Source organism: Streptococcus ferus DSM 20646, assembly GCF_000372425.1.
Taxonomy (GTDB): domain Bacteria; phylum Bacillota; class Bacilli; order Lactobacillales; family Streptococcaceae; genus Streptococcus; species Streptococcus ferus.
In genome coordinates this window covers 57,672-115,342 of sequence record NZ_AQVD01000005.1, presented here as the reverse complement: position 1 = coordinate 115,342, position 57,671 = coordinate 57,672, and the positions used below count along the sequence as shown (strand labels likewise).

Here is a 57,671-nt window from a genome sequence, read left to right as displayed (position 1 = left end):
GCAACCGTATCAAGGTTAATGACTACCAAGAAACCTCTATCCCTGGTATTTATGCGCCGGGTGACGTTAACGGTACGAAGATGCTTGCCCATGCTGCCTATCGGATGGGTGAGGTAGCCGCTGAAAATGCCATGCATGGCAATGTTCGCAAGGCCAACCTTCAGTTCACACCGGCAGCCGTTTACACACATCCTGAAGTTGCCATGGTTGGGATTACTGAAGAAGAAGCACGGGCGAAGTATGGCAATATCCTAGTTGGTAAAAATAGTTTTACAGGCAATGGCCGCGCCATTGCATCTAACGAAGCGCATGGTTTTGTAAAAGTCATTGCGGATGCTAAATACCATGAAATTCTAGGTGTTCACATTATTGGACCGAGTGCTGCTGAAATGATCAATGAAGCAGCGACCATTATGGAGTCTGAGCTGACCGTTGATGAGCTGCTTCTCTCCATCCACGGGCATCCAACCTTCTCAGAGGTCATGTACGAAGCCTTTGCAGATGTGCTGGGAGAAGCCATTCACAACCCACCAAAACGGAAATAGGTTTATAGTTTGGTCGAGTGACAGGGGGGTCTTTTCTGTCACATGAAAAGGCCTATAAACCGCAAAAACCTTGGTTTTATCACTAAGGTTTTTGTTCATGTAATCAGTTAACAATATGGTTAAAGGAAATAAAGATGAAATACATTGTCAATAATTCAAATGATCCAGCTTATAATATTGCTTTAGAATCTTATGCTTTTCGAGAATTGGTCGGAGAAGACGAGCTTTTCCTGCTTTGGATTAATGAGCCTGCCATTATTATCGGTAAGCATCAGAATGCCATTGCTGAAATCAATAAAGAGTACACAGACAGTCACGGTATTCATGTGGTTCGTCGTCTTTCAGGCGGTGGAGCCGTTTATCATGACCTGAATAACCTAAACTACACCATTATTTCAAATAAGGCAGATGAAGGAGCTTTTGACTTTAAAACCTTCTCAAAACCTGTGATTGATACCTTGGCTACTTTGGGTGTCAAGGCAGACTTTACTGGGCGCAATGACCTTGAAATTGATGGGAAGAAAATTTGTGGCAATGCCCAAGCCTACTACAAAGGGCGGATGATGCACCACGGCTGTCTTCTCTTTGATGTGGACATGTCCGTTTTGGCAGATGCCCTTAAAGTCAGCAAAGATAAGATTGAATCCAAAGGTGTCAAGTCTGTCCGGGCGCGTGTCACCAATATCAACAATGAGCTGCCACAAAAAATGACAGTCCTTGAGTTTAAGGATGCCATCCTTAACCAGATGAAAAAAGAATATCCGGATATGGAAGAGTATGTCCTTTCAGAAGACGAACTCAAGCATATTCAAGATATCCGTGACAGCCAATTTGGCACTTGGGATTGGACTTATGGAGAGACGCCAGACTATACGATTGAGCGCAATGTCCGCTACCCTGCCGGCAAAATCACAAGCTTTGCCAAGGTTGAAAAATCAGTCATTGAATCCATCAAAATTTATGGCGATTTCTTTGGTATCGGAGATGTTTCAGATATTGAAACCTTGTTGGTCGGCACTCGCTATGAATACAAGGACGTCCTTGCAAAACTGCAGACCGTTGATATTAACCATTACTTCTCTCGAATCACAGCTGAAGAAGTAGCTAAAGCTATTGTGGCTTAGTCGTCATCATAAAAAAACCTTTTAGGCAAATCCTAAAAGGGTTTTTATTCAATAATCAGCAAGCCCTCTGGGGCAGCCATTGGATTTTCTGGATTGATGCGGTCATAGAACATGACGCCATTGGTGTGGTCAATCTCGTGCTGGACAACAATCGCATTATAGCCCTTGAGTTTGATCCGCTGCTTTTGTCCGTCTTTGTCGATATAGTCGACGGTCACACGTGCATGACGGATGACCAAACCTTCAACGGTGCGGTCAACAGACAGACAGCCCTCGCCGTCGGCCAAGGCGGCATCTTGGACAGAGTGGGCAACGATTTTAGGGTTATACATTACTTTCGCAAGAGCGTAGGCTTCTTTGGGGGGATTTCCTTCCTCATCTTCTGGATTTGGGATAAGAACAGCGATAATCCGTTTTGAAATATCCAGTTGAGGAGCAGCCAAACCAACGCCTGGACGCAGAGACATTTTTTCAGCGGCGACAGGATCCTGAGAGTTTTTCAAAAACTGCAGCATTTTCTCGCCCAACACAATATCTTCATCCGTTAGTGGCAGGGCCACGTCTTTGGCAACTGCCCTGAGCGTAGGATTTCCCTCGCGGATAATATCAGTCATATCAATCAAATGACTGGCTTGAGTGAGTTTTTTGATAACAGACATAGTGACTCCTTATATTGACAACATGATAACTATAGCACAAATTTAGGGATATGGAAAGTTTGCTGATTAGTCCTTAACGGCCCAGTCCTGCAACTGTTTCCGATTGATAATCTGGTAATTGGGTTTGTTTTTACTGATAATGCCGGCCTTGATAAAACCATGAATAACGCGCAGAAGATGTCGGTATGAGATGCCGAACGAATCAGCCAAGGTAGCCAATTCTAGCTGAAAATTCCCCTGATGTTCCACAGCCAGAATATGAGTGGCCAGCTGTTCTTTGGCGCTGTAAGATAGATTAGTGGCAGCTTTCAGATTTTGTCGGTAAAGCGAATGAGCCAGCCCTTGTCCGAGCTTGAGCAAAAAGAGAGGATCTTTCAACAGCTCCTCTTTCTCTTGGCGGATAGGCAGTGCCAGCATGACAGTCTCTTCAAGTGCTATCACGGAAGAAACGATTGTCTGATCTGTCAGCAACTCCAAGTTTCCAATCAAGGTCGGTTTGTTTTTGATATCTAAAATGTGCTCCCGTCCGTTAAAAAGCCTGCGGACAATTTTGACTTTTCCCCTGACCATGTAAAAGAGAGCTTCTAAGGGCTCTCCTTGCCGGCAGATGAGGTGACCGGCAGGGAAAACGAGGGGTCTGAGTTTCGCGAAACAGTGCTTTGGGAAAATTTTTTCTAATTCTTTGCTGGTCACTAGATGATTGATGACATCTTCCATATCTTCCTCATTTAGGACATTTGTCCTATTTTTCTTTCTAAAGATTGATTATACTCTTTTTAGTCTTAAATTTAAAGGAAGGTCAGAGAAATCATGAAAAAATTGTTAGAGAAGGTTAGCCTGCTCTCCCTGTCCTTAATGTTAGTGTCGACTTTTTCGGTCTCCCCGGCTTTACCTAAGATGCTGACTCATTATGAAGCGAAAGGTTATAGGGTCGGTCAGGTGGAACTTTTGTTTTCGCTGTCTTCATTTGCCATTCTGGGGATTTTATTGGCGACTCCTCTTATGAACCGCTGGCTGTCAGAACGACTGACCATTATTTTAGGTCTCGTTCTGTTGGCTGTCGGGGGGATGACTCCCTTCTTTTTCCAAGCCTATCCGGTGGTTTTTGTCTCAAGGATTATCTTAGGGGCTGGCGTTGGTTTGATCAATGCGCGTGCCATCAGTATTATTGGGGAACATTTTTCTGGTAGAGAAAGAGTTCAGATGCTGGGCTACCGTGGATCGGCCGAAGTGCTAGGCTCAGCGGTCTGTACTTTTTTGGTCGGTCGCTTATTAAAAATCAGCTGGTCGGCTAGTTTTCTCATTTATGGGCTGGGTTTTGTTATTCTTTTTCTCTACCTTGCTTTTGTAGCTAAACCTGAGGACAGCCAGGTACAACTTCCAAAGACAGAGCCGAAAACCAGCCGTCTGAGCTCGGGACAAGTCCTGTATATTACTGGATTAGCCCTCTATGCTGGCTTTGTCATCTTGGTCAATACGGCTATTACGCTACGCCTGCCCTTAGTTATGGAGCGGCTGCAATTAGGTACTGACAGCCAATCGAGTCTCATTTTGAGCCTCATGATGTTAATGGGGATTTTGGCAGGTGCTTTATTTGCCTTTTTATTAGACTGGTTAAAGGACTATTTGATGGCGCTGGTTGTTTTAGCTCTCAGTGCAGGTCTCTTTATTCTCTGGTTTGCCAACAGTCTGTGGTGGCTGGCTCTGGGTGCTTTGATGACAGGTTTTGTTTATAGTTTAGGTGTGACCTTAGTCTTTCATCGGATTTCCGAGACTATTCCGCTTAAGCAGCTTAATGCAGCCACGACTGTCGTTTTGCTAGGCTGCAATCTAGGGGGCGGGTTTGCTTCTCTGGTCTTACAGTTTTTTGGGCTTTTCAGCTCTAGCGTTAATATTAGTTTTATCTTATTTGCCCTAGTCAGTCTGTTTTTAGGTCTGAGCCTTCTTCTTTACCAAAGATTAACTCATCAGTGATTTCAAAAGGTCAGCTTTGCCATTTGACAAAAGACAGGAAGACTGATACAATGACTAATGTCTTTAAGACAGATTAACTTTTTCTTGGTTTTAGGATCGCCAAATCCTAGGACTCGGATTAAGCAAAAAAGGAGAACTATTATGGCAATCTCAAAAGAGAAAAAAAATGAAATTATCGCTCAATACGCTCGTCACGAAGGTGATACAGGAAGCGTAGAAGTTCAGGTTGCTGTCCTGACTTGGGAAATCAACCACTTGAACAATCACATTCAAGAGCATAAAAAAGACCATGCAACTTACCGTGGCTTGATGAAAAAAATCGGTCGCCGTCGTAACCTCTTGGCTTATCTTCGCCGCACAGATGTTAACCGCTACCGTGAATTGATTCAGTCACTCGGACTTCGCCGCTAATGGCAGCAGAAACAGGACTTCTTGTAAGTTCTGTTTTTTCTTTGTTTTTAGCATCTTTTTTAATAATAATCATTATAAATAAGGATGCTTTTGTGCTATAATAAAGGCATGATTTTATATGACTTGAAACATGTCGGTCTCGCAAGAGGTGATAAAACGATTTTAAAAGACATCACGTTGACGGTATCAGAAGGAGAATGGCTAACGATAACGGGTCCTTCAGGAGGAGGTAAGAGCACTCTGCTGAAGATTATGGCAAGTTTATCCCCGTATTCGCAAGGGGAGATCTACTATGACGGCAACGATTTACAGCGTCTTAATCCCGTTGATTACAGAAAGGAAGTATCGTATTGTTTTCAGCAGCCAGTTCTTTTTGGCCAAACGGTCGCAGATAACTTGGCTTTCCCATTTACAATCAGACAGCTTCCGTTTGATCAGCATCGGGCACTTGCGGCCTTAGCGGCAGTTGATTTGCCCCCTCATTTTTTGGAACAGGCGATTAGTGAGCTTTCAGGCGGTGAGAAACAGCGGGTTGCACTGGTAAGAAATCTTCTGTTTGACCCAAGAGTGTTGTTGCTGGACGAGGTGACTGCTGGTTTAGATGCTGTTACTAAAAGCCTTGTTCGGGGCTTGATTAAGCAATACCATGAAAAAGGAAAAACCATTATTGAAGTCACGCATGATCAGACAGAGCTTGCTGAGGCTCGGCAAGTGGTCAAGATAGCAGGAGGTGAGCTGATTTATGACTAATGTCAGTGTTAGTTATTTTTCTTTGGTTTTGGCGCTGGGACTTGTTCTGGTAGCCCTAGGTCTATCCAGCAAAGAAAAATTGGGCTTGACCAAGGACATTATGGTGGCGGTGGTGAGAACAGTCCTTCAGCTGGTTTTCATCGGTTATGTGCTGAAGTATATTTTTCAGTTAGACCATCTGATTGTAACCATTGCCATGTCTTTGGTCATTGTTTTCAATGCCAGTCATCAGGCTTATAAGCGCAACCCCAATCCTCATAAGCAGTTTCGACATGCTTTTTTGGCTATATTGTCTTCCACAGCGGTTACCCTAGGACTGTTAATGTTATCGGGTGCTATTAAACCCCTGCCTTCTCAAATCATTCCTATTTCTGGGATGATTGCCAGCAATTCCATGGTCGCGATTGGCTTATGCTACCGGGAAATGCATACCGCTTTTACGGACCAAAGACAGCAGGTCTTGGAAAAGCTGTCTCTGGGAGCCCCTATCAAATTAGCCTCGCTTTCCATACTGCAGCAGTCGATTCGTACGGCCATGCAGCCTACAATTGATTCGGCCAAGACCGTTGGACTGGTCAGCCTGCCGGGGATGATGTCGGGTCTGATTTTTGCAGGTGTTGATCCGGTCTATGCCATTAAATATCAAATTATGGTGATGTTCATGCTATTGTCAGCCACCAGTTTAGGATCAGTCGTTGCAGGTTATTTTGCCTATAAGGATTATTTTAATGATCGTCAGCAATTAGATTTTGACGCTGGCTAACCCTATTCACTCGCACCTAAAGGTCAATTTTTTCGGGCTTTGGGGGCGATTTTTTTGTGGCAAAAAGGCAGTGATAGTTCTTATCAAAAATCATAAATTATGTTAAAATAGTTGAGATACGTGGTTTTGTGCAAAGTTGAAAGAACAAGGACCGAGCTTAGGGGTTTTTAACACGCTGCTTGTTCTCTGAACTTTGTAGAAAGCACGTAAATTTACATTTAGGAGAAAAAGATGACCAAACAAATCTTTGAAAAAACCTTTGCAGGCAAAAAATGGGTGGTTGAAACAGGCCAAGTCGCGAAGCAAGCGAATGGAGCGGTACTTATCCGCCATGAGAAATCAACGGTTTTAACGGCGGCAGTGATGTCTAAAAAAATGGCGACAGGCGATTTCTTCCCTCTGCAAGTCAACTATGAAGAAAAAATGTACGCAGCTGGGAAGTTCCCAGGAGGCTTTAATAAGCGGGAAGGCCGCCCATCAACAGATGCAACCCTGACGGCCAGACTGATTGACCGTCCTATCCGTCCCATGTTTGCAGATGGCTTCCGCAATGAAATCCAAGTAATCAATACCGTCCTATCCTATGACGAAGACGCTTCAGCACCAATGGCCGCTATGTTTGGCTCATCTCTGGCCCTGTCTATTTCGGATATCCCCTTTAATGGTCCGATTGCAGGTGTTCAGGTGGCCTATGTTGATGGACAGTTTATCATCAACCCCACAAAAGAAGAACAGGAAAAGTCTTTGTTAGAGCTGACGGTGGCTGGAACCAAGGAAGCCATCAACATGGTGGAATCAGGTGCGAAAGAACTGTCTGAGGCCATTATGTTAGAAGGTCTTCTGAGGGGACACGAGGCGATCAAAGAGCTGATTGCTTTCCAAGAAGAAATTGTTGCCGCTGTCGGTAAAGAAAAAGCTGACGTAGAGTTGCTTCAAGTGGACGCTGACTTACAACATGAGATTGTGGCAGCTTATAATGCTGATCTCCAAAAAGCTGTTCAGGTAGAAGAGAAGAAAGCGCGTGAGGCGGCAACAGAGGAAGTCAAGGAAGGTGTCAAAGCTGAATACGAAGACCGGTTTGCAGAAGCTGAGGACCTTGACCGCATCATGCGCGATGTGGCTGAAATCTTAGAACAAATGGAGCACGCGGAAGTGCGCCGCTTAATTACAGAAGACAAGATTCGACCGGATGGCCGACGTGTGGATGAAATCCGTCCGCTTGATGCTGAGATTGATTTCTTACCGCAAGTTCATGGTTCAGGACTCTTTACTCGGGGACAAACACAGGCCCTTTCGGTCATGACCTTGGCTCCGATGGGGGAAACGCAAAAAATTGACGGTTTAGATCCAGAATACAAGAAACGTTTCATGCACCACTACAATTTCCCGCAATATTCCGTAGGTGAAACGGGGCGTTACGGGGCACCAGGCCGCCGTGAAATCGGCCATGGAGCCTTGGGTGAGCGGGCTCTTGAGCAGGTCCTCCCAAGCCTAGAAGATTTCCCCTATGCCATCCGACTGGTTGCAGAGGTCTTAGAGTCAAACGGTTCGTCCTCACAGGCTTCTATCTGTGCAGGCACCTTGGCACTCATGGCAGGAGGCGTGCCGATTAAGGCACCGGTTGCCGGGATTGCCATGGGGTTGATTTCAGATGGACGGAATTATACTGTTTTAACGGATATTCAAGGTTTGGAAGACCACTTCGGCGATATGGACTTTAAGGTTGCCGGGACCCGTGAGGGCATCACAGCCCTTCAGATGGATATCAAAATTGAAGGTATTACCCCTCAAATCTTGGAAGAAGCTCTGGCTCAGGCTAAAAAGGCCCGCTTTGAAATTCTGGATTTGATTGAGGCGACAATTCCAGCACCCCGTCCAGAGTTGGCGCCAACGGCTCCGAAAATTGATACCATCAAAATTGATGTGGATAAGATTAAGATTGTTATCGGTAAGGGCGGTGAAACCATCGATAAGATCATCGAAGAAACGGGTGTCAAAATTGATATTGATGAAGAAGGTAATGTTTCCATCTTCTCAAGCGACCAAGAGGCCATTGACAAGGCCAAAAGTATTATTGCTGGGCTTGTCCGCGAGGCTAAGGTTGATGATATCTATGAGGCTAAAGTCGTTCGCATTGAGAAATTTGGCGCTTTCGTCAACCTCTTTGATAAGACGGATGCCCTTGTTCATATTTCAGAAATCGCTTGGACGCGCACAGCTAAAGTTGAAGATGTGCTGGCCGTAGGTGATACCGTAACGGTCAAAGTCATCAAGGTTGACGAGAAGGGGCGTGTTGATGCCTCTATGAAGGCCTTGCTTCCACGTCCGCCTAAAGCAGACAAAAAAGAACCGTCTGAATCAAGTGTAAAACACCATAAGGAAAAAGAAGACAATGACAAGTAATTTTAATAAAGAACTTGACTTGGCTCTCAGGACCTTTATCCAAGAGCCAGATAATTTTCTGGATAGTCTGACCCTAGTCAACAGCCTTCATAGTTTTACGGTCTTAGCCAGTGATCAACCCTATGCCATTGCCTTAGAGGGTCAAAAGGTGACCCCTGTTTTCACCGATAAATCCGACCTGGAAACCTTTAGGAAACAGCAGGCGAGTGCCCGTCAGCAAAATTGGGTTGAGCGGCCAAGTCTGGAAGTCTTAGAAGAGGTGATTAACTATCAGTTAGATGGCATGGTTTATAATGTCAAAAGAAGCGGCGACTTCGGTAATACAACCGTTTTTAAAACCAGTGAACTGGTAGCTTTTGTGACGACTTATACCAACGTTATCAATACCTTGTTCGATGAGGATAATCAAAAGGCGGGTCTGATGGAGCGGTATTATTTGGTGCCTGTCTTTATTCACCCAAGTGGTCATGACGGTTTCGAGCGCACCTTTCCGACCATGTCACAGGCAGAACATCAAAGTTACATTCCCCTCTTTTCAAACCTAGCTAGTTTTGCCAAATGGTACAGCAATCCAGAATTTGGTATTCCTTTTAGGAAAGCACAGGGAGCGATATTGACTTGGAAGATTGATGATGTCCGTTTCCCTCAAAGTGGAACAGAAGGAACAGTTGGATTGGCACTCGATCCTTTCGATGAGGAACACCAGTTGCTGAAGTGGGAAGCGTTGGACAATTAAAAAGGAGAACCTATGGGTTGGTGGAAAGAAACCATAACTATCGTTAAAGAGAATGACCCTGCAGCACGCACATCGCTGGAGGTGCTTTTGACCTACCCAGGAGTAAAAGCCTTAGCTGCCCACCGTCTGTCGCATTTTTTGTGGACACATGGTTTTAAGCTTTTGGCACGAATGCATAGTCAATTTTGGCGTTTCTGGACACAGATTGAAATTCATCCCGGAGCAGAGATTGCAGAAGGCGTCTTTATTGACCATGGCGCAGGTCTAGTTATCGGAGAAACAGCCATTGTTGAAAAAGGGGCTATGCTCTACCACGGTGTGACGCTGGGCGGAACCGGTAAAGATACTGGCAAACGTCACCCGACGGTTCGAAAAGGGGCTCTAGTGTCGGCACATTCACAGGTTATCGGTCCCGTTGAAATTGGTGAAAATGCCAAGATAGGAGCTGCCGCGGTAGTCTTAAGTGATGTTCCGCCAGATGTTACTGTCGTAGGTGTTCCGGCCAAGGTTGTTCGCATACATGGCCAAAAGGATGAAATTCAAATTAAAACCATTGAAGAACAGCGTGAAGCGAGCTATTATTCTTCGAAATTATAAATTTTGCGCGATAAGTCCGACTATGCTGACTTTAAACGATTGCGAAGGGACTGTGAGATGAAGGTTTTTTTCAAGGATAATAAGTATTTTGCAGTCTACTTAGTGGGCAGCCTGGTCTCTGTTTTCAGCCTCTTGAGAGCTGGATATCTGGTCTTTGGCCTCCTTATTCTGCTCTTTGTCATCCTGCTCTTTACCTATCTCTATCACCTAAGTCAGAGGTAGACATGAGAGGTGCCTAACCGTTTAACAATGAACATTCCGGCTACAGGCTAGAATGACGGTCTCCCTGCCTACTTTTCTTGTCCAGCAAGGAATTTGTCTGCTTCGATAAGCTCAAGTGTCCATCCTGTCGGTCGATGATATGACGTAAAAGGTGAGGGCAGACCAGAAATAGAAAGGAAGGGGCACGATGGCAGTCTATTTTTACGGCTGTACCACCATGGATGGTTATCTGGCGGACAGTCAGCATAGGATTGACTGGCTCCACCAGCTTGGTTCTGTGGAGGATACGGGCTATGATGATTTTTACAGGCAAATGGATGTCACCATCATGGGCAAGCGGACCTTTGAGGAGATTCAAGGTTTGCCAGATGTTGAAGGCTTCTATCAGGCCACTGAAAATTATGTCTTTACCCATGACACAAGCCTGCCTGTCAAGAACTACCAGCCTGTCGCTGGGGATGTGGTGACTTTTGTGAAGCAACTGGACAAGACAAAAAATGTCTTCGTCATTGGGGGAAATTCCTTGGTAGGGCCTCTTTTGGATGCGGACCTCTTTGATGTCCTCATCATCCAGATGGCACCGGTCATCCTCGGAAAAGGGATTCCCCTCTTTACCCAGAAGGAAGGTCAGCGCTTTTACCAGCTGGATGAGGTCAGACAGTTTGGCCCCTTTGCAGAGCTGGTTTTCAGCCGAAACATAGAAAAGGATAGGAAAAACAGTGATTAAAATTTATGATACCCTGACTCGCAGTTTGCGGGAATTTGTTCCCCTTACGGAAAAGACAGTCAAGATATATGTCTGCGGGCCAACGGTTTACAACTATATCCATATCGGAAATGCACGCAGTGTGGTGTCTTTTGATACGATTCGCCGCTATTTTGAATACCGGGGCTACACCGTCCACTACATCTCTAATTTTACCGATGTGGATGACAAGATTATCAAGGGTGCCCGGGAAGCCGGTATGGATACCAAGGCCTTTTCGGACAAATTTATCGCGGCCTTTTTAGCGGATGTCCAGCAATTGGGCGTCAAACCTGCTACTCAAAACCCTCGGGTTATCGACTATATGGATGAGATTATTGACTTTATCCAGGTCTTGATTGATAAGGACTTTGCCTATGAGGCGGCTGGCGATGTCTACTTCCGTGTAGCCAAGTCAGAAAACTATGCCAAATTGGCCAACAAGACTCTGGCTGACTTAGAAGCAGGCGCTTCTGGACGGGTGGACCAGGAAGCTGACATCAAGGAACACCCCTTTGACTTTGCCCTCTGGAAAGCGGCCAAGCCTGGGGAAGTTTTCTGGGACAGTCCGTGGGGATCTGGCCGACCTGGCTGGCATATCGAGTGCTCGGTTATGGCGACCGAAATCCTCGGGGACACCATCGATATTCACGGGGGCGGAGCTGACCTGGAGTTCCCTCACCATACCAATGAAATTGCCCAATCAGAAGCCAAGACTGGCCAAACCTTTGCCAATTACTGGATGCACAATGCCATGCTCAACATCAACGATGAGAAGATGTCCAAGTCTTTAGGCAACTTCGTGACCGCCCACGATCTCTTGGAAAAAATAGATGGGCAAGTCCTGCGATTTTTCCTGGCGACCCAGCATTATCGTCGACCTCTCAATTACACAGAGAAGGCCATCCACGATGCCGAGACCAACCTCAAATATCTGAAAAACACCTACACCCAGCCCTTTACCGACCAAGTAGAGGAGGGCAGGTGGCAGCAGCTGGTGGCTGACTTTGTCCAGGCCATGGATGATGATTTCAATACTGCCAATGGCATTACCGTCGTCTTTGACATGGCCAAATGGATCAATTCCGGCAACTATGATGCGGACATTAAGGCCGAGTTTGCTCAGATTTTGGCTGTCTTTGGCATTGTCTTCCAGGAAGAAGTCTTGGATGGCGAGATTGAAGCCCTGATTGCGGAACGCCAAGAAGCGCGTGCCAATCGGGATTTTGCGACAGCAGACCGTATTCGTGATGAATTGGCTGCCCAAGGGATCAAGCTCTTGGATACCAAGGATGGGGTGAGGTGGACCCGTGACTAAAGCAGTAGATGTCAATCTCATCAATGGCATTGCCCTGGCTTTTGAAGGGGATGCGGTCTACTCCATGTATATCCGCCGCCATCTGATTTTTCAAGGGCAAACCAAGCCCAACCAGCTCCACCGCCTGGCCACCCACTATGTGTCCGCCAAGGCTCAGGCCATGCTGATCACGCTCATGCTGGAAGAAAACCTGCTGACAGAAAAAGAGCAGGAAATCTATAAGCGGGGCCGAAATGCCAACGCCAATACCAAGGCCAAAAATACCGACATCATCACCTACAAGATGTCCACAGGTTTCGAAGCCGTCATCGGCTACCTCCACATGACCGAGCAGATAGAGCGCTTGGAGGAGTTGATTGATTGGTGTATAGACAGGGTGGAAAAATCATAAAAAAGAGAGTGGGACAGAAATCGGTAATTTCGAAGAAATTCGATTTCGTCAACAAGTCTTTATTTCCAGTTGTTGAGCTAAAACGGTCTATCCCCAGACCTTGAATGATGTGAGCTGACTACCGTCAGCTGATATCTCCCACTTCAAAAGGTCTCCCAGACCTTTTGAACTCCCACCTCCGCACAGCTCAAACTGTCTGGGAGACAGTTTGAGGTTGGAGATAAAGCGAACTTGTTCGCATCAACCGTATAGGGCTATAAAAGCTGATTTATCAGCGTATTTTGACACAAACTCCGTTTGTTTCATTTCCGACCTCTAACAATCTCCCAGATTGCTAGAGCCCACTCAACCACTGCGCCATTAGTATCTAAAACGAAAAAATAGAGTTTGGAACTTCTTTTGTCCCAAACTCTTTTACATTTCTTCCTTGTCATTCTGATAAAAGTCCACTTTGAGCTGGATAAATTCTTCCATATCCTGGAGGAGCTGAAAGAGGGTGGCCCTGGTTTCGAATTCCTGGCGGCTTTGGGGTAGGGGCGCTTGCGGAAGGTCTGGTGAAAGAGGGCGATATCATCCATCAGTTCGAGGGCGGGATTTTCCCGGCTGATACATGACCGAGCAGATGGAACGGCTAGAAGAACGCATCGGCGGGCGCATTGCTGATCTTGGAAAATAGATAAAAATCAGATTAAAAATCTCTTAAAGAATATATGCGTTAAGGGTTTCTTTTACACACCAATGATAGTCTGTTAATTCTTTAACCATTGACTTTTATCTTGCCTTATGAGATTATTAGTATGAGAAATTGTAAGAGGTTTTATAAATGAAGAAGATTTGGATGTTTTTCTTAGTGCCTGCCTTGCTTTTGACAAGCTTTATTTTTTCCAGTCAAAAGGTTGATGCACAAGAATTAACCAATGTAATTACTAGTGTTAAATTGTATGATATTGGTAATGGGCGTGAGGTTTCAAAAGATGCCAGCGGAACCTATCTGCTGACTCAAAATGTCACTTATCGTTTTGACACAGCCTTTGATTTGAGTAAATACAATGGTCAACTGCAGGATGGAGATACCTTTACTTTTACCATTCCTGCTCCAGCAACGGTCAAAGATGGAACTAGTATTCCCCTGGTTGACAAAGCGACAAATGTCGAAGTTGGGACTGCCGTAGTGTCCTCGAATGGGGATAGCCAGGGAGGCGTGGTGACCGTCACTCTAAAAAATTTGGCAGCTTATCTAAAGGCTACAGGTGCTGAGCAGGTTCGGGATGTCAAAGGAAACTTTTTTGTTGACTTTCTCTCCAGTAAACTTGTGACAAACGAGACATGGACTTACCCTTCAACGGAAACCAGCACTACGATTACTAATAAAATTACTGTTTCTGAACGAAAAGCCAATGATTTTTCTGCGGCTATCGGCATCGAAAATTATGCTAAAATTGGCGGTGTTTTGACCAAACGGTCATATAACTCGGCAGAACTCGGTAAGTCTGGGGATTATGTCCATCCTTGGACCGTTCGTCTCAATGCTAGACAGGCAACTTATATGACACCTCTTGTCTTGAAAGACAGTATTTCAGAGACGGGTGGGCCAATGCAGTATATACCGACTAGTGTCAAGGTATATGCAGGCTATTATCGACCGGAAAGCTTTGCGCTAACGCGTTCAGCAACTCTGGTTGAAGGTGTGGATTACACCATTACTTATAATTCTTCTTATACTGATTTTACTTTAAGCATTTTAAAGCCTTCCAGCTTCATTGCCGCTAATGGTCAGCCAGCGGCGTTTCAGGTCGTGTATGATACGACATCTCCGGCTGACGGCTCAATGGTTGGAAATACCATTTCTGTAACTAATGATGACACAGCGCTAACAACGACAACTACAAACAATCGCACATCTTTTTACGCAGAACGTTCGAGCCGGATCTCAGAAGGAGGGAGCATCTCTCTGGACACCGGTTATAGACTGGTGCTTTATAAGCAAGATGCTGAAACTGGTGCAACCCTTGCCGGTGCTATCTTCAAAGTCGTGACACCTAGTGGCAGGGAAATTACTCTGCCAGCAACAGATGCCAACGGACGTACTTATTCTGAAATTTTTTCTTCAGAAGAAGTTGCTAAAGGACAGTTTACGGTTACAGAAGTTCAGGCGCCAGATGGTTACCAGCTGTTAACGGATCCTGTTAAGGTGACAATTGGTTCGGCCGGTGCTATTCGCATTATTAAAAACACGAAGATTTCACCAGCAACAGCCAGCTTGCAAATCACCAAATCGTTGACAGGGCGTCATTTGAAGGAAGGGGAGTTCTCCTTTGAATTGAAAGATGCCAATAATCAAGTCCTGCAGACCAAAACGAATGCTGAAAATGGTCAGGTAACCTTTGATGACTTGACATTTGATAAAACGGGAACCTATACTTACACCATCTCAGAAGTTAAGGGTGATTTGGCAGATATTACGTACAGTGATAAGGAAATCACGGCAACTGTTGAAGTGACGCAGCAGGATGGCAAATATGTCGCTGCAGTAACTTATTCACCGGATGCTAGCATCGAGAACCAGTATGTGACCACGACTACCACGACTGAAAGCACTACGACTACGACCAGCACAACTGCTACAACGACAACAGAGGCTACGACGACTAGTACCACCTCTGCGACCACAGAAAGCAGTACGTCAAGTACATCGACTAGTACCGCTGCAACAAGCAGCAGTACCACGACNGCNAGNACGACTGCGACCACAGAGGCNNCNACGACNAGNACCACCTCTGCGACCACAGAAAGCAGTACNTCAAGNACANCGACTNGTACCGCTGCAACAAGCAGCAGTACCACGACGATAGGAAACACAACCACAGCAACTGTTGATCCATCAACCGGATCAGATCCAAGTCAAACAACATCGAAAAAACCATTTAAAAAGTCCGGCCTCCCATCAACTGGAGAGCAAGCAGGCTTATGGTTATCCATTATAGGTGTGGTTGTGATTGTAGCGGCGGCAATTTATTTTTACCGTACGCGCCGTTAATATCCGCGAAACGGAAGAGACATTAAGAGACTGATTAAGCAGTCTCTTTTGTTTTTTTCCTTTGGCAGTCCTGAAGCCTAAGGGCTATTTTTTTCTCCTATAATTGTGATATAATGAGGGTATGGAAAAAACGGATATAGTCTATGGTGTTCACGCTGTTATTGAGAGCTTGGAGACCGATAGAGGAAATAAACTTTATTTACAGGATGATTTACGAGGCAAGAATGTTGAACAGATTAAAGACTTGGCTCGAAAGAAAAAGGTCTCCATTTCTTGGACATCCAAAAAAAAGCTAACGGAGATGGTTTCAGGAGCTGTTCATCAGGGCTTTGTACTGCGTGTCGCAGAGTTTGCTTATAGTGATTTAGAGGTTATTTTAACCAAAGCAGACAAGGAAGAGAATCCTCTGATTTTAGTTTTAGACGGTCTGAATGATCCGCATAATTTTGGCTCCATTTTAAGGACAGCCGATGCGACCAATGTAACTGGCGTGATTATTCCCAAACATCGTGCCGTCGGGGTTACTCCTGTCGTGTCTAAAACAGCAACAGGCGCAGCTGCCCATGTTCCCATTGCTCGAACGACAAATCTCAGTCAGGCGATTGAGAAGCTCAAAGCTGAAGGTTTTTGGGTGTTTGGAACGGATATGGCAGGAACACCCGCAACACAATGGAATACATCAGGCAAGCTTGCTTTGATTATTGGTAATGAAGGTAAAGGAATATCGCCTAACATCAAAAAGCAGGTGGATGAGATGATTACCATCCCTATGAATGGCCATGTTCAAAGCCTCAATGCCAGTGTTGCAGCAGCTATTTTAATGTATGAAGTTTTCCGAAATCGATAACAAAGGAGAGAGAAATGACTTTCAGCATTTTGACAGATTCAACCGCTGATTTACAGGAAGATTGGGCAGCGGCCCACCAGATTGACCTAATCGGTCTTACCATTAATTTGGATGGGAAAACCTACGAAACTGTCGGCCCAGACCGCTTAGACAGTGAGAGCTTACTGGAAAAGATGAAACAGGGAGCCAAGCCAACCACTAGTCAGATCAATGTGGGTGAGTTTGAGGCCTACTTCCGCCAACAGGTCCAAAGCAATCAACCGGTTCTCTACATAGCTTTTTCCTCTGTTTTGTCGGGAACCTATCAGTCAGCGATGATTGCGCGGGAATTGGTTTTAGAAGACTTTCCGGAAGCTAGGATTGATATTGTTGACACTTTGGCTGCAGCAGGAGGAGAGGGGTTCTTAGTCATTAAAGCAGCTGAGGCAAGGGAGGCAGGGAAAAGCCTTGAGGAAACCAAGCAGATGATTCTGGATTTGCTGCCTCGTTTAAGAACTTATTTTTTGGTTGATGATCTGAACCATTTGATGCGTGGGGGACGCTTATCAAAAACCTCAGCCATTGTGGGAAATATTGTCAATATAAAACCCTTGCTTTGGATAGACGCTTCTGGGAAATTGGTACCCCTTGCCAAGGTACGTGGCCGTAAAAAAGGCATTAAGGAAATGCTGAAGCAGGCGACTAGTGATATTCAAGACCCTACGGCTGTAGTAGCCTACTCCAATGATGAACAGTCGGCTCAATCTTTGAAAGAAGAACTCCTGTCAAATGGGGAGATTCAAGAAGTCATCATTTTACCTTTAGGGCCGGTTATTTCTGCTCATGTGGGACCTGATACTTTAGCAGTTTTTGTCATAGGGAAAGACGGACGGCAATAAAACGGCTAAATAACTTGACATTATCATGGTTTGAAGTGTAAAATAATGAATGATTATAAGGAGACTATTTGAATATGAGAAAAAAGTTATGGGTGATAGCTACTCTGGCTTTGTTTGCCATTAGTGGGCTGATTGCTTTGGTTGCTAGTCAGGTTAAAGCTGCAGAGCAAGGTGATGTTATTACGAGGGTCTATATCACGGACCAAGCTGGTAATGAACTGACTGGGGATATCGAACAATGGCAGACCTTCCGCTTAAATTCAGATTTTACTTTGCCTGATAATGAGGTGAAAGAAGGAGATACAACTACCGTTAAGATCCCTGATATTATCACCTTTACAGATACAGCAGCCTTTGATGTTAAGGATGCTGACGGCAATGTGGTTGCGAAAGCAGTTGTAGACGAAGCGACCAAAGAAATTAAGCTGACTTACACTAAATTTGTTGAGACGCATTCAGGTATTAAGGGAAGTTTCTACTTTTACGTGCGGGTGGATCACAATGTTATCCAGGATGCACAGACCATGCCACTCGGTGTTACCGTCAATGGGAAATTCATTTCTGGCGGTAACTATGAATTTGCAGGGGTCGGTGAAGCCACTCCGTATGATATTGGCAAATCTGCCTGGAAACAAAACGATGCCGACCCTAGCTTGATTCGTTACCACCTCTCTCTCAACACATCAGGCAAGGATATGACCAATGTTCAGGTTGTTGATGTTTTGCAAAATACATCTCTTTCTTATGTAGAGGGATCTTTTGAAATCCATATCGGAGACTGGGTCTCTCGAAATGGTGAATGGTTCTTAGAAAATGGTGTGGATCGGACAAGTGATTTCCCTGTAACGATATCTGGTAATACCTTCTCGGTTGACTTAGGTAATTTAGATTCTAGCCAAGGGGTCAGCATCTATTATTCTGCTAAAATCCCTTATACACCGGTAGATGGCGAGATCTTTTATAATGATGCGACCTTGACAACGGACAATAGCATTAACAGCACTGCTTCAAGATCTTATACCTTCTATGAAGGTGGGGGACAGGCTGAAGGTTATGTGTATTCCATTAAAATTAACAAGGTCAATGAATCTAACCAGCCTTTGGCAAATGCAGTATTTGATGTTATTCGTGTCAGAAGCGGTCAAACTGTAGGACAAATCACAACAGATTCGTCTGGTGAGGGGACACTCGGACAGCTCTTGAACGATGAATACATCTTAAAGGAGGTTTCTGCTCCTTCGGGCTATAGCTTAGCAGAAGATGTCACGGTTAATCCAGCAGACTTTGACGGCACAAGCAAGGTTGCTGAGAAAACGATTGTCAATAAACAGGTAGCCACCACGACTACCACTACGACAACAACATCAACCACCACGACTACGACTGCAACGACCACTCCGACCACAACGGAAAGCACAAGTACGACTACGGCGTCTACAAGTCCAACGACCACAGAGACTACCACGGCTAGCACAGCTGCTTCAACGACTACCACCACTACAGAGACCACCGCAAGCAGCACTGCAACAACGGAAAGCACGACAAGTACTACTGCTACCACAACCACAGAAGCTACTACGACAGCTTCCACCACGTCTACCACGGCAGCGTCAACGACAAGTGCCAGTACAACAGAAGCGGGAACAACTCATTCTGTGACCACACGTCCAAGTGATCCCAAGACAAGCGGTACAACGACATCAAGCAAGCCTAAAAAATCAGGTCTTCCTTCAACGGGAGATGAGACAGGCGTTTGGCTGGCGGTCTTAGGGGGCTTCACCTTGTTAACTGCTGCTTATTACTATCGTAAAGCACAGGTTTAAGTTAATATAAGGTTTTGAGCTATATCAGCTTATGATGAGTGAGCGCCCTTTGGGGCGCTTATTTTTAAGGTCTCGCGCTTGTGAGACTGATAGTTCAAAAAGAAAAGCTTCTAAAAAAGCAAGTAGAAGCAGCAATCGGGAGCCACTGCGTTTTGCAAATAAAAAAATATTTTGCTTCCAAAAACCTTGCTTTGGGCATGGAAATTTGGTATGATATAAGACGGTATTGTTTACCCCATTTGAAAGGCCCCGGAACCCTTCAAATAACCTGTGGACCGGAACATCCACGCTGTAAACATTAAAGATTCGTATAGGAGAAATCATGAACAAAACAACATACATGGCTAAGCCAGGTGAAGTTGAACGTAAATGGTACGTTGTTGACGCAACGGATGTCCCTCTTGGACGTCTTTCAGCGGTCGTAGCAAGCGTTCTTCGCGGAAAAAACAAACCAACCTTCACACCACATACTGATACTGGTGACTTCGTCATCGTTATCAATGCTGAAAAAGTGAAATTAACTGGTAAAAAAGCAACAGATAAGATTTACTACACTCACTCTATGTATCCAGGCGGATTGAAGCAGATCTCTGCTGGTGAATTGCGCTCTAAAAATGCAGTCCGTCTGATTGAAAAATCAGTTAAAGGGATGCTTCCACATAACACTCTTGGACGCGCACAAGGCATGAAATTGAAAGTCTTCGTTGGTTCTGAGCATACGCATGCTGCACAACAACCAGAAGTACTGGATATTACAGGACTTATCTAAGAGGAAAGGAGCAAAAATAAATGGCACAAGCACAATATGCAGGTACTGGACGCCGTAAAAACGCAGTTGCACGCGTTCGCTTAGTTCCAGGTACTGGTAAAATTACCGTAAATAAAAAAGATGTGGCAGAGTATATCCCACATGCTGACCTTCGTCTTGTCATCAACCAACCTTTCGCGGTAACATCAACTGAAGGTTCTTATGATGTTTTCGTAAACGTTTTTGGTGGTGGCTATGCAGGTCAATCAGGAGCAATCCGTCACGGCATTGCCCGCGCCCTTCTTGAAGTTGACCCAGACTTCCGTGATTCTCTTAAACGCGCAGGTCTCCTGACACGTGACTCACGTAAAGTTGAGCGTAAAAAACCAGGTCTTAAGAAAGCTCGTAAGGCTAGCCAGTTCTCAAAACGTTAAGAACCAGCTACAATACAGACTTTACAATACTTCATGGTTCACACCATGGGGTGTTTTTTGATGGTTTTTTGGCAAAATTCACACCACTTTTCACACCAAATTCACACCATTACTTTTTAAGGTTACGGTAAGCAATTTCACCAACAGCCATTGGTATGACATTTGAAGTATTGACATAGGTCTTAGTTGTGAGAGTGTCGCTATGCGTTAAAGCTTCTGAAATGTCCTCTAGTGATGTGCCAAATTGTTTGGCAAGAGTTGCACCCGTATGACGTAATTTATGAGGTGTGGCGTGTGTTAGTTCCTTATGACGGCGTTCGACTGACTTCATCTTATTATTAAGATAATCAGCGTGTAAGGGACTATTAACATTCCCTTTTGTGTCAATATAAGTAAAGACATACTGTTCATCAGATTGAATAATATTGAATTTTGCTAATTCCAATTTTTGTTGCTTTTTCCAAGCACGGAGTAAATCAGCTAGCTCAATGGGAATATGGAAAGTCGTCTTTTTATTACCCTTAGTTGATTTTAGATTTTTATACTTATCCAAGGCTTTCACTAACTGAATTTCTTGTTTCTTGATGTTAATGTGCTTCCATTGTAAGGCGTAGCTTTCAGATTTTCTATCTCCTAAGAAAAAAGTTGTATAGAATAACACATAATCTTTGAACAGGAGTTTGTCATTTTCTAAATCTTCTTCAAAAGCTGTAAACCACGCTTGTAGTTCTGATTGTGACAGATACAAATCTTCATCATTTTTAGCCTCTTGTAGTTTGATTTTTTTAGTTGCTTTAATACGGCTAATGGTTTTAGAGAGACGATTAGTTTCGATATATTCTAATTCCTCAGCCCAATCAAAAATAGAGTTAACATAACTTCTGATGACCTTGAAGTTGGCATATTCTTCTGCTTTTTGGGTCAATAGGTTCAAAACAACTTGTTTATTTTGATTGAGAAAATCAATAGAATAATTTCCAAGCAAGGGTAGGATATGTTTTCTAAAGACAATTTCTGTACCGTCAATAGTAGCTTGTGAAGGTGTTTTTGTGGTAGATGTTGTTTGACCTGCTTTATAGGATTCCCACCAAACATTGTGATAAAAATCGGAAAAGAGGATTGAGCCATTTGTTTCCAATGAGGTTGCATCTCCGCTTAAAATTTTATCAATCCTGTTTTGTAATTCAAGTTCGTATTTTTTAGCTTCACTCCTTAATTTGAAACGTTTTTCAATCACTTTTTTATCAATTCCCAATGATGATTTAACTTCTTCTGGGACATAGATACGTAAGCGATAAGTTCCATTTTTAGTTTTTGTAATTGACATAGTATTCTCCTTTTTTGAATTGAGCTAGAAAAATACCGTGGCTTAATTATATCAAACCACGGTTATAATGCTACTGATTTTGTAACCAGTGATTGAGTTCAATTCTATCAAAGCGGACAGTTTTTCCAACTCGAATAACTGGTAACCCCTTTTTTATCCAAGAATCAAGCGTATTATTGGCGATTCCCAGATATTTACAAGCTTGTTGCTTGTTCAAGAATGGACTTTCAACGTTGTTACTATCCAATTTATTTTTTATTTCATTTTCTATCAGCTGGCTAATTAACAGTTGTAGCTGATGAATTTGTTCATCTGGTAAAATCACTTGCATAGCCTTTTTTGTCCTTTCATGATATAATATTAGTAGTTATTATTTTAAGGCGATTTGTTTACGGCAAATCGTCTTTTTGTATGCCCCAATAGTCGGAGCTCTGATGTTCACGGAGATATTGTTCAATCTCCCTTTCATCGCTGCTGGTAAATTTCGATAGTCCCAATGTTAAGAGGTCTTGAAGAAATTGGTCTGCTCCTTCAAGTGTGGTTGCTTCATACTTAGCCACATAAAGTTTGGCTAAGGTCTTTGAGACCTGTTTTTCCGTCCATTGTTCAGACTGTTTCAATGTTGGCTTGGTGCGTTCAATACTCAATCGTGTTTTGGTTTCTGTTTGGAGATAATCCTGCCACCATTTAACAGGTGGTCGTCTGCGCTTGTTGGTATCCCTGTCATTAGGTCTGACAAAGCGGTAGTGTCCGTTGATTGCCTCAAAGTAAATGGCTGTCAGAGGTCTTTTAAGAACCATTTGCTGGGCGATAATATTGGCTTTGCCCTGCCAACAACGGAGTTCTGCTCTGACCCAAGAGTTGGTATTATCAACGACCTTACCTTTGCCTCTTTGTTCCATGAGTTTGTTATAGACACACCATTGCTGGCTACCTCGTGCCCCTATGGTAACAGTCTCACCAACCCGTTCGCCTGTTTCTAGAACGGACCGCTCGTGGTAATCAACATGCTGCGCTCTCGTAATACATAAGCCCCGTTTACAGTAAGCATAGAGGGTTTGAACCGATAAAGCCTTATCATAGATGTCATTGGCAATATCTATTCGGGTAAAGTTGATCTGATAGCGGTACAGGCGTGTGACCAATGCCACCCAGTTATTAGCGTTACCTGCCATAAATTCCTCATATTGCCGACAACCTTGACCTTTGAGTTCTAAATAGACCCCCATACTATCTAAAACTTGGTTAAAGTAAACCTTGATGTCTGAACAGGCATAGTGACGTTGGTACTTGTTTATTCCCCAAGCATTAAGAGCAAACTTATCTTGGGGAATGAGCAATATATCTTCTAATATCTCTTCTGGTGGGACATCTTTAACGGTTACAGCGAAGTAGTCAATCCTCACGCTGTTGTCCATGTTTAATCCCCAATGATTTTAAGGTCATTGGCTACCAGTTTTACGCCAGACCAGTTACTACGCGTCATGTTCCACATGAGACGGACTTGAGGATTGACCAGTTCAACGGTCTTATCAAGTAAGCCGTCATTTTCTGCCAGTTTTGTGATTTTGTCGAGGTTGTCATGAATTTCAAGCGTAATTGCTTTGAGTTCTTCAACGGCAATATTCATCTCTTTTAGAACTTTTACTTTATCTGCGTCTTGTACAGTGCAAACAATTTTGGAAACTTCATCACTTTTGACTTGTTCACCATTAACGTCATGATATTTATAGCTCATTCGAGCAGAAAGCACCACCACTTTTTTAGGAAGCATGAATTGACTTTTATCAAGGTTCAATTCGCCAAGTTTAAGTGTTGTGTCAGTTAGTGTTAAGTTTGTCATAGTGTTCTCCTTTGTATTTTCAAACTAGTCATCTTTTTTAAACGTACACAGAAATTGTTTTGAGCCTTACTCTCCCAAGACTTTTCATCAATCAGTAGAACTAATTACCTGTAACACCTGACGTATCAAGGGTTCAGCCCACTTTTCATGTACATTCGTACCCCCTATTAGTAATGGGGTACTGATTTTGGGGAAGTTCGCCCGTCCAAGCACGACACGCCATTATGGGCTACCGTGTTTCCACACACTCGCCCATGGCGTTGTGCTTCTAACCGTGCTCACTTCCCAAATAATTTTCTCTTCTTTGGTTTCTCTAACTCTTCAATCTGTTTGCTTAACTGCTCTATACGAATAGCTAATAGCTGTTTCTGTTGTGTTAAGTCAGTTACCTTTTGGTTTAATCCTTTTAGCTGAACGGTTAAGCGACTGATTTTTTGGTTAACGGATAAAGGGGAAGCTCTACTCGGTGCATAAGCTTTTAGGATTGCCTTATCAAGTCCAAGGTTTCCTTTGGTATCTGCAATTCGTTGGAGCTTTTCAATATCATCAGCTGTAAAGAGAAATACTTTGCTGTAGGAACGTTTTCCTGTTCGTATCCTATCTTCTTGAAAGGCATGCCCTGTTAACTGTTCAATCTTTAAACGCCATTTCTTTAAGGTTGAGACAGAGTTCAAGCCAGAGACAAGTTCAATTGTTTGGGTATAATCGTAAAAGTGAGTCATTGTTGCCTCCTGATATATATTGCATTTAAACATTTTAAATTTTATATTTACATTATAACTTATCGAAATATAAAGTCAAGTATTTTTTGTAAAAACAAAAGAAAAAGTGTTATAATATAAATAAAAATTTGGAGGATAGAGAAATGATAGAAAATTTTGCCCCTAACTTAATTAGATTGAGAAAACAAAAAGAACTCTCTCAAAAAGAACTCGCTAAAAAATTAGGGATTTCGCCACAAACCATTTCAAATATCGAAAATCAGACTGCCTACCCAACATTTGCTAATCTAGAAAAGATTGCAAAATTTTTTAAAGCAACACCCAACCAGTTATTTGGGACAAGCTCTCAAATTGAACTGGAAAATAGTGTCTTTGAGACTGACGACTATGTGGATAAAGCTAACTTACTTTTGAAGGCTGTAAATACTTTTCACAATTTTTCCCTAGATTTGGAAGATTATAGTACTCCTGAAGCTTATGCGTTAGAAACTATTACAAAATTAGATAACTTATTAAAAAGAGAGCCTATCCTAGACCCTGAAACAGATGAACATCTCTATAGATATATTCCAACTGGGATATTAGTGAGAGCCGAGGACAAAACTGAGCCTGAAACAGAATATGAACTGGCCTACGGGTCAAGTATTTTAGAGAAAGCTTTTGACAGAATAGAAGAAATTGAAGATTTGTACCAAAAAGCGCAATACATTGTAACTACTCAAGACCTATTAGACAAAAAGAGTTAATATAGTTCAAAGTATATACAAAATGATACTTTTATGATATAATACTAAAAAAGAGGAGGTGGCATTATGCAACTAACAGTTAATAAATGGGGGAACAGTTCAGCTATACGTCTCCCAAAACAATTAGTACAGCAACTACAATTACATACCAACGATATTCTTGATTATGAAGTGTCAGGGAACAAGATTATTCTTAAAAAGGCAACGACAGTCCCAGAATTAACAGTTGATGACCTTTTTAAAGATTATCAGGGTGAGCCAGTTTCTGTAACGCCATTCATTTTTGAAAGTGTTGGTAATGAACAATGGTAAGTATTAAGCAAGGGTCTATCATTAAAATTAACCTTGACCCTAAACAAGGTCATGAACAAAAAGGTTATCGCCCTTATATTTGTTTAAGTCATAGCGTTGTTACGAAGTATTCTAACCTTGCTATTTTTGCCCCTGTTAGCAATACCAAAAGAGATTACCCCTTTTATGTCCCTCTGAGAGATACTGAAACAACTGGTAAAGTCTTACTTGACCAGTTGGTGACAATAGATTTCAATGCTAGAGATTATCGGTATATAGAAGATGTTTCAGACGAGTTATTGATTAGCTTGCTAGCTCGTGTGAAAGTATTGTTTGAAAAGGGATAATTATATATAAAAAAGATTTCAGTAAGTAGACACTGAAATCTTTTTTATAGTCAATGATTGTATTTTGAAAAAATCATGTCTTTTAAACTCATAATAACTAGCACTAATGTAATTCCCCATCCAATCCGAGCAGCTAATAATAGATTGTTTGACCAAAGATTTAGACAGGTTGAACCAACTGCTGAACCAGTCGAAATAGCAACATTTTGTACCATTCGCTGTAAGGCTCCTGTACTTCCTTGCATTTCCATGGGGCTGGCTTGCATAATACTAGCAATGTTAGCAGGTTGAAAATATCCTCCACCAATACCATAAATAAACAATCCTAAGGTTAGGAATGGATAAGACCAGCTAGGAGTGAGAAGTCGGAACGAGAACAGTCAATTAGAATTGCTCAGGCATATAAAGAAGAATATGAAAAAGTACATATTGATGATAAAGATATTGAGCATTTGCACAACACTTTAGAACGGCTTATTTCTCTGCTATCTTCATTTACTAGTGTTGAAGATGGGAAAGAAGATTCAATGAAACAATTAGTTGCTTTACTTAATTACAAGGAGGAAATAGGAGAACCTCTAACGGAGGTTTAGGTCTGCTCAAATGCTATAAGAAATAAATTAGGAGGTCTATCATCTAAGAAAAACGTACGTAACAAAAAATAGTTTAACTAATGGTGTGAACTTTTAGTATTTATCAGCTCAATTCTTTGTAATTTTGGGGTAAAATTCACACCATTCAGATGAAATTAGTTGAGATTAATTGAAATAACGCTTTCAGAAAAGCGTAGAAATACTTGATATTAAAGGCTTTTGAAATTTATCTAAACAAAAGTTGTTCAAATTTCTAAATAAGATAGAACTGAAGGAATAGTGAAATAGATTTTCAGCAAATTCTATAATATTTTTAAAAATAATTTCGTTATTGGCTAACTAAACTTGCATTACCTAGATCACTTTGTGTTAAATTATGTTTTTCTCTTAAATTTTTGATACGAGAAGGTATATTTTATGTATAGTTTTCTTCAAAAGATTTCATTGCTACTTCTCCTTTTATATATTTTAATTGATAGATGATAAAAGTCTACTCGTATCCTGATTGTACAAAGGATGTATGGTTTTAGTTATCTGTTCATGTGGGGATATGTAGCTCTACTACTAAAATTTGTAGACACTTGTAGCTATAGCTAAAATGTTAATAATAAAGTAATGAAAGAATACTCTATATATTATCAGATTTATTTATGAAAAAAATTCTTTATATTCAAAATTTTAGTAAAGTGTACACTATTAGAATTTTTTGAAATACAAACAAAAAGCTTGTATAAACTAAAATTTTAAGATAAAATGACAATATATAAAAAAAGAGAGAGTGTCACTTGCTTGGTGTTTATACCAAAAGCATATAAAAGTAACTTTATCCTTGAAAGTAAAACATTGAAAGACTATGCAAAGTGACAACTTAATATTTTTTATAAAAGTCTTTAAAGAGAAAAGGAGGATGATTACATGTTGTGGTCATTAATTATTGGGGCACTAATCGGTGTAATTGCTGGAGTTCTTACTAAAAAAGGTGGTTCAATGGGATGGATTGCAAATATTTTTGCAGGTCTGATTGGTTCTTACGTAGGTCAAGCCCTTCTTGGTAGCTGGGGACCTAGTCTAGCAGGTATGGCATTGATTCCATCAATCTTTGGTGCTGTTATCGTTGTTATTGTAGTATCGTTTTTTCTCAAAAAATGAACTAAGTGAGGAATATAGGATGACAAAATTAGTAAAAGTATTAATTGCCTTACTTAGTCTGGTAGGGATGACAATTCTAGCTCTTGTCATCCTTGTGACTCAAAACTTGGTTCGAGTTCCAGCCTTTCTCAATTGGCTTGATCTAAGATTAAATCTATTTGATTTGAACCCTTGGACGGTTGAATGGTTATCAAACTATTCATTTTGGGCATCTGTGGTTCTCTTTGTTTTGTTGCTGATCATCTTGCTTGTTGTTCTCTTTTACCCTCGTCGCTATATAGAGGTGCTTCTTGAGAATCAAAAAGGCAAATTATATTTGAAAAAATCAGCAATTGAAGGCTTTGTCAAATCAACTGTTGAGCAATCTGGTTTAATGAAAAATTCACAAGTGGTTGCCGATATCTACAAAAAAAAATTCGATGTCCAAGTTAAGGGAGAATTGAGAGATAAAACTAACATTCTTCTTCAGGTAAACAAGCTAAAAGCTGATATTCAAAGTGGTTTAGAAGCATTTTTTGGTCTTGATATACCCGTTGATTTTAATGTTTATGTCAAAGATATTCAACCAAAAGCCGTTAAGAAGAAAAGCCGTGTTGTTTAGGAGGTAGTTATGACATTATTTAAACGCTATAAATTTCCACTCCTTGGGGGTGCAGTAGGCTTGCTTTTAGGCCTTTTACTCTTGACCGTAGGATTTTTCAAAACTATCTTTGCTATCATCTGTATTATTCTTGGGGTTTACAGTGCTCGCTGGATTGAAAAATCAGGTCTTTTAAATCAATGGATTAAATAAGCAAAAAAATTAAGAAAAGAGGAATTTATTATGACAAAAACAGTTACTAATCTTTCTACAATTAAAGGTCAATTGACGTATGACGATAAAGTTATTGAAAAAATCGTTGGTCTTGCTCTGGAGAACGTTGACGGTCTCTTGGCGGTAAGCGGTGGTTTCTTTGCAAACCTTAAAGATAAATTGGTCAACACTGATACAACACGTGATGGTGTTTCTGTGGAAGTTGGTACAAAGGAAGTAGCAGTAGATTTAAAGATTATTGCTGAGTATCAAAAACACGTTCCTACGATTTTCAACCGTATTAAAGAAATTGTGGAAACTGAAATTAACCGAATGACAGACTTGACAGTTGTTGAAGTTAATGTAAATGTTGTTGATATTAAAACACGTGCACAGTATGAAGAAGATTCTATCACCTTGCAAGACCGAGTTGCTGACGCTGCAAGTGCGACAACAGAATTTGCAAGCAATCAAGTAGACAATATGAAATCTGCTGTTGGTGCTGGTGTTGAAAAAGTTGAAGACTTGAAGTCTGAGCCACGTGTAAAATAATTGAAAAGAGGATAATAATATGTCAGAAGAAAAATTTGATGCAAAAGTAGACCAGTTAAAAGGGAACGGGAAAGAATTTATTGGAAAAGTAACTGGTGACAAAGAAGTGGAAACTGAAGGTGAAGTTGACAAGCTTGTTGGTAAAGCAAAAGAGCTATTCACAAATGCCAAAGATACTATCGATGGTGCTGTTGAGGGTCTTAAAAACCAGAAAAAAGACGACAAAGAACTCTAATGATAAAAAAGGTAGGTATATCATATGACAGACACAATAAAAAGTGAAGTAACCTATAGCGATGGTGTTATCGCTAAAATCGTTGGCTATGCTCTCCAGAACGTCGATGGTCTCTTGGCTGTAAGCGGTAGCTTCTTTTCAAACATCAAAGATAAACTGGTTAACTCTGAAAATGTCAAAACAGGCGTTAAAGTTGAAGTTGGTCAAGAAGAAGTTGCAATTGACTTGGATATTATCGTAGAATACGGCAAAGATATCCCAGCGATTGTTGAAAGCATTAAAGCTATCGCAGATCAAAATGTCGAAGTCATGACTCATTTGAAAGTCGTTGAACTTAACGTTAATGTTGTTGATGTAAAAACAAAAGCAGAGCATGAGACAGACTCTGTAACGGTTCAAGATCGTTTGACTGATGCTGCTCAAGCAACGAGCGAATTCGTTGGTGAAAAAGCTGGACAAGCTAAGGATGCTGTTGCAGCTGGAACTGAAAAAGTAAAAGAAGCTACTATAAACGGGACCGAAGCTGTTGAAGAAAAACTCGAAGAATCTCGTGTGAATTAAGTTGGGAAGAGGGTAACCTCTTCTTTTCTATATATTTTCTAGAATATATCTCTAAAGTATTATATAATATATGTATAGAAAGGAGAGGACACTAACTTGTGAAAGTAAGTCATTCGGAAATTATTAGTTCAAAATATCAAAAAATTGCAGTAGAAGTTGCCAAGCGTATCGCTAATGGTGAGTACGAAGTAGGCGAAAAACTTAAATCTCGCACAATACTAGCAACTCAATTTAATGTATCAGCAGAGACTGCAAGAAAAGGTTTAAATATCTTGGCAGATATGAAAATCCTAACCTTAAAACATGGCAGCGGAGCGATTGTTTTGTCGCAAGAAAAGGCAATTGAATTTTTAGAAAATTACGAGATAACACATTCTATTTCAGTAGTTAAAGAACACATTAGAGACAGAATTTCAAAACAAGAACAGGGACTGGCTCAGCTATCTGAACTTATAAATGAGTTTTTATTACAGTCCCAATTGGTAAGTCGTCATTCTCCTTTAACACCGTATGAATTAATATTAACGAAGGATACAGAGCATTTGGGAAAGAGTATCAGCGACCTAAATATCTGGCATAATACAGGTGCAACTGTTATCGCGATAGAGCATGATGGGGAACTGATCCTTTCGCCTAGTCCGTATACTATAATAGAAAAAGGAGACCATTTGTTTTTTGTGGGAGATAATCTAGCCCACTCTCGAATGGAAAAATTTTTTCAATTATCACAGGGATTATTATCAAATAATTAAAAAATAAAGATATAGAACCAACTTTTCAAAAAGCATCTTTGTTTAAAGGTGGTTAACTATTCTATTTTATGGTGATAATTGGTGTCAACTATATTCTAATTTATGGATTTCAGCCTATTTTCAAGGTGATTTTATTATTGAAAACATTGATATAAAGGTATTTGTAAGTATTGAGTAGTTATAGTTTTCAATAGAGAAATTCTCAAAACGTTAAGAAACGGCTGCAATACAGCATTTATCAACACTTCATGGTTCACACCATGGGGTGTTTTTTGATGGTTTTTTGGCAAAATTCACACCACTTTTCACACCAAAATCACACCATTGCTTTTTAAGGTTACGGTAAGCAATTTCACCAACAGCCATTGGTATGACATTTGAAGTATTGACATAGGTTTTAGTTGTGAGAGTGTCGCTATGTGTTAGAGCTTCTGAAATGTCCTCTAGTGATGTGCCAAATTGTTTGGCAAGAGTTGCACCCGTATGACGTAATTTATGCGGTGTGGCGTGTGTTAGTTCCTTATGACGGCGTTCGACTGACTTCATCTTATTATTAAGATAATCAGTATGTAAGGGACTATTAACATTTCCTTTTGTGTCAATATAAGTAAAGACATACTGTTCATCAGATTGAATAATATTGAATTTTGTCAATTCCAATAGTTGATTTTGGATTTTTATACTTGTCCAAGGCTTTCACTAACTGAATTTCCTGTTTCTTGATGTTAATGTGTTTCCATTGCAAAGCGTAACTTTCGGATTTTCTATCTCCTAAGAAAAAAGTTGTATAGAATAATACATATTGATTATAATACTTTCCATCAAGAGTATTCTGTTTGGAACAAGATATTAGAAATATAGTAGCAATTCCTAAAAGTAATAAGCTAAGTAATTTTTCATTTTTATTACCTCTTTATTACCTCCTTTGATAAACAACATTATATCAAAATGATATTACAAAAAAGAAACAAAACCCATTAATAAAAAGTTACGCTAATCCCTTGAAATTACTTGACTTTTCGGGGGGGGGGGGGGTAAAATAGTAGTAGTATTTTAGATGCTAAATAATAAAATGGAGTTTTTGATATGAGAAAGATTAGAAATTATTTTCTATTGTTACTGAGTCCTATATTACTAATGATAGGATTGCTGACGGCGGGACAGACTGTTAGTGCGACCAGTGGAAATGAATTAACCAATGTTATTACAGATATTTCATTATGGGATGTTAACAATGGTGAAACACTTCGTCCGAATGGTTCAGGTGTCTATAATTTAGTTAAAGACAATAGTTATCGCTTTGAGACCGCTTTTGATTTATCTAAGTATGATGGAAAGTTGAATGATGGTGATTACTTTACTTTCACTGTCCCAGCTCCAATTACAGTCGAAAATACGAACTTTGAGTTAAAAGATAAGGAAACAGGCGTAGCTGTGGGAACAGCCGTTGTTAAGTCAAACGGAGACAGCAAAGGAGGAACGGTTACTGTTACTCTGAAAAATTTAAAAGATTATCTTGCTAAAAAAGGTGGAAGTCAAGTTCAAGGTGTCAAAGGAATATTTTATACTGATTTTAAAGTAACGAAAACATCTGAAAGAGAAACATTGACGTATCCAGTAACACAAACCAATAAAGAAATAACACATACCATATCTGTAAAAGAGCGAGGTTCATCGGATTATACAGAGGGTATAAAAAAAGAAAACTTTGCAAAAATTGGTGGTGTCATGAAAAAGGAATCTTGGAGTTCTGGGATTCTAAATAAAAGTGGAGAATATATTCATAACTGGTTTTTACGAGTCAATACTAATCAATCTACTTACGATTCTATCAGTCTTAAGGATGTTATTCCAGATGATTCCGCGCCTATGCAATTTATCCCTGAAAAATTAAAAGTTTATGCAGGATACTATAACTCTACTCTTAATTTAACTGATATACAGGTATTAAAAGAAGGGGAAGACTACATAATTGAGTATAATAGTGCGTATACTCGCTTTGAGCTTAAATTATTAAATACTTCTACGCGTTTAGCGACAAATGGTAAGCCAGCAGCTTATAATGTTTATTATTCAACGACTTCTCCTGCAAACGGAACAGATGTTGTAAATGAATTATCAATGATGGGCGGAGAAAAGGTTTTAACAACTAGCACAGAGAGAACTACAACTGTTAATCGTGTAACACGTTCTACAAAAATTACAACAGGCGGGACTATTCAGTTAGAAACTGGTTATCGTATTACGCTATATAAACAAGACGCAGAAACAGGTAATTTACTGAATGGAGCAGAATTTGAAATTACATCTCCAAGTGGTGACAAAGAAACTGTCAAAATTGAAAAAGATGGTGTAGCACAATCTAAAGTTTATTCAGCTGAGGAAGCTAAAAAAGGAGAATTCACAGTGGTTGAGACAAAAGCACCAAAAGGTTATGTTCTTGACCCAACTCCTTTTAAGGTAACGGTTGGTGAGAACGGAATTATCCGTAGGGTGAAAAATACTAAAGAAAAAGTCTCTATTCCTATTACGAAAAAATGGGAAGACGGAGACAACCAAGATGGTAAACGTCCAGAAAGTGTCACCGTTCAACTTTATGCCAATGGTCAAGCAGTTGATAGACAAACTGTGACATTGAACAATGAAAATAATTGGACAGCCCAATTTGAAAACCTAGCTAAAATAGATGATGAAGGAAAAGAGATTGCTTATACAGTGAAAGAAGTTGATGTCGATGGGTATACTTCCAAAGTCTCGGGAGATGTTGAAAATGGATATACTATTACAAATACTCATAAGCCTGAAGTAACTGAGATTTTAGGTAAAAAGACATGGAGCGATAATAATAATCAAGATGGTAAACGTCCAGCTTCAATTACTATTAATTTGCTAGCAAATGGTGAACAGGTAGCAAGTAAGGAAGTCACAAATAAAGATGACTGGAAATACAATTTTACTGATTTACCAAAGTATGCCAATGGAACTGAAGTTATTTATACTATTGAAGAAGTACCGGTTGACGGATATACCACAACGGTAAACGGTTATGATATTACAAATACTTATTCACCAGAAAAAGTAGAAATTTCCGGAACTAAGACATGGAACGATAATGACAACCAGGACGGTAAACGCCCAGAGAGTATCACGATTAACCTTTTAGCTGATGGTGAAAAAGTAGATAGTCAAATTGTCACTGCTAATAACAACTGGGCTTACAATTTTACTGATTTAGCTAAATACAAAGATGGCAAAAAGGTTGACTATACAGTAACTGAAGACCCGGTCTCAGATTATACAACAACTATTGATGGTTACAATATTACCAATTCTTATACCCCAGCAACAACCTCTATTTCTGGAACTAAGACATGGAGTGATAATAACAACCAAGACGGTAAGCGCCCAGATAGTATCACGATTAACCTTTTAGCCAATGGTAAAAAAGTAGATAGTCAAAAAGTATCGGCAGCCACTAATTGGGCTTATCATTTTGATAATTTACCACAGTATGAAAATGGTCAAGTGATTACTTATACAGTGAGTGAAGATACTGTTGATGGTTACAGCACAAGTATTAATGGTTATAATATAACTAATTCTTATACTCCTGAGACGGTTGATGTGAAAGCAACAAAAAATTGGGACGATAACGATAACCAAGATGGTAAACGTCCAACTTCAATTACGGTCAATCTTTTAGCGGATGGTGAGAAGGTAGATAGTCAAAAAGTAGCTGCTGCAGCTGATGGCACGTGGACAGCTTCCTTTACTAATTTGCCAAAATATAAAGACGGTAGAGAAATTAAATACACCGTTACTGAAGAGGCAGTTGAAGAATATGAGACCATCATTAATGATTTCACCATTACAAATAAGTATATTCCAAAAGCTATTGAATATAAGGTAATAAAAGTTTGGAAAGATAATAATAACCAAGATGGTAAGCGTCCAAGTGCTATCACAGTTCAATTATATAAATCTGTTGGCGAGGCAAAACCGACACCAATAGCTGGCAAAACCTTAACTTTAACAGCCGATAATCAAACGAATGACAATACATGGGAAGCTTCCTTTACAAATCTCCCACAATTTGAAAAAGGACAAGAAATTGCTTACTCTGTGCAAGAAGTAGATACTCCAGAAGGTTATACTGCGTCAGTTGAGGGGCAAACTATCACGAATAGTCATGACCCAGAAACAATCGTCATCTCGGGACAAAAGAAATGGGATGATAATAATAATCAAGATGGTAAACGAACAACAACTGTCAAAGTTCAAATCTTGAAAGGTGAAGAGGTAGTTGATGAGATTGAAGTTAGTGAAGCAAGCGACTGGACATTTACATCTAAAGCTTTGCCTAAATATGAGAGTGGTAAAGAAATTACTTATACGGTGAAAGAAGTTGCAGTGACCGCTTATGAAACCAAGATTGAAAAAGATGATGACGGTCAATATACCATTACGAATACTCATACACCTGAAAAGATTAATTTGTCAGGGCAAAAAGTTTGGAACGACAATAACAACCAAGACGGTATTCGTCCAGAGAACATTACAGTTGAGCTTTTAGCCAATGGTGAAGCAACGGGTCAAACCGCAACAGCCAGTGAAGCGACTGCCTGGCAGTATAGTTTTGAAAATCTTGACCGTTATAAAGATGGTAAGGAAGTTAGTTATTCTGTCAAAGAAGTGAACATTCCAGAAGGCTATAAAGCGGAAGTGGACGGTATGAACGTAACAAATAACCACGTTCCAGAAACAATCACCCTAACTGGTCAGAAAACATGGGATGATAATAATGACCAAGATGGTATTCGACCACAATCCATCACGCTTCACCTTTTAGCCAATGGTGTTGATACGGGCTTAACTGCGACAGCGACAGCTGATACTAACTGGACTTACAGCTTTAAAGATATTGCTAAATATCAAAATGGTAAGGAAGTTACTTATACAGTAAGGGAAGATACCGTTGATGGCTATACTTCAGTAGTTGATGGTATGAATGTTACGAATACACATACGCCAACTACACCAACGACTCCTAAATCAGATAAACCAAGTTCACCATCAAGCAATCAAAAAGATAAACCGAAACAATCATCTCTGCTTCCAGCAACTGGAGATAAAAGTGGTTCGAAATTGATTCTTTTGGGAATTGTGCTCATTATAGCGACTATTTCTGGAGTGATTTATTATAAATCAAGAAAGATGTAAAATTTATAGTAAAAAATGGTTGTTTTTGAGTTAACTAAGAGGTAGTTTGTAAAGGACTTCTCTTTTAAAGAAAAAACGAGCAAATCTATATAAAGAAATGCTCGTTTTGTTTTATATTAATAAGCATTGAATAATATCAAAAAAATAAAATAGATAATGACTGAAGATAAGAAACGATACAACATTTTAAAGTGCTTCATAATCGGTGTCTCAGTATTTTCCGTTTATTCAATTTTGGCTAATATCAAATTTCGGACAATCTTCAACAGACTTTGTTATAATAGCAGTATTAATTAATTTTTGGAGGAAATGATTATGGTTAAATCTTATGATCTCTTGGTCATTGGTTTTGGTAAAGCCGGAAAAACGCTAGCTGCTAAAATGAGCGCTCTTGGGAAAAATGTTGCCCTTATAGAACAGGACGCTGACATGTATGGTGGTACCTGTATCAACATTGGTTGTATTCCAACTAAAACGATGATGGTTGCAGCTGAACATAACTTAGACTTTTCCCAAACGATGGAACGAAAAGAGGTTGTTACGACTCGTTTGCGTCAAAAGAATCAGGCTAGTTTGACAGAAGCTGGTGTGGACTTGTACAATGCCAAAGCTCGTTTTATCTCAAATAAGGTTGTGGAGATTACTACTGGTAATGAAGTGAACCAATTAACCGCTGATATTATTGTCATCAATACAGGCGCAACATCGAATACCTTGCCGATCTCAGACTTATTAGATACTAAAAACGTAGTTGATAGTACAGGTATTCAAGAATTAGAGAAGCGGCCTGTAACTCTAGGATTGATTGGCGGTGGGAATATCGGACTTGAATTTGCTAGTTTATATGCTAAATTAGGAACCAAAGTAACAGTTTTTGAAGCAGGGGATACACTCCTACCTCGTGAAGAACCGTCAGTAGTCCATCTAGCTAAAGGCTACCTAGAAGAAGATGGTGTAACCTTTAAGCTCAATGCCCGTGTTACCAGTGTCACAAATAATGGAGACAAGGTTATCTTAAGTGCAGATGATGTGGACTACACCTTTGATGTCGTCATGTATGCGACTGGACGAAAGCCTAATATTGAGGGACTCGGAATTGAAAATACAAGTATCGCCTTAACGGAACAAGGCGCTATTCGAGTTAATGACTATTGCGAAAGTAGCGTGCCTAATATTTACGCAGTTGGTGATGTCAATGGAGGCCTACAGTTCACCTACACATCTCTGGATGATTTTCGTATTGTCTTTGGTAAACTTACAGGTAATGAGGATTATAATCTTTCTAAACGTCAAAATGTCCCTACAACAACCTTTATTGAACCACCGTTATCCAGTGTTGGTTTGAAAGAAAGTCAACTCATTGAGCAAGGTATTCCTTATCAAAGCAATGAATTACTTGTCTCTTCCATGCCACGTGCTCATGTGAACGATGATCTTCGTGGAGTTTATAAAGTACATGTTCATCCAGAAACCAAGGAAATTCTAGGAGCTACATTATTTAGTCGTGAGTCTCAGGAAAACATCAATTTGATTAAAATGGCTATGGATAATCATATTCCTTATACCTACTTCAAAAATCAAGTGTTCACTCATCCAACTATGGCTGAGAACTTAAATGATGTTTTTAATGTCTAAACAATAATCTGAACACTCTGGTGATGATATCACAAAAAAACTTTTGATGTCAGATAAACAGCACGTGAAATAAATATCACATGCTGTTTTTATATTATTCTCTAGAGTTATATGTTTACATTGGATATAACATGTTCTAGATATCAAGGAATATTTTTATATTGTGATTGGTGTAAAAATATATAGTCTACCCGTTGTTCTAGTTAAACTCGAACTACCGTCGGAAAGCGGAAGGCGAGAAGCCTAAGAAAAGAAACGATGTTGTGGAGAAAATTGAGAAGCTCTGTATGAAAAATCAGTTTATCTACGGTTATCGTATCATCATCCGACTGCTCAAAAAAATTCATGGCCTAATCGTCAATTGATAAGAAGGTTTATCGCATTATGAAGGAGAATGGCTGACTCAGTCGCACTTGTCCTAAGAAGGTGTAACATTTTGGTAAGGCTTACTATGTGACGGAGAATAAGCTAGACCGTGATTTTCAAGTAGGAAAGCCACTGGGGAAGCTTGTTACAGACATTATCTACCCCTCTACTTTGAGAACTGTAACCTCTACTTGTCCTCTATCATGGACCTCTATAGTCGTGAAATTGTAGCTTACACTTACACCATTTCAGATTGCCAGGATACGGATTTTGTACTGGACACGCTTCATCAACTGGAACTACCTCAAGGAGCGCTCTTGCACAGTAACCAAGGCTCTGTTTATACTTCAAAAGCTTATTATCAGGTTTGCGCAGAAAAAGGCATCATCCGCTCCATGTCCCGAAAGAGAACACCAGCGGATAATGCTTCTATCGAATGGTTTCATTCTGTCCTAAAGTCTGGCACCTTCTAACTCCATAACTGGAGAAACTTAACTAAAGATAGCATAATAGATATTGTCAAATCTACATCACATTTTATAATGAAAATAGAATTCAACAGAAATTAAATGACAAGTTTCCTGTTCAATACAGAAAACCGGTCGCCTAAAAAGTGTTTTTCTGCTGTCTCATTATGAGGGTGCAGTGCCTAAAAAATAAAACTTTTTCTTCACCTCAAATACTATCGTCTCTTTGTGTTTATGGAACTAGATTTAGCTTTATGGTTTTTATCTTGATGAACTATCTGGTAACTATTTTGAGAATAGCTATTTATATTTTTGAATAGTTCTAGAAGCGAAGCACTATCAATTATCCTATAAGGATAGGTATAAATGTGATTGTGGTGTCAATGCGGTTGTTATAGTGTTAATTGACAGAGCTAATGGAAGTCATCCAGAGGTGTGAAATAGATGCTTGGAATACAGTCATAGTTTAGAACATTACCGAGTCTTTAATCGGTTTAGGATCTGAGGAAGTCTTCGACGATGACTTGAGACATGGTTGGGATTGACTTCAAATTAGATGACTACTTCAGAAGATAAAAAAGGATCTGTTATGGTATCTGAGCAACCTTTTGCGGCAGGCGTTGGTCATGCAACTATGGGTCTTAATGGCTTTAACGTAAATTCCGTTAATTTTGTCGATAAGAAATCTTGGTAAAGTCAAGGGTGTTGCAGAAGATATCGCTGAGCATATTGATTAGAAAGAGTAAGCTTGATATAACGATGTAATATATCGTAAAAGATCGTAGTATTAAATACTTTCCTCTGTTCCAAATACTTCAGCAGAATTTGATAGTTTTGGGAGTAGTTCAAGTGATGTTAAATCAAGTAGTGGCGGGGTCATAGATTTTAAGCTATCTTTTACTGAGTATTTAGGTGAATAGTTCTCTGGTATTAGTAATTCGACAGTAACATCTGGAGAAACCCCTCTTCCCAATGCAACCTATGTAAGGTTACTATTTTGTCAGAAGAAATATTCTTCAATAATGTCAAAGAGTCTTAATCTTGAGACTTCTTTTATTTGGAAGGATGTGTTGAAGATGTTGACGTTTTTTTCAAAAAAAGGTAAATTACTAATATCGTCTATAACGTATTATTTTTTTAGTAGCTGCTCCTTGAACTAATACTCAGTTAAGGGAGTTTTAAGTATTATCCGATAGACTCTATGTGAAGGAAGTGCTTTCTTCGAGATTTTTTCCTCAATGAATAGGTGAGGGAAATCAGTAAGGATTATTTTAGGAGAATATAGAATATTATGCATATTTCACTTTTTTATTGGAGCAATAAGAAAAGACCGATGGAAGCCAGTTGCTTGTTTGTGAGTTTTTATGCTCTAAACTTTTTCTTGATTCAAAATCTGCCGTCAAGTCCAATTATAACACGGCTTTCGCTATCATATGCTAGTGATTTATTGATAACGAGCATTGATGTCTCTACTCTGTTGTTATTATTATATGTTATGAGGAGACGTGGATTTGAGCTATCCGATAAAATTCTTCAAAAGGGGCTGAAAACCCTTATTGTTATCGGATTTATTGCTTTTGTTTCTATTCTGGTAAGCGATTCTACTTTTCGATATATTATGCCGTCGCCACCAATAGGTCCCTTATCATATGATGAACGGATAGCTACATTTTTCATTGAGTTTATCATAGCTGTAATTTCTGGACCGATATTTGAAGAAGTACTCTTTAGGGGATTACTTTTGAAATATGTTTTCACAGATTGTCCGATTATAGGTCTAGTTATCTCCACTATTCTCTTTGTAATTGCGCATCCCACCGTTGATTGGACGGGGTATTGGTACTATGGGGTGCCGGCTATGGTTCTTGGACTAGCCTATCTATACACTAAATCAATTAAAGTACCAGTTGTAGTCCATATGGCCATCAATTTGCTATCACATATTCAATTAAAATTCTTTTAAGGGTGAATTTTAAATATAGAAGTTTTAATTTTGAGGCTTCTTTTTGTGGATAAAGATGGATAACTTGTTGTATATAAAATTACTTTACCACCTGAACAATAGCTAATTTGTCCGCTTAATGCAGAGAATATCATAATTTCTTAGAGGTCTCAATGAAAAAGAGTTGATCAGATGGATAAAAACGTAGTGTCTCACGGAACATCTATGCCAAAGTTAAAATTATATGAATAGTGATGGCTTATCATGATACTCAGAATGATTATCGATTCCTCTACTATCAGCTGAGAAAACAGTATCAGATTTTCAACTCTAAGACTGTCTTTCGTTACATGTTTATTTTTTATTATCATTCTTATATTCGTAAGATCAATCCTGCACTTAACGAAAGACAAACGAAAAGGGAGAATGTTCCTAAGTGTCATAAAAGATTACTATGACATTTCTATTCTATATATACTTTGTCAGATTATAACAATAATCAGTTTGTTTTTGAAAATGTAGACCTTATATTTGATGAATGCTGATTTTAACCAAAATCTGCATTCATCATTCACACCTAAAGATAAGAAAACGATCATCCGTCAAATTAGGAAATACATAATTGGTATAATTATTATCACAAACTACTAGAAAAATTAAGAGATGCGACTCCTTTAGAATATAGAGAATCATACCTTGTAAATGTCTATCTATTTTAAGTGGTGCTTGACAAGGGTCTCTCTTTTATTTTTTTCTTTGACGGTCCTAAATCCTGAAGACTGTTTTTTCTCTTATCATTATGATATAATGAGAACGTAGGAAAATGACGTAGTCTATTGTGTTTACGCAGTTGTCGAGAGTAGTTTCAGTATTTTGAATTAAATTTAAAAAGTTAGATTTGTCCTCGTTAAAATAGTGCTGTAATTATAGACAGGCTGGTAGAATATTCATTAGAAATATTGTGATAGAAGGAAATAGTATGCGTAAGTTTTTACAAACCATTCTTTATGAACTGTCTTTTTATGTTGAAATATTGGTATCCGTCATTTTGGTTATTATGCTTGTCTTATTAACAGGGATATTGGCAACAGAGATTGTCACTATTTTTGGTGGAGACATTAGAATTAACGCTTACCTGCAAAATTTCCTAAACCAGGCTATGAACATAGCTATTGGGGTTGAGCTGATTAAGATGCTGAGTAAGCATACTTCAGGAACCATTATTGAAGTACTCCTGTTTGCTATCGCAAGGCACGTTGTTGTTGACCATAGTAGCAGTCTGGATTCACTTCTCAGCGTGGCAGCTATCGCTATCCTCTTTGCAACACGGAAATACCTTTTCACGAGTTTTGATGACTCTAATAATATTATTCTCAGAGCTAGTCAAAAGGTTAAAATTGCCAATATTTTAGCCCGTGTTAATCTTAAAGGTGAAAAAAACGAGGACCTAAGAGACTTTATGCTCCGTCATCTTAAAGAAGAAGAGAAATCTGTGACGATTGGTTCGAGTATCTATTTTGATAACCTTGCTCTACGGATAGACAGTATGAAAGGCAACAAAATTACCCGAATAGAAATTATAAAATCCTTATATAGTTAAACTGCAATATGTAACTTTTTGATAGAATCTGTAAGATATAAAAAGCTGTTTAAAATATAGTCCGATCTGGTATAGAACTAAAGGGATTAAATTAAAGAGATTACGATAGTAAATAACATCTAGAATTGAAGTTTTATCATTGAAATTGATATTAATCGCATTTTGGATAGTTATCTGATTAAATAGCCATACGCATATCAATTATTTCTAAAGAAAAAGAAAGCCGATTGTGATTTAAAATTGAAATATGCAATTAAAGAAGAATATTAATAGTTTTAAGTTGAAATCAAGGCTATAATAAGGGGACAATCTAAGTAAGGAAGGAAATCCTTTTATAACAAAATATTTAAATTTTAAAATTTACTTTACTGAAAGTCTGTATTTATAGATTTTTTACTTTATTTTAAAGTATCAATTTATGGGTCTACTCTCTCTAGAGAGGCTTTAGTGCTGTTTCTTAGAATTGACGGATTTTTTGTAGAGGTGGGTGGCTATAAATTATTCATAGTTATAGATAGGGTAGAATAATCAATGGACCTAAGCGGTATTATAATTCCCTAGAAAGCATTCTTGGGTTAATCAGTAGATTAGCGTGAGTGTGACGGAAACCATGAAAGTCAATGTTAAGAATTCCAGCCTGTTTAAACCGAGTTCTTAGATATGTCCTATGAGTTTCGTGACTTGGATAATCATGGGTAAAGTTAGAGAATATAATCGTTTCAATACTTTCTAACCAACTTCCAAGCCTCTTGAATTTATCTGAGTTAGCAGATATTCAGCATGGTAACGGTAATCTGATCTGTACCTTAATAGGTTGTTTTTGGTCAATTAATTTTTTAAAGTGATTAAGTACCTTCATAATGCTAATAATTACATTATGTTTACGCCATATTGTAATATGCGCACTTATTGAGGGTGTGGATTTCACCATAATACATAGAACTCATCTTCCTCTTTGTTGATTAGGTCATAAAGTTTATTTACCATACCTTGTATAAGTTGCATAGTCAGTTTATCGAATTATAGTACTTACAGACCCTAAATAATCATACCGGCAAGGTATTGGGAATCCAGTAACTTGTTAATATTATCTTGAGTGTTTGGCTTGATGGCATGTTTACAACTATTCCATCATAGTCCAGACAATTCTTGATAACTTGCTATTGCTGCGGCTTAAAACCTGGTAAAATCGTCTCACTAGAAGGTTATCTTTTTTTATTTGACTTTCAGCCTATTTTTTACATATTCCTAAATAACAAAAGATAAGTCAAGACTAGCGAACTCTTCTGCAAGCCTCTCTATAAGTTCCCTTTTTAAGCTAACTAATTCCTCTATAGAAAATAACTGTGTATTACGAGTTATCATCAAATGTATTCTGATATGTGTGCCTTGTTTCAAAATATGAATATCAAAATCTTCGTGATGATTCGGTAGCCTATTCTCTATGACATTGATAATCATAGTTTCCAACTCCTCATCTTGAATAACTGAGTGATTTAACTCGTGGAATGAAGCAATAAGACTCTTAATAGGTTCGGAGATAGAGAAAGCAACAAGGATAACAGTTATGAAAAAATCTCCTGTGTAATGTAAGAAACCTAGTGGACCATTGATATCAACAACATATAAAGCAGTCATAGCTATTGCGATGCCTAGTGAAATAGTTCCGTCAATAAAATTCCCCTTACTTTCCGCCTCAATAATGATACTCATATTCCCTATCTTTTTATTCATAGTATGATTATAAAAATAAAGGCCGTAGCATAGAAATACCATAACAAAGGAGTAGGGAAGTACAATACCTGTTTCAATAGGGTATCCTTCTCCGTTTACAAGATAGGCAAAGGCACTGGCACTTGTTTCAAGTAGGGTTATTAACAATACTCCAACAGTGACGAGAGAGCGGAATAGGGCATACATAGGTTCCAAGAAGTATAATCCCTTCGGAAATACTTCCGTTTTCTTATGGCTGTTTTTTGAGATATAGTAAGCAACCAGAGAGGAGATAAAAGCAATAAGAGATATTGCACTATCAAGCAGTAAAAAATTAAGGTCGGTGATGATATAGACAACTACACCAGCTATACCAATAATGAAATTCATGATAGATGACACAATCAATGACTTTATTTCAATATATTTTTGATTCATCTTTCCTCCTTTTGATCATTTGGATAACTTATTAAGATGAGCAATAAAATACTAGGATATTACATAATGAAGGCAAATTTGAAACCACGCGCAGAATACTAGAAAATATCAGTGTATTGTTGGTAAATGTTGGTGTAAATTCTATACAGATTTGAATTTAGTAATTTTTAGTATTTTCCAAAATGGAAAATAGTGGAAATAGGTACTCAATATCAAAAATATATCAAGTTTTTCAAGTTCTAAAGAAGCGGTAAGCATGCTATAGTTGCATTTGTGAGGATATGAATACTACAAATTCTTAATATAGAAATAGTGAAATATTGAAACAAAAGTGGTAAGAGAAATTCCCTTTTAGTTAAGTTCAAAATTGAGCACTACTGTAAACCAAAATGTTGACAAATATTGACAAAAATATTGGTGCGTGGCTTGTTCACGTCCTAAAATCGTGTACTTAGTAAGGGATCACGGTAGGAAAAAGGAAGTAAGTTCACCAAGTATTCAGTAGAGTTTAAACTGCAGTTAGTCCAGGACTACCTCAGTGGGAATAGCGGGGGATGCCATCTATTGTCAAAAAATATGAGTTGAAATCAATAGTCAAGTGTTTATTTGGACCAGGAAATATGGATAAAACCCTACTTTCCTCACATAAAATTTACGAGGCCATCTCTATTAAGTTGTTGATCGAATTGAAAGATTGCTCCTCTGTATTCTCTTTATGTGCCGTCTATTTTAACTTTTTTAGGTCGTCTTACTACCCCCTTTGGTTGAGACAGGGAAGGCCCGACTATAAGTTGTTTGATACGAACCTAGCCAAAAGATTACAGCTATCTTCCTTGACACTCAGAAAGAGTGTCATTTCATGACGTATCAGCTTTTTCGTAAACCTAAAATAATCTTGCGTTATATGCGTATTCTTGGTTACCGATCTCCAATTCGTTAGGAGCGGTATCACTCTTACACACAACGAGAGATAAATGAAAAAACAAGACATATCCACCACAACGTTCTTGCTTGAAACTTTACAGCAGAACTTCCACTCCCAAAACTGACAACAGGTGTCAGCTATGTTTACCGCAAACAAAGAAGGATGTTCCTGAGTGTCATAGCAGATTATTATGATTATTCTATTCTAGCTTATATATACTAGAATAGAATGATAACAAGTTAGTTTTTAACAATATAGATCTGGTCCTTAATGATTCCTAGGATTCAATTAAATTCTACATTACGATAATGCATCCTGTTTTATAAAGTGTTTTGTTAAGCGATTGATATCCTTACCACGATCAGAATGGAAAATCTTGACTTTGGTAAGAGCGTTAGGGTGCTTTGAATAGCCTCTTTGACTAAGTTAGAGGTCTTATACCAACCAACAGATACACCAATAATTTTGCGATTAAAGAGGTCAATTATCAAGCAAACATAAGACCAACGGTTACCAACAAGAATATAAGTCAAGTCTATTACATGGGTTTCAAGAGGTTTTTCTTGGTTGAATTCGGTATCTAAAAAAATTGGGATTTGTTGCTTCATTCTTCCCTTTAGAATGCGGTTTGAAAGTCGCTTGTTGGTAAACGGAAACTAAGTGCGACCTTTTTATGATGCGACGAATCCGACAACATTTTCCTAGCGTATCTGGACTTGCTGTGAAGAAAAATAAACTTAATCATTTCTTCAGGTTTTGCTTTAGATACAGACTCTATAGTTTTGCAATAATAGCTAGAACGGGGAGAATAGTCAGCTGACGACACATGGCTGAAATGCTTTATTTGTCCTTATTAACAGCGATTACTTTCCTTTTTGTGCCATAATCACCGTCAATGCTTTAGGATATCACCTGCATCTCTAGCTCTTTATTTATTTCGTTTTCTGAGTTCAATCAACTCACATTGCTCATCAGTTAGATTATTAACAGATTTGACTGAATCGGTCGTTTCTTGTGCTTGTTTAACCCACTTGTCGAAGGCTAGAGGTGTTAAATCATATTCTTTGATGAGTTAATTACGCTTTCTTCCTACATTATGAAGATCAACGATTTGTTTATTAAAGTCATCACTGAAGTGACGGCGAATTTTTCTATACATAGCTTCCTCCTATTTTCTTTAGTGTAGAACACTTTATAAATTCTGTCTAGTTTAGTGTAACCGATTCGTTGATTTACCGTAGACCACAAGAGAAATTAAAAGGCATAACCCTCTTAGAATATAGGGGAAGCATACCTTCTAAAGACTTAACTTTTTTGAATGTCCATTTTATCTGATGCCCGATAAATGAATCGAATTTTTTTCTAAATCTATTGTGAGCCAATGACAAACCTTGTTTTTTTCATAACAAGGTTATTATTTCTCTAAAAAGTTAACCATTTGCTAAAAATAGAATTGAAACGGTTAGCTATTTTTTGAACATTTCCTAGGATAGGAAGTGAAGTCCTTTTTACATAATCTGTTAGTATACTTTCAGGGATTTCGGTTTCACGAGATAATTTAGCTCAATTTCTTTCGAATAAATTTCTGTTAAGATTATTGGAAAATTGTTGCATAGTTTTTTGTCTTGTAGAGTTAATTTTCCTCTTCCTCTAGTCATAAACCTCCTTCCTTACTATGATAATACTATTTTAAATCGTACTATATTATAATCAAACTTAAGGAATTAAGATTTTAGAGCTATGATACTTCAATGCTTCCAAAATAAGCCTAGCAGATAGAGTAGGCGGTGATTTCCTTTTATCATACTAGGCTTTGTTATAGAAACTTAGCTCTGTCACAAACAAATGTTTGAACACAAAGCGTTTTAAAGGAAGTAAGAGAATGGAATAAAACCAAACCCTTGCCTATAGTATATCATTATTTGTTGAGGAAAACAATATGGAATGATTGTTTATGATACAGTCAGGTGTTTTGTTATTCCTTATGCTGTTTTTACATAAAATTATTGACGGTGGCTATCATTTTACCAATTGAATTAGAAGTAAAGAGGACTTGTACGAGCAAGTAAGATATGCATTTGTGGGACTATGATATTGAACTCTGGACCGGAATGCTGCCCTGTTTTTTATTTTGGCAGACATATTATATCAAAAGGTGTCATGAGCGCCCTAAAGTGGAGAACAGGAAGATAAGTCATTGATTTTATATTTGTTTTTTGGTAGGTGATACGAGCAACATGCCAAGAATAAAAATGAATAATATCGTTATTTTAAAGAAAAATTTCGAAATAAGAATTTATCTCAGCGTCGTAAAAAGATTAAAATTATTTATTTTCCTTTAGTAGACAAGAACCCTATCAAGTTAGGATTTGATCTGGGAAGTTTGGATATCTTTCATCTTAAATTCTTTTGCAGTCTATTTATTCATCTATATTCTCCAATAATTATTTTACCCCTTATCATAGGCTGGGGCTCTTAATAGTATGTAGAAATGTCCCTTGATAATTCTATATAGACGATTTTAGTACTGTAAAATAAAAAGTGAGGTGAGAGAGTGACGCAAATAATGTTAAAAATACTGCGTACGAATTATGATCTGACACCTAAAAAACAGTGAAAAAAGGTAGAAGCGCATCAACAAACACTTTTGAAATATGAGCATAATAGCTCTAGAATTCCAAGGCATTTATTATTTAAACTATCTGTTTTATATCAAATTAATCCTAAATTTATGTTTTCAGCCAAAAATACGATTTACTTCAAAACAATTAAACTATGTGAACAGTTTTAAAGAAAGGAAATATATGAAAGAGTTTGGATATAGAGCTGATAACTGATTGACGAAAAAGCGACTTGGGGTATTGCATTTCCGAGAACTTATACGAGGTTATGCAGTTAGTTAATAAGTATGCATGTACGTCTACTATCGATCAATCAGTAAAAAAGCCATCCGATATGATTGCAAAGCGTGTTTTAGATGGTAAGATAAAATTATAAGTTTTCTAACTTAATCGCAGAATGCGTAGCGTAGACAATCGTTGGATTTTTGACATCAAGGAAGAAAATTCTATGGAGTAGCATTCCAGTGAGAGTTGGCACAAGTCCTTCTTAAGTGCGCGACCAAAGTGTAAAGATTTGACTTTGTGACAGTTTGAAAGTTTCGGTCTTCCTGGAAGACTACGATTGAACCATCGATAAATATCATTTTAATGTCTGGGGTAGTAATCCCCTTCTTTCGAGATGATTATATCAAATTAGAAAGGATAGATAAGTGAATGAAATAATTAAAATTAATCGAAACGAAAATCAAAAATCAGTAGTAAGTGGTCATGACTTACTACTGATTTCAGAAATTAAGAACGCAGTACACAAAATGGTATAACAGAATGTCCGAATGTAACTTTGTCGAAAGTGACGAGCATGTTATAGACACTAGTTAAGAAAGACTAACAGCTCAAATCAATCAAAGTATTTAATCAAGAAGAAATTTCTTATATTTTGATTGATGGCGTTAAAATTAAGTTACTTTAATGAAAAAACCTACCGGACGCGGCTTAGGAACGCGATAACTCTGATAGGTTAGGATAGAGAATTCTTGTCTATGTCTAGACTGGAGATCTGAACATAGACTGAAATGAAAAAGTGGGAGAGGTTATGGGCCTCTAGTTCCCATGAAAATTATATCATGGCTCGATAATAAAAGCAAGTGTTTTGAAAAAATATTGCTAAAAAACATATCTATACCTGTGGTGCTAGTTAGACTCAAAATAGCTCAAAATATAAGCCAATAGGATCTGTTCAATCCTTAGTTGTAGGCATCTATTTTTCTGGCAAAGGGTTGTTCCAAATCAAAGAGCGCATAAGTCATAAAAGAGAGTTTTAATGGTTCGCCTCATAGCTAGTAATCTCCAACTGTTATGCTGGCTCTCTCCTACCATCTTCTGATGTAAGGGCGTTCATAAATAAATATCCTCTCTGTTCTAAACAATATTTAAGCTCCTCTCCTGACTGAGATAGCTAAATATATGAAAATAGAAATCGTAAAAAGACATTGTTTTTTAATAACATTCCTTTGTATAATAATTACATTAGAATCAATTCTATCGATTATATTACCTTATTTGTCTAAATTACTATTGGACAAGGTTATTATTGATAATCATTATAGTTTACTAAGCATGATAATTCTCTCTTTTGCAGTTATTATTATTTCAATTGCAATATTTGTTCCATTATTGGTGGAGGTGGGTTTAATTAGGGCATCTATTTTAACGGTAGGTGATTTAGTTGCTTTCAATGCTTATACGAATATGCTATTTAGTCCTATTACGCTTTTAATTTGTTAGATTGTTTAAAGCAATTTTATGTGGAAAAAAGGGAAAAAGAATTTCACCAATAACTTTCTTTAAAAGTACATAGTGGAGAAATATACGGTGGAGAAAAATTACTGATTAAAAATATTGATTTTACTTGCCACTCAGGAGATGTTGTTCAGATAGTAGGTGATAACGGGTGCGGAAAAACTCTTTTTTACAAACGGTTATGAGGATTGTTGATTTTAATGAAGATATTTTTTTGAATGATAAGTTGATTTCAAATAGAGAGAGAAGATATCAATGAAAATATAGTATACGCATCAAATAATTTAGAATTTGTAGAGGGTAGTCTTTCAGACAATATTTTTGGTGACATTCTATTAATGAAATCTCCCAAAGTGTTATTATTAGATGAGATGTTCTCACACATTAGCCAAGATGATTCTGATGTTATTTTAAATGGAATTCGAAATAAATTACCACATACAATAGTAATACTTGTTGAACATCATCATCATTCAAAATATATTTCCATGGTTTATAGAATAAAAGATTTGCATTTAGTGAAAGAATTAACTTAGATTAAGTTTATTTCTACATATACATATTTTAAATTAAGCACACCATATCTATAAAAGTAAGGCTGGTAAATATCAAAAGAGACTTTTTATAAAGAGTATAATTTTAGTAGAACTATTATTGCGTACGTTCAAGTAGATCTAATTAAAAATAACAAACTAATTTACAATTTTTCCAGTATTTTACCAAGTAGTTCTTCTAACTTTCCTAAATCTCCATAGACTGTTCCGTTCATATAAAGATTGTAAACCTCATCATCTTGCTCAACACGTATTTGTGCAGAATACCTTTTTGATAATGCTAAGAAACGAATGACTTCTCGTTGAGTTCGTCCATTATCTTCTCGAAAGGGATGAAAATAATTAAGGTTATCAAGAATTTTTGCTAATTATTTAATAATCTCATCTTTTGAATTAGCAGTTTGATAATAGGTATGAATAAGGTGGTTTATATAGGCCTGGGCCGTACTGAAAGACTGATTAAATGCAAGTCATTATAATTATTTGTAAAAGCCGTGTTTTCTAAGAAAAAGAGTAATAATTATGGTACAATGGATTTGGTTGAATCAAGGGAGGGAAAACATTGAGAACATATGTAGATAAAGATGAACTTAAGGAAGAAGTATTAAAATCATATAAAAAGTATATTGCTGAATTCGATGAAATTCCCGAAGATTTGAAGGATTTAAGAATTGATGAAGTTGATAGGACACCGGCGGAGAATCTAGCATATCAGGTTGGATGGACTACTCTAATATTAAAATGGGAATCAGATGAATTGAGTGGTTTAGAGGTTAAAACACCTACTGAAACCTTTAAGTGGAATCAACTGGGAGAGCTCTATCAGTATTTTACTGACACCTATGCTGATTTAACAATTAAAGAACTCACAACTCGACTCAGTGACAATATGTATGCTATATATAATATGATTGATTTAATGGGTGAAGAGGTCTTATTCAAACCTCATATGCGCAAATGGGCTGATGGGGCAACCAAGAATGCGGTCTGGGAAGTTTATAGGTTTATTCATATTAATACTGTAGCTCCTTTTGGGACATTCAGAACTAAAATTCGTAAGTGGAAAAAATTTGCCTTAAAGTAATTTGCTAAAAATTTAGAAAGCATGTCGATATAGAAAAGTGGTATAGAAGATGATTGAATAGAGGCTGCCATTCTAATAGATCCAACTGCAGTTTAAGAAAAACAGCCTAGAAACATTGATTTCATAGGTTGTTTGAATGTTTTTAACTTAATTCCACAAGTGTAAGATGTGTATATCTGTTAGAAGTATTGGTTTAATTGTATTCTTGATTTTTCAAATATAGATAAAGTGAGTGATAATCATACTCACCTGATAATAAAAAATTGCTCATTTTCTATAATAACTGCAGTCTGATTGTCAATCGGTAGTAAATCCAATTTTTCAGAGTATGTATGAGAGTAGTTTCAGTGGTACTTTCTATGAAGGGAAATTCATTATTATGAGGAAGTAGGAACTTGTTTCAGAGATTGAGACCAGTGTAATACTTTAATTCAGTTGCAACGTTTGGGTTGTCCATTATAGAATTATACTCAATATTTTCAGAAGTAATGACTGCACCTGCAGATTCTCCTATATAAAGCATTCCTCCTGTCAATCTTTGTTTAATGAATTCTATCAACTTCTTCTTTTTTAATTCTTGTAACAGATAGAAAGTATTTCCACCTGATATACAAAGACAATTACAAGAAGCGATGGCTAGGTCACACTCTTTATTATTTTCTTGAGTAATATCTAGAATATCAACAGTAAAGTCAAGGTTTTCAAAAGTTTTTATCCCTTCAACAATATATCCAGTATATTCTTCTAGCTGTTTCTCAGTCCAACCTATATAAGATGTTAGAAAAAGTTTCATGTGATAGCCTCCATTTTTGAATAGACCTATTAAGGTATTATATCACACATTTCTCTCGCTTTTTCCAATTAGACAAACCGCCATTTTGAGTAACATAAAAGCCTAGAAATATTAATTTCATAGGCTTTTCTTTAAAATTTAATTCTTTGATTTCAGTAATTATTAGTAACATAATCTATATTTAATTTAATATTTTATCAAATAATTCTTCTAACTTACTTAAATCATCATAGACCGTTCCGTCCATATAAAGGTTATAAATTTCATCATCTTGCTCCACACGTATTTGTGCAGAATACCCTTTTGATAGTGCTAAAGAAAGAATGACTTCTCGTTGAGTTCGTTCATTACCTTCTCGAAAGGGATGGAAATAATTAAGGTTATCAAGGATTTTTGCTAACTGTTTAATAATCTCATTTTTTGAGTTTGCGGTTTGATGATAGGTGTGAATGAGGTTATTCATATCTGAAAAGTTATCAAAGGGAATCCCTAAAATTGTTAATTCTTCTTTATTTACATCAAGAGTCATGGCACATCTCCTTGTATAAAGTTGTGTTTATTATACCATGAAAACGGTATTTTCAGCTAAAGGGATGACTAAAAGATATATCATGTTAAACGTAGATTTATGGTAAAATAGTCTTATTATATAATCAATGGTGTGAACTTTTAGTATTTATCAGCTCAATTCATGAATTTTAGAGGTAAAATTCACACCATTTAGATAAAACCAGATGAAATTTATTGAAATAATGCTTTCAGAAAAGCGTGAAAAGCATTGGTATTAAAGGTTTTTAAAATTTATTCAAACAAAAACTGTTCAAACCAGGTCTTAAGAAAGCTCGTAAAGCTTCACAATTCAGTAAACGTTAATCTGCTTATTCAGATTATCGACAGCTCAGGACACTTCTCGATTTCGGGAAGTGTTTTTTATCTCAATTGACGGGACAGTTGGTATAGTTGTTGGGGCTTTAGGAGCTTACGGATACGGCTGCAATACAGTAGTTTCAAATCTTTTGAGGTTGCCAATTTCAGTCGTTTTTGACGCCCTCTTATTTCAGGTTATAGAACTAAAACATGAAATGAGGTGGCAGTTCGGCTATAACGAAAGAACCAGCAGCTGAGATATCAGCTGCTGGTTCTTTGATGTATGGGGGATTGTCACCCTTCCAAGGGCATAAAATTGCCGACAATGAGGCCGATAATGCGAGGGTTTTCGTCGTAAGGGGCGAACTTGTCCTCGTATTTATGATTGAGCGAAACCAAACGCAGGCCATTTTCTTCGCGGTAGACCTTCTTGATATAGGTCTGACCGTCCCAATCAACTGCATAGATGGCGCCGTCATAATCAAATCCTGTTTGCTTGATCAAGGCGACTTCGCCGTTTAGGAAGATTGGTTCCATAGAATCGCCGAATATCCAGGAAGCAAAGTCGTGGTCGATTTCCTCATCGTAAAAAACAGTGTCAAAATTACCGTCTCCAAAGTAAGAATAGCCCGTGCCGGCAGACAGTCTTTCATAGACCTTGTAAGCAAAGCGTTTTGGTTCTTCAATGGTTGCCAGAGCTTTTTGTTGGTTAAGCAATTCTTTTGAATAGTTGAGGCTTTTCTCCTGATTGCTGCTATTCAGCTGTGTATAGACGCTGACGATGTCATAATGGGATTCAAAATAAGTCGGCTCCACTTCTAAAATGCTTGCCAGTTTGGCAAGATTTTTCTGGTTAGGCTGTGTTTTATCTTTTTCCCAATTAAAATAAGCCGGTCTGGAAATGGTCAGCATCTCAGCCAGCTGAGCTTGTGATAAGCCAAGCTCTTCTCTTCTTTTTCTTAATTTTTCTCCAGAAAACATAGGCATCTCCTTGTTAGTTTATAAAATAATTTTAAGTTAAAAAATAACTTTTGTCAAGGCACAATGCTTCCAAAAGAAGTTAAGAAGATTTAAAAGGGAGCTTATTTCTTTCTAGTCTTGATAAGGAACCATGACGTTGATTGCTTGGGGGATTACCGATAAGGTGACAGGGAGCTGACTGCTGCTGTCACCGTCTAGGCGGGTCACAGGATTATGCCGCCTGCTTCGGTTTTTGATGGTCAGTTGGTCTGTTTCAAAATAGGAAATATCAGATAATTTGTCAAACTGTCCTCGGCGGATTTGTCTCAGATTAAGCAGGATTTGCCAGAGTTTTAGTTTGTCAATGTAATAACAGCAAAGCAAACCATCATCGACCTTGGCCTTGGGGTTAAAGCCTGTCATACCGGCGACAGAATGGGTCAGGGTGACCAGTAAAATCTTTGTCCTGATTTGGTGAACCTCTCCCTGATAAAAGAGACTGAGTTTGTATGCACGGTTGCGCTTCAAGACCCGCCAGACATCTTTGAAAAAGGCCAGTTTGCCTAGCCGCCGCTTGTCTTTGCTAGTTACTCCGGCGGCGATGTCTGCCAGAAAGCCTAAAGTCAGGCTGGAAATCATTGTGTCTTGGTTGACCTGACAAATATCAATAGCTTTTGGCCGACCGCTAATAAGGTTCGCCATGGCTGCATCCGTATCTTGTGGAATCGCCAAAGCTTTGGCAAAGTTGTTGACACTGCCTGAGGGAAGGATCCCTAGGACAGAGTGGCTGCCACCTGCGTATATGCCGCCGGCCACCTTATTTATCGTTCCGTCTCCGCCCATCGAAACAATCAGATCGGTCTTTTTGAGACTGGCTTCTTTAGCAATGTTGAAAACTTGGTTGGCTGACTCTGGTTCAATAAAGTGGATATTTTCTTCGGAAAAGCCATGATTCAGAAAGAAATGCTTAAGTTTTGACACTAAATGTTCTTTGTTGTCATTGCCGGATTTGGAATTGTAAATGACTAGTATCGTTTTCATAGAGACCTCGCTTTTTGATAGTAAACCATGAATAGGCTGGAAAGTCAATCGCAAGCCAAAAACCGAACATTGACAGCTGACTTTGTATAGAACTTTCAGTTTTTTTGTGATAAAATGTTAGCAATACCTATTTCATTTGGAGGCGTTCATGAAAGCGATTATTACAGTTGTTGGAAAAGATAAGGCGGGGATTGTAGCCGGAGTGGCTACCAAGATTGCAGAATTGGGGTTAAATATTGACGACATTACGCAAACCGTCTTAGATGAGTTTTTTACCATGATGGCTGTGGTCTCCTCAGAAGATAAGCAGGATTTCACTAAGCTGAGAAGTGAGTTTGAGACTTTTGGGGAAAGCCTGAATGTTAAAATCAATATTCAGAGTTCGGCGATTTTTGATGCCATGCATAACTTGTAAGATGGGAGCCGTAAAAAATGGATATTAGTCAGGTTAAAGAAACCATCGAGATGATTGAGGAGCAGCATTTTGATATTCGGACCATCACCATGGGCATTTCGCTTTTGGATTGTATTGATGCGGATATTGATCAGGCTGCGGAGAAAATCTACCAAAAAATTGCGGCAAAGGCAGGCCGTTTGGTCGCAGTCGGTGATGATATCGCGGCTGAACTAGGGATTCCTATCGTCAACAAGCGCGTATCAGTCACTCCGATTGCGATTATCGGAGCTGCGACAGATGCCAAGGACTATCTCCCTTTAGCCAAAGCTCTTGACCGTGCGGCCCATGAGATTGGTGTTGATTTTATCGGGGGCTTTTCGGCTCTTGTTCAAAAGGGCTATCAAAAAGGGGATGAGATTCTGGTGAATTCCATTCCGCAGGCTTTGGCAGAAACTTCCAAGGTTTGTTCCTCTGTCAATATCGGCTCCACCAAGACGGGAATCAATATGACAGCCGTTCGAGATATGGGACGGATTATTAAGGAGACGGCGGAAGCTTCTGATATGGGGGCAGCCAAGCTGGTGGTCTTTGCTAATGCGGTCGAGGACAATCCTTTCATGGCTGGTGCCTTCCACGGTGTCGGTGAAGCAGATGTGGTCATCAATGTCGGTGTGTCAGGTCCTGGTGTGGTTAAGCGGGCACTTGAAAAAGTCCGTGGAGAGAGCTTTGACGTTCTGGCGGAAACGGTTAAGAAGACAGCCTTCAAGATTACCCGTATCGGCCAGCTGGTAGGTCAGATGGCTAGCGAACGTTTGGGTGTCAAATTCGGTATCGTAGACCTATCGCTGGCTCCAACGCCAGCGGTTGGAGATTCTGTGGCCCGTGTCCTGGAGGAAATGGGTCTGGAAACAGTCGGGACTCATGGGACCACAGCAGCTTTGGCCCTTCTCAACGACCAAGTGAAAAAGGGCGGGGTCATGGCCTGCAATCAGGTTGGCGGATTATCTGGTGCCTTCATTCCTGTATCAGAAGACGAGGGGATGATCGCGGCAGTTCAAAGTGGCTCGCTCAATCTGGAAAAACTAGAAGCCATGACGGCTATCTGCTCAGTCGGTCTGGATATGATCGCCATCCCAGCAGATACACCTTCTGAAACTATCGCAGCCATGATTGCGGATGAGGCAGCCATCGGGGTCATCAATCAGAAAACCACTGCCGTCCGGATTATCCCTAAGGGCAAGGAAGGGGACATGATTGAATTTGGCGGTCTTCTTGGAACGGCCCCTGTCATGAAGGTCAACCAAGCCTCATCTGTTGACTTTATCAACCGTGGTGGTCAGATCCCAGCGCCGATTCATAGTTTTAAGAATTAGAAAAGAGGAAGAACATGCTGAAATGGGGGCTGCGATGGCTAGCAGTTTTTGCAGTATTACTAGCGATTTTTAGAGTCGTTCAGGATGTGTCAAATTTAGCAGTTTACCTGCTTTTCTACACCCTTATTTTTAGTGGTTTTCTTAGTTTCGACTTACTCCTAGCAGGCTTGGTGCAACGTTTTGTCACCCCAAAATACCCCTATCTCATATTTATAGGAATTGTTGTGGTGGTATGGATCGGACTTTGTTGCTATGGCTACTATGATATGACGCACGATACCAGTCGTTTCTTTCCTGGTTTACTGGGTATTTTTATCGTGATTTTCTCAACCATTTTCCAATTTATTGTTGTGATTGGGGCAGTGATTCATTACTTTTTTGTTGGTCGGAACAAGAAGACAGAGAATAGCAACCGCAATTTATAGTTTAATATTTCCAAAAACGCTCGACTTGGTGAGCGTTTTTGTCTTTTTATTGGTATAATAGAAGTACTTAGGAGGAGTTCAGATGGCAAAAACAAAACTCTATATTGCAAGACATGGGAAAACGATGTTTAATACGATTGGCCGGGCTCAAGGTTGGTCAGACACACCTTTGACCAAGTTTGGTGAGGAAGGCATTCGTGAGTTGGGAGTTGGCCTAAAAGCTGCAAAGATTCCGTTTCGGGCTGCTTTTTCCAGCGACAGCGGTCGGACCATGCAAACCATGGAGATTATTTTGCGCGAAACCCATAATCAGGATTTGCCTTATAGGCATGATAAACGGATTCGTGAGTGGTGTTTTGGCAGTTTGGATGGCGGGTATGATGGTGAGCTTTTTCAGGGAGTTTTACCGCGGACGGTCGCTCTGGCGACTGGCAAGCCTGATGATCAGGTGACTTACCCAGAATTGGCAGCAGGTATTATGGAAGTGGATACTGCCAATTGGGCAGAGCCTTGGGAGGTTATCAAAGAGCGGATTTATAGCGGTTTTGAAGCTATTGCCCAAAGGCTGGAAGCCAGTGGTGGCGGCAACGCTATTGTGGTCAGTCATGGGATGACTATTGGAACCTTTATTTGGTTATTAGATGAGAAAAGGGGTAAAACACCTCTTGATAATGGCAGCATCACGGTTGTCTCTTATGATAATGGCCGATTTACAATTGAGAAAGTGGCTGATATGACCTATCGTCATAAAGGAAGAGAGATTTTGGATAAGAAAAAATGAGAAAGAAAACGAATCGCCTAGGTGCTTTCCTGAAAATTGCTGTGATTCTGATTTTCTTGCTAGGACTATTTGTCTTTTGGAGAGATCATCAGAATCGTCAGCAGGTTGAAACAGGAGAGACCACGCAAACACAAACGGAGACCAGCAGCAAGCAGACTTCATCAGCGAAAAAGACGGCTTCATCGACCTTACCTGAAGTCTCCCCAAATGATTGGGAACTCGTTCTGGTCAACCGTGACCATATCACTGCTGAAATGAATCCCCAACTAACAGAAGTTGGGGGGATTCAGGTAGATAGTCGAATTGCCCAAAATGTTCAGGATTTCCTAGCTGCTGCCCAGGCCATTGATGCGCAGGAGCACTTGATCTCAGGCTATCGCAGCGTTGCTTATCAAGAAGAACTTTATCGTTCT

53 protein-coding genes and 11 pseudogenes (2 of these 64 cut by a window edge) are annotated in these 57,671 nt (G+C 39.1%); 43 read left to right on the top strand and 21 right to left on the bottom strand.

Annotated elements, in window-relative coordinates; translation table 11 throughout:
* Positions 1 to 545: the 3' portion of a dihydrolipoyl dehydrogenase gene (lpdA, locus tag A3GY_RS0107815; protein ID WP_018030862.1), read on the top strand. Its footprint begins 1,207 nt before the window's first position; 545 of the gene's 1,752 nt are visible here — the last part of the coding sequence; its start codon lies beyond the left edge, outside the window; the stop codon is at positions 543 to 545.
* A gap of 134 nt (positions 546 to 679) precedes the next feature.
* Positions 680 to 1,669: a lipoate--protein ligase gene (gene lplA / locus A3GY_RS0107810; protein WP_018030861.1), complete on the top strand. Its 990-nt coding sequence runs from the start codon at positions 680 to 682 to the stop codon at positions 1,667 to 1,669.
* 44 nt (positions 1,670 to 1,713) lie between these two features.
* On the opposite strand, the gene def is transcribed toward lplA, so the two are convergent.
* Together def and A3GY_RS0107800 are read right to left on the bottom strand one after the other, a co-directional pair.
* Positions 1,714 to 2,328 carry a peptide deformylase gene (gene def / locus A3GY_RS0107805; protein WP_018030860.1) on the bottom strand — a complete coding sequence of 205 codons (615 nt, stop codon included), beginning with the start codon at positions 2,326 to 2,328 and terminating at the stop codon, positions 1,714 to 1,716.
* A 66-nt stretch (positions 2,329 to 2,394) separates the two neighbouring features.
* A complete protein-coding gene (locus tag A3GY_RS0107800) occupies positions 2,395 to 3,045 on the bottom strand; it encodes a cyclic nucleotide-binding domain-containing protein (protein ID WP_018030859.1) in 651 nt (216 codons plus the stop codon).
* A 93-nt stretch (positions 3,046 to 3,138) separates the two neighbouring features.
* On the opposite strand from A3GY_RS0107800, the gene A3GY_RS0107795 reads away from it, so the two are divergent.
* From A3GY_RS0107795 to A3GY_RS0107745, 11 genes are all read left to right on the top strand, one after another.
* Entirely contained in the window at positions 3,139 to 4,302 is a 1,164-nt protein-coding gene (locus A3GY_RS0107795; RefSeq protein ID WP_018030858.1) for an MFS transporter, read from the top strand.
* A 141-nt stretch (positions 4,303 to 4,443) separates the two neighbouring features.
* Complete coding sequence (rpsO, locus tag A3GY_RS0107790) at positions 4,444 to 4,713, top strand: 30S ribosomal protein S15 (protein WP_018030857.1); 270 nt, start codon at positions 4,444 to 4,446, stop codon at positions 4,711 to 4,713.
* A gap of 108 nt (positions 4,714 to 4,821) precedes the next feature.
* On the top strand, positions 4,822 to 5,463 hold the full coding sequence (locus A3GY_RS0107785; protein ID WP_018030856.1) for an ABC transporter ATP-binding protein: 642 nt from the start codon (positions 4,822 to 4,824) through the stop codon (positions 5,461 to 5,463).
* Positions 5,456 to 6,226: an ABC transporter permease gene (locus A3GY_RS0107780; RefSeq protein WP_018030855.1), complete on the top strand. Its 771-nt coding sequence runs from the start codon at positions 5,456 to 5,458 to the stop codon at positions 6,224 to 6,226. The genes A3GY_RS0107785 and A3GY_RS0107780 overlap by 8 nt, the downstream gene beginning before the upstream one ends.
* A gap of 231 nt (positions 6,227 to 6,457) precedes the next feature.
* On the top strand, positions 6,458 to 8,629 hold the full coding sequence (gene pnp, locus A3GY_RS0107775; RefSeq protein ID WP_018030854.1) for a polyribonucleotide nucleotidyltransferase: 2,172 nt from the start codon (positions 6,458 to 6,460) through the stop codon (positions 8,627 to 8,629).
* A complete protein-coding gene (locus A3GY_RS0107770) occupies positions 8,619 to 9,365 on the top strand; it encodes an SseB family protein (RefSeq protein ID WP_018030853.1) in 747 nt (248 codons plus the stop codon). The genes pnp and A3GY_RS0107770 overlap by 11 nt, the downstream gene beginning before the upstream one ends.
* A gap of 12 nt (positions 9,366 to 9,377) precedes the next feature.
* Positions 9,378 to 9,962, top strand: coding sequence for a serine O-acetyltransferase (cysE, locus tag A3GY_RS0107765; RefSeq protein ID WP_018030852.1), 585 nt, complete (start codon positions 9,378 to 9,380; stop codon positions 9,960 to 9,962).
* 57 nt (positions 9,963 to 10,019) lie between these two features.
* Positions 10,020 to 10,184: a hypothetical protein gene (locus tag A3GY_RS10400; RefSeq protein ID WP_018030851.1), complete on the top strand. Its 165-nt coding sequence runs from the start codon at positions 10,020 to 10,022 to the stop codon at positions 10,182 to 10,184.
* A 187-nt stretch (positions 10,185 to 10,371) separates the two neighbouring features.
* On the top strand, positions 10,372 to 10,911 hold the full coding sequence (locus A3GY_RS0107755; protein ID WP_018030850.1) for a dihydrofolate reductase family protein: 540 nt from the start codon (positions 10,372 to 10,374) through the stop codon (positions 10,909 to 10,911).
* Positions 10,904 to 12,247 carry a cysteine--tRNA ligase gene (cysS, locus tag A3GY_RS0107750; protein WP_018030849.1) on the top strand — a complete coding sequence of 448 codons (1,344 nt, stop codon included), beginning with the start codon at positions 10,904 to 10,906 and terminating at the stop codon, positions 12,245 to 12,247. The genes A3GY_RS0107755 and cysS overlap by 8 nt, the downstream gene beginning before the upstream one ends.
* Entirely contained in the window at positions 12,240 to 12,638 is a 399-nt protein-coding gene (locus A3GY_RS0107745; RefSeq protein ID WP_018030848.1) for a Mini-ribonuclease 3, read from the top strand. Before cysS ends, A3GY_RS0107745 begins: the two co-directional genes overlap by 8 nt.
* A gap of 414 nt (positions 12,639 to 13,052) precedes the next feature.
* Here A3GY_RS0107745 and A3GY_RS10145 read toward each other — a convergent pair.
* Positions 13,053 to 13,246 (bottom strand): annotated as a pseudogene (locus A3GY_RS10145) (aromatic acid exporter family protein); the annotation flags it as partial.
* 215 nt (positions 13,247 to 13,461) lie between these two features.
* On the opposite strand from A3GY_RS10145, the gene A3GY_RS09790 reads away from it, so the two are divergent.
* From A3GY_RS09790 to rpsI, 6 genes are all read left to right on the top strand, one after another.
* Positions 13,462 to 15,675 (top strand): Spy0128 family protein, encoded by a 2,214-nt coding sequence (locus A3GY_RS09790; protein WP_018030846.1) that lies wholly within the window; start codon positions 13,462 to 13,464, stop codon positions 15,673 to 15,675.
* A gap of 121 nt (positions 15,676 to 15,796) precedes the next feature.
* A complete protein-coding gene (rlmB, locus tag A3GY_RS0107730; RefSeq protein ID WP_018030845.1) occupies positions 15,797 to 16,522 on the top strand; it encodes a 23S rRNA (guanosine(2251)-2'-O)-methyltransferase RlmB in 726 nt (241 codons plus the stop codon).
* A 14-nt stretch (positions 16,523 to 16,536) separates the two neighbouring features.
* Positions 16,537 to 17,400, top strand: coding sequence for a DegV family protein (locus tag A3GY_RS0107725; protein WP_018030844.1), 864 nt, complete (start codon positions 16,537 to 16,539; stop codon positions 17,398 to 17,400).
* Between the two features lie 74 nt (positions 17,401 to 17,474).
* Positions 17,475 to 19,223 carry an Ig-like domain-containing protein gene (locus A3GY_RS0107720; RefSeq protein ID WP_018030843.1) on the top strand — a complete coding sequence of 583 codons (1,749 nt, stop codon included), beginning with the start codon at positions 17,475 to 17,477 and terminating at the stop codon, positions 19,221 to 19,223.
* A gap of 322 nt (positions 19,224 to 19,545) precedes the next feature.
* A complete protein-coding gene (gene rplM / locus A3GY_RS0107715; RefSeq protein WP_018030842.1) occupies positions 19,546 to 19,992 on the top strand; it encodes a 50S ribosomal protein L13 in 447 nt (148 codons plus the stop codon).
* Positions 19,993 to 20,012: 20 nt separating this feature from the next.
* Positions 20,013 to 20,405 (top strand): 30S ribosomal protein S9, encoded by a 393-nt coding sequence (gene rpsI, locus A3GY_RS0107710; RefSeq protein WP_018030841.1) that lies wholly within the window; start codon positions 20,013 to 20,015, stop codon positions 20,403 to 20,405.
* A gap of 109 nt (positions 20,406 to 20,514) precedes the next feature.
* Here rpsI and A3GY_RS0107705 read toward each other — a convergent pair whose 3' ends face one another.
* The 5 genes from A3GY_RS0107705 to A3GY_RS0107685 all read right to left on the bottom strand — a co-directional run bounded on the left by A3GY_RS0107705 (position 20,515) and on the right by A3GY_RS0107685 (position 24,297).
* On the bottom strand, positions 20,515 to 21,732 hold the full coding sequence (locus A3GY_RS0107705) for a site-specific integrase (protein WP_018030840.1): 1,218 nt from the start codon (positions 21,730 to 21,732) through the stop codon (positions 20,515 to 20,517).
* Positions 21,733 to 21,802: 70 nt separating this feature from the next.
* Positions 21,803 to 22,063 (bottom strand): helix-turn-helix domain-containing protein, encoded by a 261-nt coding sequence (locus A3GY_RS0107700; RefSeq protein ID WP_018030839.1) that lies wholly within the window; start codon positions 22,061 to 22,063, stop codon positions 21,803 to 21,805.
* A gap of 58 nt (positions 22,064 to 22,121) precedes the next feature.
* Positions 22,122 to 23,150 (bottom strand): replication initiation factor domain-containing protein, encoded by a 1,029-nt coding sequence (locus A3GY_RS0107695; protein ID WP_018030838.1) that lies wholly within the window; start codon positions 23,148 to 23,150, stop codon positions 22,122 to 22,124.
* 2 nt (positions 23,151 to 23,152) lie between these two features.
* Positions 23,153 to 23,575 (bottom strand): hypothetical protein, encoded by a 423-nt coding sequence (locus A3GY_RS0107690; protein ID WP_018030837.1) that lies wholly within the window; start codon positions 23,573 to 23,575, stop codon positions 23,153 to 23,155.
* A 278-nt stretch (positions 23,576 to 23,853) separates the two neighbouring features.
* The gene (locus tag A3GY_RS0107685) at positions 23,854 to 24,297 is read right to left on the bottom strand and encodes a hypothetical protein (RefSeq protein ID WP_018030836.1); all 444 of its coding nucleotides are present in this window, start codon (positions 24,295 to 24,297) and stop codon (positions 23,854 to 23,856) included.
* Positions 24,298 to 24,440: 143 nt separating this feature from the next.
* On the opposite strand from A3GY_RS0107685, the gene A3GY_RS0107680 reads away from it, so the two are divergent.
* The 3 genes from A3GY_RS0107680 (at position 24,441) to A3GY_RS0107670 (ending at position 25,681) form a co-directional block, all read left to right on the top strand.
* The gene (locus A3GY_RS0107680; protein ID WP_018030835.1) at positions 24,441 to 25,043 is read left to right on the top strand and encodes a helix-turn-helix domain-containing protein; all 603 of its coding nucleotides are present in this window, start codon (positions 24,441 to 24,443) and stop codon (positions 25,041 to 25,043) included.
* Between the two features lie 66 nt (positions 25,044 to 25,109).
* Entirely contained in the window at positions 25,110 to 25,355 is a 246-nt protein-coding gene (locus A3GY_RS0107675) for an AbrB/MazE/SpoVT family DNA-binding domain-containing protein (RefSeq protein ID WP_003089974.1), read from the top strand.
* Positions 25,349 to 25,681 (top strand): type II toxin-antitoxin system PemK/MazF family toxin, encoded by a 333-nt coding sequence (locus tag A3GY_RS0107670; protein WP_018030834.1) that lies wholly within the window; start codon positions 25,349 to 25,351, stop codon positions 25,679 to 25,681. Before A3GY_RS0107675 ends, A3GY_RS0107670 begins: the two co-directional genes overlap by 7 nt.
* A 50-nt stretch (positions 25,682 to 25,731) precedes the next feature.
* Here A3GY_RS0107670 and A3GY_RS09785 read toward each other — a convergent pair.
* Positions 25,732 to 26,046: pseudogene (locus A3GY_RS09785) on the bottom strand (MFS transporter); the annotation flags it as partial.
* On the opposite strand from A3GY_RS09785, the pseudogene A3GY_RS10475 reads away from it, so the two are divergent.
* A pseudogene (locus A3GY_RS10475) lies at positions 26,047 to 26,346 on the top strand (hypothetical protein); the annotation flags it as partial. It abuts the pseudogene before it with no gap.
* A gap of 174 nt (positions 26,347 to 26,520) precedes the next feature.
* Here A3GY_RS10475 and A3GY_RS10470 read toward each other — a convergent pair.
* Positions 26,521 to 26,686, bottom strand: a pseudogene (locus tag A3GY_RS10470) (helix-turn-helix domain-containing protein); the annotation flags it as partial.
* A gap of 503 nt (positions 26,687 to 27,189) precedes the next feature.
* Here A3GY_RS10470 and A3GY_RS0107660 point away from each other — a divergent pair.
* The 7 genes from A3GY_RS0107660 to A3GY_RS0107630 all read left to right on the top strand — a co-directional run bounded on the left by A3GY_RS0107660 (position 27,190) and on the right by A3GY_RS0107630 (position 30,316).
* Complete coding sequence (locus tag A3GY_RS0107660; RefSeq protein WP_018030832.1) at positions 27,190 to 27,423, top strand: GlsB/YeaQ/YmgE family stress response membrane protein; 234 nt, start codon at positions 27,190 to 27,192, stop codon at positions 27,421 to 27,423.
* Between the two features lie 19 nt (positions 27,424 to 27,442).
* The gene (gene amaP, locus A3GY_RS0107655; RefSeq protein WP_018030831.1) at positions 27,443 to 28,024 is read left to right on the top strand and encodes an alkaline shock response membrane anchor protein AmaP; all 582 of its coding nucleotides are present in this window, start codon (positions 27,443 to 27,445) and stop codon (positions 28,022 to 28,024) included.
* A 9-nt stretch (positions 28,025 to 28,033) separates the two neighbouring features.
* The gene (locus A3GY_RS0107650) at positions 28,034 to 28,216 is read left to right on the top strand and encodes a DUF2273 domain-containing protein (RefSeq protein WP_018030830.1); all 183 of its coding nucleotides are present in this window, start codon (positions 28,034 to 28,036) and stop codon (positions 28,214 to 28,216) included.
* Between the two features lie 30 nt (positions 28,217 to 28,246).
* Positions 28,247 to 28,768, top strand: a complete 522-nt coding sequence (locus tag A3GY_RS0107645; RefSeq protein WP_018030829.1) for an Asp23/Gls24 family envelope stress response protein — start codon at positions 28,247 to 28,249, stop codon at positions 28,766 to 28,768.
* 19 nt (positions 28,769 to 28,787) lie between these two features.
* The gene (locus tag A3GY_RS10315; protein ID WP_018030828.1) at positions 28,788 to 29,003 is read left to right on the top strand and encodes a CsbD family protein; all 216 of its coding nucleotides are present in this window, start codon (positions 28,788 to 28,790) and stop codon (positions 29,001 to 29,003) included.
* 24 nt (positions 29,004 to 29,027) lie between these two features.
* Complete coding sequence (locus tag A3GY_RS0107635) at positions 29,028 to 29,564, top strand: Asp23/Gls24 family envelope stress response protein (RefSeq protein WP_018030827.1); 537 nt, start codon at positions 29,028 to 29,030, stop codon at positions 29,562 to 29,564.
* A gap of 98 nt (positions 29,565 to 29,662) precedes the next feature.
* Positions 29,663 to 30,316 carry a GntR family transcriptional regulator gene (locus A3GY_RS0107630; protein ID WP_018030826.1) on the top strand — a complete coding sequence of 218 codons (654 nt, stop codon included), beginning with the start codon at positions 29,663 to 29,665 and terminating at the stop codon, positions 30,314 to 30,316.
* Between the two features lie 246 nt (positions 30,317 to 30,562).
* Here the strand turns inward: A3GY_RS0107630 and A3GY_RS0107625 are convergent.
* A pseudogene (locus tag A3GY_RS0107625) lies at positions 30,563 to 31,130 on the bottom strand (tyrosine-type recombinase/integrase); the annotation flags it as partial.
* Positions 31,131 to 31,402: 272 nt separating this feature from the next.
* On the opposite strand from A3GY_RS0107625, the gene A3GY_RS0107620 reads away from it, so the two are divergent.
* The 6 genes and pseudogenes from A3GY_RS0107620 to A3GY_RS0107595 all read left to right on the top strand — a co-directional run bounded on the left by A3GY_RS0107620 (position 31,403) and on the right by A3GY_RS0107595 (position 41,546).
* Entirely contained in the window at positions 31,403 to 35,536 is a 4,134-nt protein-coding gene (locus tag A3GY_RS0107620) for a Cna B-type domain-containing protein (protein WP_040803993.1), read from the top strand.
* 315 nt (positions 35,537 to 35,851) lie between these two features.
* Positions 35,852 to 37,171 (top strand): FAD-containing oxidoreductase, encoded by a 1,320-nt coding sequence (locus A3GY_RS0107615; protein ID WP_018030823.1) that lies wholly within the window; start codon positions 35,852 to 35,854, stop codon positions 37,169 to 37,171.
* A 548-nt stretch (positions 37,172 to 37,719) separates the two neighbouring features.
* Positions 37,720 to 38,010: pseudogene (locus A3GY_RS0107610) on the top strand (DDE-type integrase/transposase/recombinase); the annotation flags it as partial.
* A gap of 550 nt (positions 38,011 to 38,560) precedes the next feature.
* Positions 38,561 to 38,698 (top strand): hypothetical protein, encoded by a 138-nt coding sequence (locus A3GY_RS10310; protein WP_156092928.1) that lies wholly within the window; start codon positions 38,561 to 38,563, stop codon positions 38,696 to 38,698.
* Between the two features lie 597 nt (positions 38,699 to 39,295).
* Positions 39,296 to 39,967 (top strand): CPBP family intramembrane glutamic endopeptidase, encoded by a 672-nt coding sequence (locus A3GY_RS0107600; protein ID WP_018030820.1) that lies wholly within the window; start codon positions 39,296 to 39,298, stop codon positions 39,965 to 39,967.
* Between the two features lie 958 nt (positions 39,968 to 40,925).
* Complete coding sequence (locus tag A3GY_RS0107595; protein ID WP_018030819.1) at positions 40,926 to 41,546, top strand: hypothetical protein; 621 nt, start codon at positions 40,926 to 40,928, stop codon at positions 41,544 to 41,546.
* A gap of 550 nt (positions 41,547 to 42,096) precedes the next feature.
* Here the strand turns inward: A3GY_RS0107595 and A3GY_RS10550 are convergent.
* The 5 genes and pseudogenes from A3GY_RS10550 to A3GY_RS10545 form a co-directional block, all read right to left on the bottom strand.
* A pseudogene (locus A3GY_RS10550) lies at positions 42,097 to 42,301 on the bottom strand (site-specific integrase); the annotation flags it as partial.
* 493 nt (positions 42,302 to 42,794) lie between these two features.
* Positions 42,795 to 43,697: a cation transporter gene (locus tag A3GY_RS0107590; RefSeq protein WP_018030818.1), complete on the bottom strand. Its 903-nt coding sequence runs from the start codon at positions 43,695 to 43,697 to the stop codon at positions 42,795 to 42,797.
* 1,267 nt (positions 43,698 to 44,964) lie between these two features.
* A pseudogene (locus A3GY_RS10305) lies at positions 44,965 to 45,781 on the bottom strand (DDE-type integrase/transposase/recombinase); the annotation flags it as partial.
* 296 nt (positions 45,782 to 46,077) lie between these two features.
* Positions 46,078 to 46,280, bottom strand: a pseudogene (locus A3GY_RS10500) (hypothetical protein); the annotation flags it as partial.
* A 2,094-nt stretch (positions 46,281 to 48,374) separates the two neighbouring features.
* Positions 48,375 to 48,618, bottom strand: a pseudogene (locus A3GY_RS10545) (IS982 family transposase); the annotation flags it as partial.
* 430 nt (positions 48,619 to 49,048) lie between these two features.
* Here A3GY_RS10545 and A3GY_RS10540 point away from each other — a divergent pair.
* Complete coding sequence (locus tag A3GY_RS10540) at positions 49,049 to 49,168, top strand: ATP-binding cassette domain-containing protein (protein WP_081601042.1); 120 nt, start codon at positions 49,049 to 49,051, stop codon at positions 49,166 to 49,168.
* Positions 49,169 to 49,680: 512 nt separating this feature from the next.
* On the opposite strand, the pseudogene A3GY_RS10465 reads toward A3GY_RS10540, so the two are convergent.
* Positions 49,681 to 49,995: pseudogene (locus A3GY_RS10465) on the bottom strand (Fic family protein); the annotation flags it as partial.
* Between the two features lie 104 nt (positions 49,996 to 50,099).
* Between A3GY_RS10465 and A3GY_RS0107570 the strand changes: the two are divergent.
* Positions 50,100 to 50,621, top strand: a complete 522-nt coding sequence (locus tag A3GY_RS0107570) for a ClbS/DfsB family four-helix bundle protein (protein WP_018030816.1) — start codon at positions 50,100 to 50,102, stop codon at positions 50,619 to 50,621.
* A 400-nt stretch (positions 50,622 to 51,021) separates the two neighbouring features.
* Here the strand turns inward: A3GY_RS0107570 and A3GY_RS09770 are convergent, their stop codons facing one another.
* The 4 genes from A3GY_RS09770 to A3GY_RS0107545 all read right to left on the bottom strand — a co-directional run bounded on the left by A3GY_RS09770 (position 51,022) and on the right by A3GY_RS0107545 (position 54,282).
* The gene (locus A3GY_RS09770; RefSeq protein ID WP_018030815.1) at positions 51,022 to 51,414 is read right to left on the bottom strand and encodes a Type 1 glutamine amidotransferase-like domain-containing protein; all 393 of its coding nucleotides are present in this window, start codon (positions 51,412 to 51,414) and stop codon (positions 51,022 to 51,024) included.
* 181 nt (positions 51,415 to 51,595) lie between these two features.
* A complete protein-coding gene (locus A3GY_RS09765; RefSeq protein ID WP_018030813.1) occupies positions 51,596 to 51,943 on the bottom strand; it encodes a Fic family protein in 348 nt (115 codons plus the stop codon).
* 632 nt (positions 51,944 to 52,575) lie between these two features.
* The gene (locus tag A3GY_RS0107550; protein WP_018030812.1) at positions 52,576 to 53,262 is read right to left on the bottom strand and encodes an XRE family transcriptional regulator; all 687 of its coding nucleotides are present in this window, start codon (positions 53,260 to 53,262) and stop codon (positions 52,576 to 52,578) included.
* A gap of 111 nt (positions 53,263 to 53,373) precedes the next feature.
* Positions 53,374 to 54,282 carry a diacylglycerol/lipid kinase family protein gene (locus tag A3GY_RS0107545; protein ID WP_018030811.1) on the bottom strand — a complete coding sequence of 303 codons (909 nt, stop codon included), beginning with the start codon at positions 54,280 to 54,282 and terminating at the stop codon, positions 53,374 to 53,376.
* 148 nt (positions 54,283 to 54,430) lie between these two features.
* Here A3GY_RS0107545 and A3GY_RS0107540 point away from each other — a divergent pair, with 148 nt between their 5' ends.
* The 5 genes from A3GY_RS0107540 to A3GY_RS0107520 form a co-directional block, all read left to right on the top strand.
* Positions 54,431 to 54,697 carry an ACT domain-containing protein gene (locus tag A3GY_RS0107540; RefSeq protein ID WP_018030810.1) on the top strand — a complete coding sequence of 89 codons (267 nt, stop codon included), beginning with the start codon at positions 54,431 to 54,433 and terminating at the stop codon, positions 54,695 to 54,697.
* A 17-nt stretch (positions 54,698 to 54,714) separates the two neighbouring features.
* Complete coding sequence (locus A3GY_RS0107535; RefSeq protein WP_018030809.1) at positions 54,715 to 56,052, top strand: PFL family protein; 1,338 nt, start codon at positions 54,715 to 54,717, stop codon at positions 56,050 to 56,052.
* A gap of 14 nt (positions 56,053 to 56,066) precedes the next feature.
* On the top strand, positions 56,067 to 56,477 hold the full coding sequence (locus A3GY_RS0107530; RefSeq protein ID WP_018030808.1) for a hypothetical protein: 411 nt from the start codon (positions 56,067 to 56,069) through the stop codon (positions 56,475 to 56,477).
* 82 nt (positions 56,478 to 56,559) lie between these two features.
* Complete coding sequence (locus tag A3GY_RS0107525; protein ID WP_018030807.1) at positions 56,560 to 57,258, top strand: histidine phosphatase family protein; 699 nt, start codon at positions 56,560 to 56,562, stop codon at positions 57,256 to 57,258.
* Positions 57,255 to 57,671 carry the 5' portion of a M15 family metallopeptidase gene (locus A3GY_RS0107520; RefSeq protein ID WP_018030806.1) on the top strand. Its footprint extends 354 nt past the window's final position, so only the first 417 of its 771 coding nucleotides appear in the window; its start codon is at positions 57,255 to 57,257; its stop codon lies beyond the right edge, outside the window. The genes A3GY_RS0107525 and A3GY_RS0107520 overlap by 4 nt, the downstream gene beginning before the upstream one ends.

Coding starts and splice junctions, on each gene's coding strand:
- rpsI (WP_018030841.1), top strand. CDS start 20,013: ATGGCACAAGCACAATATGCAGGTACTGGACGCCGTAAAAACGCAGTT.
- A3GY_RS0107685 (WP_018030836.1), bottom strand. CDS start 24,297: ATGACTCACTTTTACGATTATACCCAAACAATTGAACTTGTCTCTGGC.
- A3GY_RS0107650 (WP_018030830.1), top strand. CDS start 28,034: ATGACATTATTTAAACGCTATAAATTTCCACTCCTTGGGGGTGCAGTA.
- rplM (WP_018030842.1), top strand. CDS start 19,546: ATGAACAAAACAACATACATGGCTAAGCCAGGTGAAGTTGAACGTAAA.
- A3GY_RS10400 (WP_018030851.1), top strand. CDS start 10,020: ATGAAGGTTTTTTTCAAGGATAATAAGTATTTTGCAGTCTACTTAGTG.
- A3GY_RS0107620 (WP_040803993.1), top strand. CDS start 31,403: ATGAGAAAGATTAGAAATTATTTTCTATTGTTACTGAGTCCTATATTA.
- A3GY_RS0107600 (WP_018030820.1), top strand. CDS start 39,296: ATGCATATTTCACTTTTTTATTGGAGCAATAAGAAAAGACCGATGGAA.
- A3GY_RS0107680 (WP_018030835.1), top strand. CDS start 24,441: ATGATAGAAAATTTTGCCCCTAACTTAATTAGATTGAGAAAACAAAAA.
- A3GY_RS0107795 (WP_018030858.1), top strand. CDS start 3,139: ATGAAAAAATTGTTAGAGAAGGTTAGCCTGCTCTCCCTGTCCTTAATG.
- A3GY_RS0107755 (WP_018030850.1), top strand. CDS start 10,372: ATGGCAGTCTATTTTTACGGCTGTACCACCATGGATGGTTATCTGGCG.
- A3GY_RS0107690 (WP_018030837.1), bottom strand. CDS start 23,575: ATGACAAACTTAACACTAACTGACACAACACTTAAACTTGGCGAATTG.
- cysE (WP_018030852.1), top strand. CDS start 9,378: ATGGGTTGGTGGAAAGAAACCATAACTATCGTTAAAGAGAATGACCCT.
- A3GY_RS0107800 (WP_018030859.1), bottom strand. CDS start 3,045: ATGGAAGATGTCATCAATCATCTAGTGACCAGCAAAGAATTAGAAAAA.
- A3GY_RS0107550 (WP_018030812.1), bottom strand. CDS start 53,262: ATGTTTTCTGGAGAAAAATTAAGAAAAAGAAGAGAAGAGCTTGGCTTA.
- A3GY_RS10315 (WP_018030828.1), top strand. CDS start 28,788: ATGTCAGAAGAAAAATTTGATGCAAAAGTAGACCAGTTAAAAGGGAAC.
- pnp (WP_018030854.1), top strand. CDS start 6,458: ATGACCAAACAAATCTTTGAAAAAACCTTTGCAGGCAAAAAATGGGTG.
- A3GY_RS0107595 (WP_018030819.1), top strand. CDS start 40,926: ATGCGTAAGTTTTTACAAACCATTCTTTATGAACTGTCTTTTTATGTT.
- A3GY_RS0107590 (WP_018030818.1), bottom strand. CDS start 43,697: ATGAATCAAAAATATATTGAAATAAAGTCATTGATTGTGTCATCTATC.
- A3GY_RS0107615 (WP_018030823.1), top strand. CDS start 35,852: ATGGTTAAATCTTATGATCTCTTGGTCATTGGTTTTGGTAAAGCCGGA.
- A3GY_RS0107660 (WP_018030832.1), top strand. CDS start 27,190: ATGTTGTGGTCATTAATTATTGGGGCACTAATCGGTGTAATTGCTGGA.
- A3GY_RS0107645 (WP_018030829.1), top strand. CDS start 28,247: ATGACAAAAACAGTTACTAATCTTTCTACAATTAAAGGTCAATTGACG.
- A3GY_RS0107535 (WP_018030809.1), top strand. CDS start 54,715: ATGGATATTAGTCAGGTTAAAGAAACCATCGAGATGATTGAGGAGCAG.
- A3GY_RS0107780 (WP_018030855.1), top strand. CDS start 5,456: ATGACTAATGTCAGTGTTAGTTATTTTTCTTTGGTTTTGGCGCTGGGA.
- A3GY_RS0107700 (WP_018030839.1), bottom strand. CDS start 22,063: ATGCAAGTGATTTTACCAGATGAACAAATTCATCAGCTACAACTGTTA.
- A3GY_RS0107525 (WP_018030807.1), top strand. CDS start 56,560: ATGGCAAAAACAAAACTCTATATTGCAAGACATGGGAAAACGATGTTT.
- def (WP_018030860.1), bottom strand. CDS start 2,328: ATGTCTGTTATCAAAAAACTCACTCAAGCCAGTCATTTGATTGATATG.
- A3GY_RS09770 (WP_018030815.1), bottom strand. CDS start 51,414: ATGAAACTTTTTCTAACATCTTATATAGGTTGGACTGAGAAACAGCTA.
- A3GY_RS0107540 (WP_018030810.1), top strand. CDS start 54,431: ATGAAAGCGATTATTACAGTTGTTGGAAAAGATAAGGCGGGGATTGTA.
- A3GY_RS0107530 (WP_018030808.1), top strand. CDS start 56,067: ATGCTGAAATGGGGGCTGCGATGGCTAGCAGTTTTTGCAGTATTACTA.
- A3GY_RS0107770 (WP_018030853.1), top strand. CDS start 8,619: ATGACAAGTAATTTTAATAAAGAACTTGACTTGGCTCTCAGGACCTTT.
- A3GY_RS09765 (WP_018030813.1), bottom strand. CDS start 51,943: ATGACTCTTGATGTAAATAAAGAAGAATTAACAATTTTAGGGATTCCC.
- A3GY_RS0107675 (WP_003089974.1), top strand. CDS start 25,110: ATGCAACTAACAGTTAATAAATGGGGGAACAGTTCAGCTATACGTCTC.
- A3GY_RS0107635 (WP_018030827.1), top strand. CDS start 29,028: ATGACAGACACAATAAAAAGTGAAGTAACCTATAGCGATGGTGTTATC.
- rpsO (WP_018030857.1), top strand. CDS start 4,444: ATGGCAATCTCAAAAGAGAAAAAAAATGAAATTATCGCTCAATACGCT.
- A3GY_RS0107785 (WP_018030856.1), top strand. CDS start 4,822: ATGATTTTATATGACTTGAAACATGTCGGTCTCGCAAGAGGTGATAAA.
- A3GY_RS0107725 (WP_018030844.1), top strand. CDS start 16,537: ATGACTTTCAGCATTTTGACAGATTCAACCGCTGATTTACAGGAAGAT.
- amaP (WP_018030831.1), top strand. CDS start 27,443: ATGACAAAATTAGTAAAAGTATTAATTGCCTTACTTAGTCTGGTAGGG.
- rlmB (WP_018030845.1), top strand. CDS start 15,797: ATGGAAAAAACGGATATAGTCTATGGTGTTCACGCTGTTATTGAGAGC.
- A3GY_RS0107545 (WP_018030811.1), bottom strand. CDS start 54,282: ATGAAAACGATACTAGTCATTTACAATTCCAAATCCGGCAATGACAAC.
- A3GY_RS0107670 (WP_018030834.1), top strand. CDS start 25,349: ATGGTAAGTATTAAGCAAGGGTCTATCATTAAAATTAACCTTGACCCT.
- A3GY_RS0107720 (WP_018030843.1), top strand. CDS start 17,475: ATGAGAAAAAAGTTATGGGTGATAGCTACTCTGGCTTTGTTTGCCATT.
- A3GY_RS0107705 (WP_018030840.1), bottom strand. CDS start 21,732: ATGTCAATTACAAAAACTAAAAATGGAACTTATCGCTTACGTATCTAT.
- A3GY_RS0107695 (WP_018030838.1), bottom strand. CDS start 23,150: ATGGACAACAGCGTGAGGATTGACTACTTCGCTGTAACCGTTAAAGAT.
- A3GY_RS10310 (WP_156092928.1), top strand. CDS start 38,561: ATGACTACTTCAGAAGATAAAAAAGGATCTGTTATGGTATCTGAGCAA.
- lplA (WP_018030861.1), top strand. CDS start 680: ATGAAATACATTGTCAATAATTCAAATGATCCAGCTTATAATATTGCT.